The sequence below is a fragment of the Nonomuraea sp. NPDC001699 genome (genome assembly GCF_053596455.1).
Window position 1 is genome coordinate 113,022 of the sequence record NZ_JBSFGF010000015.1, and the last position, 57,671, is coordinate 170,692.

General features: G+C 73.7%; 32 protein-coding genes (2 of these 32 cut by a window edge). 19 read left to right on the forward strand and 13 right to left on the reverse strand.

The window, feature by feature from the left end; genetic code table 11:
* A protein-coding gene (locus tag ACWCSU_RS35440) for a tetratricopeptide repeat protein (protein WP_449940896.1) crosses the window boundary here: on the forward strand, positions 1 to 2,793 show its 3' portion. 261 nt of this gene lie to the left of the window's left edge; only the last 2,793 of its 3,054 coding nucleotides appear in the window; its start codon lies off the left edge, out of view; the stop codon is at positions 2,791 to 2,793.
* Positions 2,794 to 3,027: 234 nt separating this feature from the next.
* Here the strand turns inward: ACWCSU_RS35440 and ACWCSU_RS35445 are convergent, their stop codons facing one another.
* Positions 3,028 to 4,398 carry a UDP-glucose dehydrogenase family protein gene (locus ACWCSU_RS35445; protein WP_449940899.1) on the reverse strand — a complete coding sequence of 457 codons (1,371 nt, stop codon included), beginning with the start codon at positions 4,396 to 4,398 and terminating at the stop codon, positions 3,028 to 3,030.
* 371 nt (positions 4,399 to 4,769) lie between these two features.
* Here ACWCSU_RS35445 and ACWCSU_RS35450 point away from each other — a divergent pair, with 371 nt between their 5' ends.
* Positions 4,770 to 5,465 (forward strand): CTP synthase C-terminal region-related (seleno)protein, encoded by a 696-nt coding sequence (locus ACWCSU_RS35450; protein WP_449940901.1) that lies wholly within the window; start codon positions 4,770 to 4,772, stop codon positions 5,463 to 5,465.
* Positions 5,462 to 6,421, forward strand: coding sequence for a LysR family transcriptional regulator (locus ACWCSU_RS35455; protein ID WP_449940904.1), 960 nt, complete (start codon positions 5,462 to 5,464; stop codon positions 6,419 to 6,421). The genes ACWCSU_RS35450 and ACWCSU_RS35455 overlap by 4 nt, the downstream gene beginning before the upstream one ends.
* A gap of 106 nt (positions 6,422 to 6,527) precedes the next feature.
* Here the strand turns inward: ACWCSU_RS35455 and ACWCSU_RS35460 are convergent, their stop codons facing one another.
* From ACWCSU_RS35460 to ACWCSU_RS35470, 3 genes are read right to left on the reverse strand one after another with little or no spacing between them, the layout of a single operon-like run.
* Positions 6,528 to 7,754, reverse strand: a complete 1,227-nt coding sequence (locus ACWCSU_RS35460; protein WP_364094872.1) for an MFS transporter — start codon at positions 7,752 to 7,754, stop codon at positions 6,528 to 6,530.
* Positions 7,755 to 7,774: 20 nt separating this feature from the next.
* Complete coding sequence (locus ACWCSU_RS35465; protein ID WP_449940907.1) at positions 7,775 to 9,103, reverse strand: serine hydrolase domain-containing protein; 1,329 nt, start codon at positions 9,101 to 9,103, stop codon at positions 7,775 to 7,777.
* A 1-nt stretch (position 9,104) separates the two neighbouring features.
* Positions 9,105 to 21,434 carry an amino acid adenylation domain-containing protein gene (locus ACWCSU_RS35470; protein ID WP_449940909.1) on the reverse strand — a complete coding sequence of 4,110 codons (12,330 nt, stop codon included), beginning with the start codon at positions 21,432 to 21,434 and terminating at the stop codon, positions 9,105 to 9,107.
* Between the two features lie 331 nt (positions 21,435 to 21,765).
* Between ACWCSU_RS35470 and ACWCSU_RS35475 the strand changes: the two genes are divergently transcribed.
* On the forward strand, positions 21,766 to 22,308 hold the full coding sequence (locus tag ACWCSU_RS35475; protein ID WP_449940912.1) for an ImmA/IrrE family metallo-endopeptidase: 543 nt from the start codon (positions 21,766 to 21,768) through the stop codon (positions 22,306 to 22,308).
* Entirely contained in the window at positions 22,301 to 23,470 is a 1,170-nt protein-coding gene (locus tag ACWCSU_RS35480; protein ID WP_449940914.1) for an MAB_1171c family putative transporter, read from the forward strand. Before ACWCSU_RS35475 ends, ACWCSU_RS35480 begins: the two co-directional genes overlap by 8 nt.
* 7 nt (positions 23,471 to 23,477) lie before the next feature.
* On the opposite strand, the gene ACWCSU_RS35485 is transcribed toward ACWCSU_RS35480, so the two are convergent.
* Positions 23,478 to 33,098: an amino acid adenylation domain-containing protein gene (locus tag ACWCSU_RS35485; RefSeq protein ID WP_449940916.1), complete on the reverse strand. Its 9,621-nt coding sequence runs from the start codon at positions 33,096 to 33,098 to the stop codon at positions 23,478 to 23,480.
* An 18-nt stretch (positions 33,099 to 33,116) separates the two neighbouring features.
* Positions 33,117 to 34,145 (reverse strand): guanitoxin biosynthesis L-enduracididine beta-hydroxylase GntD, encoded by a 1,029-nt coding sequence (gene gntD / locus ACWCSU_RS35490; protein ID WP_357701536.1) that lies wholly within the window; start codon positions 34,143 to 34,145, stop codon positions 33,117 to 33,119.
* A 251-nt stretch (positions 34,146 to 34,396) separates the two neighbouring features.
* On the opposite strand from gntD, the gene ACWCSU_RS35495 reads away from it, so the two are divergent.
* Complete coding sequence (locus ACWCSU_RS35495) at positions 34,397 to 35,440, forward strand: hypothetical protein (RefSeq protein ID WP_364094852.1); 1,044 nt, start codon at positions 34,397 to 34,399, stop codon at positions 35,438 to 35,440.
* Between the two features lie 11 nt (positions 35,441 to 35,451).
* On the opposite strand, the gene ACWCSU_RS35500 is transcribed toward ACWCSU_RS35495, so the two are convergent.
* The 3 genes from ACWCSU_RS35500 to ACWCSU_RS35510 are packed head-to-tail and all read right to left on the reverse strand — an operon-like array spanning position 35,452 to position 37,502.
* Complete coding sequence (locus tag ACWCSU_RS35500; RefSeq protein WP_357701540.1) at positions 35,452 to 36,363, reverse strand: TauD/TfdA family dioxygenase; 912 nt, start codon at positions 36,361 to 36,363, stop codon at positions 35,452 to 35,454.
* 3 nt (positions 36,364 to 36,366) lie between these two features.
* Positions 36,367 to 36,579: an MbtH family protein gene (locus ACWCSU_RS35505; protein WP_357701542.1), complete on the reverse strand. Its 213-nt coding sequence runs from the start codon at positions 36,577 to 36,579 to the stop codon at positions 36,367 to 36,369.
* A 20-nt stretch (positions 36,580 to 36,599) separates the two neighbouring features.
* A complete protein-coding gene (locus ACWCSU_RS35510) occupies positions 36,600 to 37,502 on the reverse strand; it encodes an ArsR/SmtB family transcription factor (protein ID WP_357701544.1) in 903 nt (300 codons plus the stop codon).
* Between the two features lie 434 nt (positions 37,503 to 37,936).
* Between ACWCSU_RS35510 and ACWCSU_RS35515 the strand changes: the two genes are divergently transcribed.
* From ACWCSU_RS35515 to ACWCSU_RS35525, 3 genes are read left to right on the forward strand one after another with little or no spacing between them, the layout of a single operon-like run.
* Positions 37,937 to 39,529 carry a tryptophan halogenase family protein gene (locus ACWCSU_RS35515; protein WP_449940921.1) on the forward strand — a complete coding sequence of 531 codons (1,593 nt, stop codon included), beginning with the start codon at positions 37,937 to 37,939 and terminating at the stop codon, positions 39,527 to 39,529.
* Complete coding sequence (locus tag ACWCSU_RS35520; protein ID WP_449940923.1) at positions 39,526 to 40,833, forward strand: cation:proton antiporter domain-containing protein; 1,308 nt, start codon at positions 39,526 to 39,528, stop codon at positions 40,831 to 40,833. The genes ACWCSU_RS35515 and ACWCSU_RS35520 overlap by 4 nt, the downstream gene beginning before the upstream one ends.
* On the forward strand, positions 40,830 to 41,369 hold the full coding sequence (locus ACWCSU_RS35525) for a flavin reductase family protein (protein ID WP_364094839.1): 540 nt from the start codon (positions 40,830 to 40,832) through the stop codon (positions 41,367 to 41,369). The genes ACWCSU_RS35520 and ACWCSU_RS35525 overlap by 4 nt, the downstream gene beginning before the upstream one ends.
* A 5-nt stretch (positions 41,370 to 41,374) precedes the next feature.
* Here ACWCSU_RS35525 and ACWCSU_RS35530 read toward each other — a convergent pair whose 3' ends face one another.
* Positions 41,375 to 42,796 carry a glycosyltransferase family 39 protein gene (locus ACWCSU_RS35530; RefSeq protein ID WP_449940926.1) on the reverse strand — a complete coding sequence of 474 codons (1,422 nt, stop codon included), beginning with the start codon at positions 42,794 to 42,796 and terminating at the stop codon, positions 41,375 to 41,377.
* 275 nt (positions 42,797 to 43,071) lie between these two features.
* Here ACWCSU_RS35530 and mppP point away from each other — a divergent pair, with 275 nt between their 5' ends.
* The 6 genes from mppP to ACWCSU_RS35560 all read left to right on the forward strand — a co-directional run bounded on the left by mppP (position 43,072) and on the right by ACWCSU_RS35560 (position 50,600).
* Entirely contained in the window at positions 43,072 to 44,196 is a 1,125-nt protein-coding gene (gene mppP / locus ACWCSU_RS35535) for an enduracididine biosynthesis enzyme MppP (protein WP_449940929.1), read from the forward strand.
* A complete protein-coding gene (locus ACWCSU_RS35540) occupies positions 44,193 to 45,434 on the forward strand; it encodes an aminotransferase class I/II-fold pyridoxal phosphate-dependent enzyme (RefSeq protein ID WP_449940932.1) in 1,242 nt (413 codons plus the stop codon). The genes mppP and ACWCSU_RS35540 overlap by 4 nt, the downstream gene beginning before the upstream one ends.
* A gap of 48 nt (positions 45,435 to 45,482) precedes the next feature.
* Positions 45,483 to 46,340: an enduracididine biosynthesis enzyme MppR gene (gene mppR / locus ACWCSU_RS35545; RefSeq protein ID WP_449940934.1), complete on the forward strand. Its 858-nt coding sequence runs from the start codon at positions 45,483 to 45,485 to the stop codon at positions 46,338 to 46,340.
* A gap of 113 nt (positions 46,341 to 46,453) precedes the next feature.
* Positions 46,454 to 46,903 carry a helix-turn-helix domain-containing protein gene (locus ACWCSU_RS35550; RefSeq protein ID WP_357701560.1) on the forward strand — a complete coding sequence of 150 codons (450 nt, stop codon included), beginning with the start codon at positions 46,454 to 46,456 and terminating at the stop codon, positions 46,901 to 46,903.
* 216 nt (positions 46,904 to 47,119) lie between these two features.
* Complete coding sequence (locus ACWCSU_RS35555) at positions 47,120 to 48,187, forward strand: hypothetical protein (protein WP_449940937.1); 1,068 nt, start codon at positions 47,120 to 47,122, stop codon at positions 48,185 to 48,187.
* A gap of 334 nt (positions 48,188 to 48,521) precedes the next feature.
* Positions 48,522 to 50,600: a prolyl oligopeptidase family serine peptidase gene (locus ACWCSU_RS35560; RefSeq protein WP_449940940.1), complete on the forward strand. Its 2,079-nt coding sequence runs from the start codon at positions 48,522 to 48,524 to the stop codon at positions 50,598 to 50,600.
* Positions 50,601 to 50,703: 103 nt separating this feature from the next.
* Here the strand turns inward: ACWCSU_RS35560 and ACWCSU_RS35565 are convergent, their stop codons facing one another.
* A complete protein-coding gene (locus tag ACWCSU_RS35565; protein ID WP_357701566.1) occupies positions 50,704 to 50,895 on the reverse strand; it encodes a DUF1918 domain-containing protein in 192 nt (63 codons plus the stop codon).
* Positions 50,896 to 51,010: 115 nt separating this feature from the next.
* Positions 51,011 to 51,979, reverse strand: a complete 969-nt coding sequence (locus ACWCSU_RS35570) for a LysR family transcriptional regulator (RefSeq protein WP_449940943.1) — start codon at positions 51,977 to 51,979, stop codon at positions 51,011 to 51,013.
* A 119-nt stretch (positions 51,980 to 52,098) separates the two neighbouring features.
* Between ACWCSU_RS35570 and cnbZ the strand changes: the two genes are divergently transcribed.
* Genes cnbZ through ACWCSU_RS35590 form a run of 4 tightly spaced genes read left to right on the forward strand, consistent with a single transcriptional unit; the run spans position 52,099 to position 55,983 of the window.
* Positions 52,099 to 52,869: a 2-amino-5-chloromuconate deaminase CnbZ gene (gene cnbZ / locus ACWCSU_RS35575; protein WP_449940945.1), complete on the forward strand. Its 771-nt coding sequence runs from the start codon at positions 52,099 to 52,101 to the stop codon at positions 52,867 to 52,869.
* The gene (locus ACWCSU_RS35580; RefSeq protein WP_449940947.1) at positions 52,866 to 53,702 is read left to right on the forward strand and encodes a fumarylacetoacetate hydrolase family protein; all 837 of its coding nucleotides are present in this window, start codon (positions 52,866 to 52,868) and stop codon (positions 53,700 to 53,702) included. Before cnbZ ends, ACWCSU_RS35580 begins: the two co-directional genes overlap by 4 nt.
* Positions 53,699 to 54,646, forward strand: a complete 948-nt coding sequence (locus ACWCSU_RS35585) for a serine/threonine dehydratase (RefSeq protein ID WP_449940950.1) — start codon at positions 53,699 to 53,701, stop codon at positions 54,644 to 54,646. The genes ACWCSU_RS35580 and ACWCSU_RS35585 overlap by 4 nt, the downstream gene beginning before the upstream one ends.
* 35 nt (positions 54,647 to 54,681) lie before the next feature.
* A complete protein-coding gene (locus ACWCSU_RS35590) occupies positions 54,682 to 55,983 on the forward strand; it encodes an MFS transporter (protein WP_449940953.1) in 1,302 nt (433 codons plus the stop codon).
* Between the two features lie 37 nt (positions 55,984 to 56,020).
* On the opposite strand, the gene ACWCSU_RS35595 is transcribed toward ACWCSU_RS35590, so the two are convergent.
* On the reverse strand, positions 56,021 to 57,671 hold the 3' portion of the coding sequence (locus ACWCSU_RS35595; protein WP_449940955.1) for a (2,3-dihydroxybenzoyl)adenylate synthase. The gene runs 41 nt beyond the window's last position; the window shows 1,651 of its 1,692 coding nt (coding positions 42–1,692); its start codon lies beyond the right edge, outside the window — the gene reads right to left on this strand; its stop codon occupies positions 56,021 to 56,023.

A 57,671-nucleotide genomic window follows, 5' to 3' on the forward strand; every position in this document is an offset into this window, starting at 1 on the left:
GCCGCCGCCGTCCCCCGGCCGACCGTCCTCGTCATCGACGAGGTGGAGCGGATCGAGCCGGGCACCCCTGGGGCGCGCCTGCTCGAAGAGTTCTGTCACCACGGCGGCGACGACCTTCACCTGGTGTTGATCTCACGCTCCGCCGTGCCCTTCCCGATCCAGCGCCTGCGCGGCCTGGGCCATGTCTTCCAGGTGTCGGCGGAACAGCTGGCCTTCACCCCTGCCGAGACCCGCTCACTCTCCTCGATCGTTCTGGGGTCGGACGACCTGGCGGAGGAGGTTCACGAGCTCACCAAGGGGTGGCCGGTCGCCGTACGGCTGACGCTGAGCTGGCTGAGCGGCCTGCCCTTGTCGGACCGTGCCAGACGGATCGCTGCCACGCCGCTGTTCGACTATCTGGTCGAGGAGGTGGTGAAGGACGAGCACGAGGAATTCCTCCGCGCGACCGCTCGGCTGCCGTGGTTCACCGACGAGCTGTGCCAGGCGATGGGGGTCGCCGTCTCCCGCGAGGAGCTCCGCGCTCTGGCCGCTCAGCACATCCTGATCACGCCCTGCGATCAGGGCTATGTGGTGTCGACCTTGGTCCGGGAGTTCATGGGTGAGGTCGGCCGGGTGCCGGCGGCGGCCCATTGGTATGAGTCGCATGGGTTCGTCCGGGAGGCGCTGGCGGTTTGCGACGAGCCCGGCCATCGGGTGGCGATGATCGAACGGTGGCATGCGTCGCTGCTGGCCGAGGGGCACGCGGCTGAGCTCGTCCGGGCTTGCGTCGCCGTACCGGAGAAGGCGCGGACGTGTGCCGTGGACATGGCCGAGGGACAGGCCCGCCAGGTTCAGGGGGACTGGGCCGGCGCGCTGGAGTGCCTGCGCCGTGTCGATGCCACTGACCCCGCGGTGGCCTGGCGGATGGGGATGATCTACTACCAGCGGGGGGACTACAAGGCGGCGTTGTCGACGTTCGAGCCGGCCGGCGGCTTCGACGGCTCGGCGTTTCCGCTGCCCTCCTCAAGCTCCTCGGACCGGGCGATGTTGCTCGCCTGGTCCGCCAGCGCTCGCTGGCTGGTCGGCGAAAGCGCGGAGGCGACCCAGCTGGCCGAACAAGCCCTGGCGATGGCCACCCTCTGCCAGGACGAACGCGCTGCCGCCTGCGCCCACACCGCGCTGGCCATGGTCACCCACGACGCCGGCGACGGGGCCGGCAGCGAACGGCACAGCGCCCTCGCCCTCGCCGCCGCGGAGAGCTCAGGAGACCTGTTGTTGTCCGCCCGCGTCCTGGCCAACCGCGCCGCGAGCCGCGCGGAGGAGGCCCGCTACGACGAGGCCATCGCCGACTCCGACCTCTCGGTACGGCGAGCGGACCTGGTCGGGGACCCCGTCCAGACCGCGATCGCCCTGCACAACCGCGCCGAGGCGCTCATGGGCCTGGGCAGACTCGACGAAGCCCTGGCCGACTTCCAGCGGGCACGCGACATCTTCAGCCGGGTGGGCAGCGACAAGCTCGGCCACCCGCTGGCGGGGCTCGGCAAGGTCTATCTGGAGCGCGGGGAGCTGATGCATGCCCGAATCAGCTTCGAGAACTCCCTGAAGCATGCCGAACAACTCCAGAACGCTCATCTGACCCAGACAGCCCTGGCCGGACTGGCCTGTGTCCACGCGGTCGACGATCCCGCGCTGGCCGTACGACTGGCCGAACGCGCGGTCGCGGCAGGCGGCGGCTCCAGCCGGGTGGACGCGCTCCTGGCCGCCGGCTGGGTCTGGGCAGAGACCGGCGACCGGACCAAAGCCGGCGCCTACGCCCGGTCCGCCCACGAGGCGGCCGTCAGCCGCCGCGACCGGGCCAAGATGGCGGAAGCCCTGGAACTGTCGGCCTTCACCGTGGCCGAATCCCCTGGCGGGCGAGCGGACCTGCTGGCGTCCGCAGCGGAGATCTGGGCACAGATCGGCAGCCCGGTGAACATCGCGCGTAACGCGTTCGCCCGGGCGCGGCTCAACGGCTCCGGCCTCGGCGAGGCGGAGCAGGAGCTCCGCCGCGTCGGCCTCCGCGGGCCGCACAGCTCCGGCGCCGGCCTGCTCCGCGCGATCACGCTCCTCGACCATGACGCCGTGCGGTTCTGCATGCTGGGTGGAGTACGGCTCAGCCGCTGCGGCAGCGCTGTCGAATGGCAGTCCCGAAAGGCACGCGACCTGCTGACCTGGCTGGCGTGCCAACGCGGCCGCATTGTCGCCCGGGAAGCGGTGATGGAGATCCTTTGGCCGGGGGAGGAGCCCGCGTCCTGCTCCAACCGGCTTTCGGTCGCTCTGTCCACGGTGCGCTCGGTCCTGGACCCGCAACGGAAGTTCGGCCCCGGGGAGTTCGTCCGCGCCGACAGGTACAGCATCCAGCTGGTCGGACTCCGTACCGATGTCGAGGAGTTCCTCTCCGCCGCCGCCGAGGCGCTCGCCTCCGGAGACGAGGACCTCCTTGTCGCGGCTGAGGCTCGCTACACCGGGGACGTCTGCGAGGACTCTCCCTACGCCGAGTGGCTGGAGCCTCTGCGTGAAGAGGCTCGCGCCGTACACCAGGCCCTGCTCCGCGAACTGGCCTCACTCGCGGAGGCGGCCGACGACCCCGACAGAGCGGTTCGCTACCTGCTCCGGCTGCTCGAACGGGACGCCTACGACGAGGCCGCCCACCTGGGCCTGGTTCGAACGCTGACCGGAGCTCGCCGCCATGGTGAGGCCCGTAGACGCTACCGGCTCTATGCCGAGGCGATGAGGGAACTCGACGTGGAACCGGCCCCGCTCAGCCTCACATAAGCGCAGAAACGCGAAGCGTCCCCCGAAGGAACCGCGACCGGACGTTCACAACGACGACGCCACCGCCGCTCACCCCGCTCGACCGCATTTACGCCGTCAACCAGGCCGAGAACCTCCCGCACGGCGTGCCCGAACTCGGCACGCGGGCGGGGCCAGGCTGCGAAGAGTCGGTGGCCGGCGGGGGAGTACCCGCCGAGAGCCCAGGGTCTCGGAACTACGAGGGCCGACGCCTGGTCACGGTCGGCCGACGCTGAGATACGTGAAACCGGCCGAGCGCATTCCTGCCGGATCCAGCATGTTCCGACCATCAAAAAGCACCGGCCGTCGCATCCGCGACACCATTCGCGCCCAATCGACGTCCTTGAGATCGGGCCATTCCGTGACGATGATCGCCGCGTCCATGCCCTCGATTGCGGACTCGGGGCTCGCATGCCGGGTGGTCGACGTCCACGGCTCGGCTTCGGCAGGGCGTGCCATCGGATCCCAACAGTGCACCTCGGAGCCCTCGGCCAGCAGGCGGGCGGCCAGCACCGCGCTCGGCGCCTCCCGCATGTCATCGGTCCCCGGCTTGAAAGTCAGCCCGAGCAGCGCCACCCGCGTGCCCACCAAAGTGCCCAGCTCATCTTTGATCTTCTGGATCGCCCGGCGCTTCTGCAGGTTGTTCACCTCGATCACGGCCGACAGCAACTGCAGGTGATAGCCGGTGTTGTTGGCGAGCTGCCGCAACGCCTCGGAGTCCTTGGGGAAACAGGAGCCACCCCAGCCGATCCCGGGACGCAGGAAGTGCGGGCCGAGCCGATGGTCCAGACCGACGGCGCGGGCCACCTCCTGCACGTCAGCACCGGTCTTCTCGCACAACGTGGCGATCTCGTTGATGAAGCTGATCTTCGTGGCCAGCAGTGCGTTCGAGGCCAGCTTCACCATTTCTGCCGAGCGTACGTCCATCATGACGACGGGTCCGTCCACGTCGGCGTGCAGTTCAGCGACCAGACGGGCCGCGGCCTCATCCGAGGAGCCGACAACGATCCGGTCCGGATGCATGAAGTCGTGGACAGCCATGCCCTCGGCGGTGAATTCCGGGTTCGCGACGTAACCGACGTGTCCCAGGCCGGCCGCGTCCAAGGCCGCCCGGACTCTGGTGCCCGTCCCCACCGGAACAGTGGACTTCACCACGACTGCCCGCAGGTGCGCCGCGCCCTGCAGCGAGGTCACCACCGACCAGACCCGCGACAGATCCGCGTCGCCGGAGGGTGACGGCGGTGTGTCGACGCACACATACGCGACCTCGGCGTCCTGCAGCGCCTCACCAAGGTCCAGGGTGAACGTCAGACGCTCCTTGTTGCGCGCGATCATTTCGCCCAGCCCCGGCTCGTAGATGGGCAGATCACCGGCCTGCAGGAGCCGGATCCTCTCAGGGGCGATGTCCCGGATCACGACCCGGTGACCGAGCTCCGCCAGACAGGCGCCGGTCACCAGTCCGATGTAGCCGGCGCCGAACACAGCGACCCGCTGTTCTGCCTTGGCCTTCATGACCGACCATCCAATTCCGGCGCGGATCGAGCCGCTGCCTGGCAGTTCGTGAGCGATATCTTGAAAGGCGATCACTCTAACGCGTGGTGCGAATCATCATCCGACGGCATGGGGACTCGCGGTCCGGTCGCGGTCGATCCCCTTCTTGAGTGACGCGGTGTCGCCCGATGACGCGCTCGTCGCGGGGCTTTCCACCTCGCCCACAGGGCGGGCAGGAGCGCCGGTCGTCGGTCATGGCACTGATGCCGGCTGCGGCACGTCGAGGGGTGTGCTCACTTCCGGAGTTCCAGCGGCGCGGTGTGGCTCTGACCCCGGGCGGAGACGCGGGCATGGCCGACGCGGATCGCGTTCGAGAGCGCCGGCGCCGAGATGGACATGAGCGATTGCTCATGGCGCACGCATGGTCCGGTATTGGCGCTCAGACCGGAACGCCGCATAGTGAGGCCATGGACCGACCCCTGCGCGTCGCGGTCATCGGCGACCGCGATCCGGCTTTTCCCCCGCACGTGGCTACCGACGACGCGCTGCGGCATGCCGCCGCGCACCTTGGCATCGGGGTGGACGTCCGCTGGCTGGCCACCGAACCGCTCGAATCCGACCTGGCCGAGGTCAAGGCCGCCGACGTGTTGTGGTGCGCGCCAGGCAGCCCGTACCGCAGCCTGCGCGGCGCACTGGCCGCCCTTCGTCACGGCCGCGAGCACAGCCTCCCCACCCTGGGTACGTGCGGCGGCTGCCAGCACATGATCATCGAGTACGCCCGCCACGTGCTCGGCTACGAGGACGCGGAGCACGCGGAGTACGACCCGTACGCCTCCACCCTCTTCGTGACGGAACTGGCCTGCTCGCTGGCCGGCAAGACCATGCCCGTCACCCTGATCCCCGATACCCGGGTGGCCGCGCTGTACGGACGGACCGAGGTCGAAGAGGAGTATTACTGCAACTTCGGTCTCGACCCCAGCCGGCAGAAGACCCTGCACGACGGTGGCTTCTCCGTCACAGGAGTGGACGGTGACGGCGAGGCCCGGGTGCTGGAGATTCCCGGCCACCCCTACTACGTGGCCACACTGTTCGTGCCGCAGGCCCGCTCGCGTCCCGAGGCCCCGCACCCGCTGGTCGTCGGCCTGCTGCGCGCGGCGCTATGACCTTCACCCAACTGAGGATCCTGCAGGCGGTCGCACGGACCGGCAACATGACCCGGGCCGCCGAGGAACTGTCCACCACGCAGTCTGCCGTCAGCCATGCGCTGCGCGCGCTGGAGAGCGAGCTCGGGATCGCGCTGCTGGTGCGGGGCAACCACGGGGTGAGCCTGACGGCGGCCGGACGTGCCGTGTGCCGCCGCGCCACGCTCATCCTCACCCAGGTGGAAGCGTTGGAGCAGGAGGTGGCCGCAGCCCAGGAGCATGAGCGTGGCAGCCTACGCGTCGGTGTCATCCCCAGCGCCAACGTCCGGCTGCTGCCGCCGATCCTGCGGCGGTTCGGGGCGTCCTACCCGCAGGTGCGGCTCACGGTGATGGAGGGCTCGGACGACGAGGTGCTGGAGTGGCTCGAAACGGGAGCGGCGGACATCGCAACCGTGTCCGCCGGGGTGGCGCGCGCACAGGCCACCCCGGCCTCGCTCCCCGCAGGGTTGACGGCGCGACCGCTCGCCACCGACCGCATGCTGGCCGTCCTGCCCAGCGGTCACGAACTGGGCGTCCGCGACTCGATACCGGTGGCCGAACTGTCCCGGCATCCGTTCATCATGTCCACGGGCGGCTGTGAGCCTCTGATCACGACACTCGCGCGGGCGGCGGGGGCGAGCCTGAAGTGCCATTACCGGGTGCGCGACACCAGCAGCATCCTCGCCATGGTCGCCGAGGGGCTCGGGGTGAGCATCGTCCCTGAACTGGCGCTGCCCGCCCATCGCCCGGGCGTGCACGCGATCCCGCTGGACCCGGCTGCCGAGCGCACCATCCTGCTCGCCTTGCCCGCGAGCCCGCTCCCGACGGCCACCGCCTTCGCCGAACTGGCCCTTACCCTCACACCTCAACCCAGCTGCGCCGAAGGGATGGGTCCCGGCAGGGAGTTCGCGGGCCCGGTCCAGGCTTCCGTCGTGTGAGCCGGAGGCTCCCGCCCCCGCCGGCGTCCGGTCGGAGAGGTCGGAGCCCAGGACTACCGGCTCATGCCCACGCACGGCCACAAATGCGAGCCGTCGTGAGGGTGGGTCAGTGGCGGGCGGTGGGGAAGCGGCGGAGGGTCGGGCTGAGCGTGGTCGCGGTCGCCACGAGGGCGAGCGCGGCGGCGCAGGCCAGGATGCCGCCGGTCCCCGCCGTGACCAGCGCTCCGCCGAGCAGCGGCCCGAGCGCCGCCGCGCCGCCGCCGCACAGCCCCGTGACGCCCGTCAGCCGCCCGCGCAGCGCGTCCGGGGTGACGGTGATCTGGTACGTCAGGATCGTGGTGTTGGCCAGGGGGACGAAGAAGGCGGCGCAGCCGAGCAGCAGCCCGAGCGGCAGGCCGCTCGGCACGACCGCCATCAGGGCCGTCAGCGCGGCGGTGACCCAGGAGAAGCCCACGATCACCACCGGCGCGGGCAGCGCGGCGTGCAGCCGGTCGGCCAGCGCGGCGCCGAGCAGCCCGCCCGCCCCCATGCAGGCCATGCTCAGCCCGATCACCCCGGCGCCCACCTGGTCCTCGTGGGACGTCGCCAGCACGATGATGATCAGGGCGGTGAAGACCAGGTTGGACAGCAGCATCCACAGCAGCGTCGTCCTGATGACCCGCCGGCCCAGCACCCACCGCAACCCGGCCACGAGGTCACCGCCCGGCCCCCGCTCCTCCCCGGCCGGATCCGGACGCGCGGGCAGCCGCAGGAAGAGCAGCGCGACGGAGGAGAACGCGAGCATGACGGCGTCCACCACGAACGGGATCGCCCGCTGCAGGGCGAACAGGAAACCGGCCAGCGCCGGTCCCACCAGGGTCGCGATGAACGGCCGCGCGGTGTTGGCCGCCACCGCCCGCGAGAGCTGCGAGGCGGGCACCACCTGCGGCAGCGCGGCCTGCTCGGCGGGCTCGAACGCGGCCCCGAGCAGGCCGTCGAGCAATGCCACCAGCAGGATGTGCGGGAAGGAGTAGACGTCCAGCCACACGGCGGCGGCGACGGAGGCCATGGCCAGCGCCCGCCCTGTCTGGCAGATCAGCAGGGTGCGCCTGCGGTCCCAGCGGTCGGCGATCACCCCGGCCGGCAGGTTGGCGATCATGTGACCGGCCGCCACCACCGACGAGGCCAGCCCGGCCTCCAGGGCGGAGCCGGACATGGCCAGGATCAGCAGGGGGATCGCGATGAAGTTGATCTCGTTGCCCAGCTCGGAGAGGAACTGGCCGCTCCATAGCGTGGCGTAGCTCCTGTTGCGCGACAGTGGCGCAGGCGCGGGTTCGACGGCGGAATCCTTCATGGTCGACGTGTTCCTCCCGTTCAGGACTCCGGCGGCAGGCGGCGGGCCAGTCGTCCGGTCACTTGGATCAGGCCGATCCGGCCGGCGTCGCCGAGGACATCGGCGCTGAGGACATCGGGGATGAACCGGCCGGCGTGCGCGGTGCGGCCGTGGGGCGGCGGCTCGCCGACGGCGAACACCAGGCCGGGGAAACACGTGATCGCGCCCGTGGACCGCAGGCTCAGGCGGCCCCCGCCGTCCTCGGCCACCTCGAACCTGGCCGCGCCGTTCGCGTACGCTCCCGCGCAGCCCGGCGGACCCGGCACGGGCGGCCCGGGAGCGGCCAGCGGGCGGTGGTCGCCCACCTCGACGCCCGCCGCCGCCAGCCGGTCCACCAGGTCGCGCCACACGGCCAGGCCGGTGTTCGCGTTCGTGGTCAGCGCGACGACCGTGCCGCTGACGGGATCGGCGCGCAGGTGGCACGAGGTGCCCTCGCCCGTGCCGTCGTGGCCGAACCACTCGGCGCCGTCGCGGCGGTGGATCGCCCAGCCGAGACCCCACCCGTCCGCCATGCCGTACGGGCCGATCGCGGCGCCGGCCAGCCGGTCCACGCGCATCCGCAGCAGCGTGTCCGCGCCGAGCAGGGCGGGCAGGGACGGGTCGCCCAGGTGCAGGCGGGCGAAGGCGACCAGGTCGGCGGCGCTGAGCGCCAGCGCGCCGTCCGGGGCCTCGACGGGCGACTCCTCCTCGGCCACCGCCACCACCACGTCCCGGGACGGGTGCACGGTGTGGCCGGTCGCCGCCCGGCGGGCCGTCGGCGGGCCCGCCACGTACGCGGGCGTGATCTCCAGCGGGGCCAGCAGCAGGTCCTCGACCGCCTCCCACCAGGTCATCCCGGTGACGGACTCGATCAGGTGCCCGGCCAGGACGTACCCGGCGTTGGAGTAGGAGAACGCGGGGACGATGCCGGGCCAGGCGGGCCCGCAGTGTCCTTCGGCCCACGCCCGCCTGCTGGGCGCACGGTCGGCGTCCTCGGCGTTGGCCGCCAGGCCGGCGGTGTGGCTGAGCAGCCGGCCCAGGGTGAGGTCCGCGGCGTACGGGCCCAGCTCGGGCAGCGGTCCGGCGAGCGGCGTGCCGAAGCCCACGTCGCCGTCGTCGGCCAGCATGGCGGCCAGCGTCGCGGTGAACGGCTTGGTCAGCGACCCGAGCGGGAACGCGGTGCCGGCCGTCACCGGCGGGCCGCCGGGGGTCTGCACGCCGTACTCGGCGGTCGTCGTCCGGCCGTCGCGGTGGACGGCGAGCTGGGCGCCGGGGACGCGGTGCCCGCGCGCCAGCTCGGCCAGCAGGCCCGGCAGGTCGAGGTGGTCCATGTCAGCCCACCCCACCGGAGCCGGAGCCGGAGCCGGGGCCGGGGGCGAAGCCGGAGCGGGAGCCGGTGGCGTGGCGGGGGCCCGGGTGGCGGGCCAGCGAGCGCAGGCAGGCCAGGAAGTCCGCCATGAGCCGGTCCACCGTGGCCCGGTCGTGCACGTTCCGCGAGTGGTACCAGTCGAAGGACAACCGGCCGTCCCGGATCGCGCCCACGACCTCCAGCAGGTGGTCGGCCCGCTCCAGCGGGCTCTGCTCGCGGCCGATCGGGTCGTGGAAGGCGTGCAGCAGGCCGCAGCCGGAGCCGCCGGGCGCGTCCGCCTGCCCGTGGTAGTTGAAGGCCACCTGCGGGACGGGCCGCGACGCCAGCTCCGCCCCGGCCGATCCGGGCGGGCCGAGATGGCGCAGCAGGCCGTAGCCGAGCCCGTTGCCGGGGATCGCGCGAAGCTGCTCGCGCACCGACCGGACGATCTTCACCCAGTCGTCGCCGCCGGGCAGCGTGAGGGCCGCCGGGTACTCCGTGGTGAACCAGCCGACGGTCCTGCTCAGGTCGAGGTCGTCGAACAGGTGCTCGCGGCCGTGGCCCTCCATGTCGATCACCACCCGCTCGTCGCCGCTCCACCGGCTGAGGGTCCAGGCCAGGGCGGCGACCAGCAGCTCGTGGAGCCGTACGCGGAAGGTGGCGGGGGCGGCGCGGACCAGCGCGCGGGTCTCCTCCTCCGACAGCGCGCCGGGCACGACGGCGACCGAGCCGACCAGGTTGTCGCCGTCGTGGTCCACGGGCAGCGGCGGCGGATCCGGCAGCCCGGTCCAGTACGCGGCCTCCCGGCCAGGTCCGTCGCCCGCGGCGTACCCGGCCAGCCTGGTCGCCCACGTGCCGAACGGCGAAGAGGCGGGGCCGAGGTCGATCGGCTCGCCGTCGGCCGCCTGCCGGTACGCGCTCTCCAGGTCCTCGGTCAGGACGCGCCAGGAGACGGCGTCCACGACCAGGTGGTGGGCGGTGAGGTACAACCACGGCCGGCGGCCGGGGCCGGTGTCGAACAGCAGGGCCCGGCACAGGGGGCCACGGGCGAGGTCGAACCCGGCGTCCGCGGCGGCGGCCCGTTCATCCATGGCCCCTCGCAGGTCGGTGTCCGTGTCCAGGTGCGTCAGGTCGTGCCGGGCCAGCGGCAGCCGCGCGTCGTCGGCGGGGGCGATGTGCTGCCGCCATTGGCCGCCGTCCCGTTCGAAGCGGGACCGCAGCGCGTCGTGCCGCCGCGCCAGCGCGGCGAGCGCGGCCCGCAGGGCCTCCTCGTCCACCGGGCCGGTCAGCTCGGCCAGCATGGACTGGTTGTAGTGGTGCGGGGCGACCCGGTGACCGGCCAGGAAGGCCCGCTGCACCGGCGTCAACGGCACCGGCCCGCCGGTGACCTCGCCCGCCCCGAGAGCGTCGCCGGCCCCGGCGCCCGTGGAGGCCGGGGCGGCGCGAGCCACCGGGGCCAGCTCGGCGATCGTCTGGTGCAGGAAGAGGTCCTTGGTGGTGACGCCGATCCCGGCGCGCCGGGCCCTGGCGACCATCTGCATGCTGAGGATGGAGTCGCCGCCCAGGTCGAAGAAGTTGTCCTCGACCCCGAACGCCCCGGGCTCGACGCCCAGGACCTCCGCCCACACCTCCACCAGCGCCGACTCCACGCCGTCGCGCGGCGCGATCCGCTCGTCCGCCGCCGTGCCGACGTCCGTGGCGGACGGGTGCGGCAGGGCGCGCCGGTCCACCTTGCCGCTGCTGGTCAGCGGCAGCTCGTCCAGCGTCACGAAGAAGTGCGGCACCATGTAGCCGGGCAGCCGGCCGCGGGCGAACTCGCGCAGCGCGGCGGTCTCCGGCGCGGCCCCGGCCGCCGGCACGACGTACGCGGCGATCCGCGGCACGCCCTGTCCGTCCCCGAGCACCACGACGGTCGCCCGCGCCACCCGCGGGTGCTCGCCGAGCACCGCCTCGATCTCGCCGGGCTCGATCCGGAACCCGCGCACCTTCACCTGGTCGTCGGTCCGGCCGAGGTACTCCAGCGTGCCGTCGGGACGCCACCGCGCCAGATCCCCGGTGCGGTACATGCGCCCGCCCGCTTCCTCGAACGGCCCGGCGACGAACCGTTCGGCGGTGAGCGCGGGCCGGCCGAGATAACCGCGGCCTAGCTGGTCACCGGCGAGGTACAGCTCCCCGGCCACGCCCACGGGGACCGGCCGCAGCGTCCCGTCCAGAACGTACGCCCGGGTGTTGCGCATCGGCCTGCCCACGATGGGCCGTTCGCTGTCGGACAGGCGGCAGTACAGGGTGTCCACGGTGCACTCGGTCGGCCCGTAGTAGTTGTAGCCGGCGGTGTCCGGAGCCGTGCGCAGGTCGTGCCAGAGCGCCTCGCCCACCGCCTCGCCGCCCAGCATGACCACCGCCGGCCGGTGCCGTTCCCCGGTGAGCAGGCCGAGCGGCACGAGCTGCTCGGCGTAGGACGGCGTCAGGTCCAGCACGTCGATCCGGTGCCGGTCGATGTAGGACAGCAGCGCCTCCGGGTCGCGCCGCGTGAGGTCGTCGATCACGTGCAGCTCGTGGCCGTCGGCCAGCCACAGCACGCCCTCCAGCGAGGTGTCGAAGCTGAACGCCGCGGTGAGCCCCGCCCTGAGCCGCCCGCCGCCCGCCTCGGGCCGGATGAGGCCGGCCCGGTGGTCGAGGAACAGGTTGGCCAGCCCGCGGTGTTCGAGCACCACGCCCTTGGGCCGGCCGGTCGAGCCGGAGGTGTAGATCACGTACGCCGGGTGCCCGGGGAGCGGCGCGGGCCAGTCCGGCGGGCCGTCCGGCTGCCCGTCGAGCAGCGCGGGATCGTCCAGCATGATCAGCTCGCCGGGCACGGGCGGGCCGAACGCCGCCTCCCGGTCGGTCAGGACGATCACCGGCGCGGCGTCGTCCAGCATGAACGACAGCCGTTCGTCCGGCAGGTCGGGATCCAGCGGGAGGAAGGCGGCCCCGGCCTTGAGCACCGCCAGCAGGGCCACGACGGTCCGGTCGCTGCGCGAGCAGGCCAGTCCCACCAGCGTCTCGGGACGGGCCCCGCGCGCCCGGAGCAGCCGTGCCAGGCGGTCGGCGCGGGCGTCCAGCTCGGCGAAGGTGAGCGTGCGGTCGCGGAAGGACAGCGCGGGCAGCGCCGCGTCGGCGCGGGCCCGTTCGGCGAACAGGTCGGTGAACAGCGCGGATGACGCCGGGGCGCGCGTGCCGTTCCAGCCGGTCAGGACCTGCTCCCGTTCGGCGTCCGTCATGATCGGCAGGTCGGCCAGGAGGGCGCCGGGGTCGGCCGCGACGGCGTCGAGCAGGGTCGTCAGGTGGCCGGCCAGCCGTTCGGCGGTGGAATGGTCGAACAGCGCGGTGCTGTAGCCGATGGCCGCCGTCAGCCGGCCGCCGTGCTCGTGGAAGTCGACCGTCAGGTCGTGGCTGACCTGGCCGGAGACGGCCGGCAGCGGCGCGGCGCGCAGGCCCGGCAGGTCCGGGTCGGCCGACGGCGTGTTGTCCAGCACCACCATGACGTCCACCAGCGGGTTCCTGCTCGGGTCCCGCTCCGGACGAAGCAGCTCGACCAGCCGCTCGAACGGCACGTCCTCGTGCTCGAACGCCTCCAGCACGGTCGAACGCACCTCGGCCAGGAAGGCGGCGAACGACGACGAGCCGTCGACCGTGGACCTGAGCACGACGGTGTTGACGAAGAACCCGACCAGCCCCTCCAGCTCGGCCCGGCCGCGTCCGGAGGTCGCCGTGCCGACGGCGACGTCCCGCTGTCCGCAGATCCGGGACAGCAGGAGCTGCGTCACGGCGGTCAGGACCATGAACAGCGTGGCGTCGTGCCCGCGGGCCAGCGCCTTGAGCCGGTCCAGCGTCCCTGGCGCGACGTCGAGCAGGCGCATCGCGCCGTCGGCCACCCGTACCGGCGGGCGGGGCCGGTCGACCGGCAGCGCGAGCGGCGTGAGGCCGGCCAGCCGGCGTTCCCAGTAGGCGGGGTCGGACGGGTGCCGGCGCTGCCAGGAGGCGAAGTCGGCGTACCGCAGCGGGAGCGGCGGCAGCTCGGCCCGCTCGCCCCGGAGCGCGGCGGCGTAGCAGGCGCCCAGTTCGGCGCCGAGCACGCCCATCGACCAGCCGTCGGTCGCGATGTGGTGCATGACCAGCGCGAGCGCGTGCTCGGCGGCGCCCAGCCGCACCAGCGTGGCCCGCAGCACGGGCCCGCGCCGCAGGTCGAACGGCCGGGACGCGGCCCGCTCCACGGCCTCCCGCATCGCCCGTTCGGGATCGTCGTCGCCGGACACGTCGGTCACCGGCAGGGGCACCGGGCCGGGAGGCAGGATCGTCTGCGTGCCGCGGCCGTCCACGTCGCCGTAGACCGTGCGCAGCGACTCGTGCCGCTCCACCAGCCGGTCGAGCGCGGTACGCAGCGCCGCCACGTCCAGCTCGCCGGACAGGCGCAGCCCGTACACGGTGTTGTACTCCGAGCCGCCGGGCTCGAACTCGCTGAGGAACCACAACCGCTGCTGGGCGAAGGACAGCGGCAGGCCCTCGTCGCCCGCGACCCGCTCGACGGCGTCGGGCACGGGCGCGGCGGTGAGCGTGCCGGCGAAGGCGGCGATGGTCGGGGTGTCGAAGAGCTGGCGCGGCGAGGGCGCCGCGCCGAGCGCCGCACGCACCCGCGAGATCACCCGGATGCTGAGGACGGAGTCGCCGCCGAGGTCGAAGAAGTCGTCCTCGACGCCCACGTCCGCCACGTCCAGCCCCAGCACCTCGGCCCAGATCCCGGCCAGCAGCGATTCGGTGGCGTCGCGCGGGGCGACCCGGGGCACGGCCGCGTCGAGCGGCCCGTCGGGCACGGGCAGCGCCCGCCGGTCGAGGGTGCCGCCCGCGGTCAGCGGCAGGGCGTCCAGCCGGGCGAACGCCGACGGCACCGCCTGCGCGGGCACGTGCGCGGCCATGAACGCGCGCAGCTCGGCCGGACCCGGGACGTCCTCGCCGGCCGGCACGACGTAGCCGACCAGCCGCGTCCGCCCGGCCTCGTCGCGGTGCCCGGCCGCCGCGGCGGCGGCCACCCCGGGATGGCGGGCCAGCGCGGCCTCCACCTCGCCCAGCTCCACGCGGAACCCGCGGACCTTGATCTGGTCGTCGGCGCGCCCGACGATCTCCAGCTCGCCGTCGGCCCGGCGGCGGCCCAGGTCGCCGGTACGGTAAACGCGCTCCCCGGAGGCGTCGCGCAGGAACCGGCTCGCGGTCAGCTCGGGACGCCCCCAGTAACCGCGCGCGACCCCGTCGCCCGCGACGCAGATCTCGCCGGTCACGCCCACGGGCACCGGACGCAGCCCGGCGTCGAGCACGTGCACGCGGGTGTTGGCGAACGGCCGCCCGATCGGCGCGTACGCCCCCTGCCCCATGGGCGCCGCGCCGAGCTGGAACACCGTCGAGTCCACGGTGGTCTCCGTCGCGCCGTAGGCGTTGACCGCGATCGTCCCGGGCCCGAGGCGGGCGAGCACCCGTTCGGCCTCGGCCACCGGCCAGCCCTCCGAACCGACCATCAGCACCCGCAGCGCCTCCGGCCGCCGGCCCGAGCGCGCCAGCTCCTCGGTCACCGCCGCCGCCAGCGACGGCACGGTCACCATGAGGTGCGCGCCGCTGCTCACCAGCAGGTCGGCCATGGCACGGGGGTCGCCGACGTGGTCGGCCGGGCAGATCACCATCTCGCCGCCGAACATCGCCGACAGCAGGAAGTCGCCGAAGAACAGGTCGACCGACTGGCTGGAGACCGCCAGGCAGCGCGGCCGGGTCCCGGCCAGGCCGTAGCGGGCGTCCCAGGCGTGGGTCATGTGGTGGACGTTGCGGTGCTCGACCATCACGCCCTTCGGCCGTCCCGTCGAGCCCGAGGTGTAGATCACGTACGCCAGGTCGTCCGGCCCGACGTCCACGCGCGGCGGCCGGGCGGGGGCGCGGGCCGGATCGAGGGCGGGATCGTCCAGCAGGACGGCCTCCGTCCCGCCCAGCCGGTCGAGCAGCGCCGTACGGGTGACCACGAGCGGGGCGGCGCAGTCGGCCAGCATGGATTCCAGCAGGGCGCGCGGGTAGTCCGGGTCGAGCGGCACGAACGCCGCCCCCGACTTGAGCACGCCGAGCAGCGCGGCGACGGCGTCCACGCCGCGTTCGACGCAGACGCCGACCAGCGTGCCCGGCCGCGCGCCGCGCTCGATCAGCAGGTGCGCCAGCCGGTCGGCCCGCCCGTCCAGCTCGGCGAAGGTCAGGCTGTCGGGGCCGCAGCTCACGGCGGTGTCGCCGGGCGTGCGCGCGGCCTGCTCGGCGAACAGCTCGTGCACCGGGCGGGCGGCGGGGAAGCGCGCCGCGGTGTCGTTCCAGGCGGCGAGCTGCGCGCGTTCGGCGGCGGTGAGCACGGGCAGGTCCGCCGTCCGCCGGGCGGTGCCGTCGGCGAGGGCGTCGAGCAGGGTCTCCAGGTGGCCCAGCAGCCGGGCCGCGGTGGCCTCGTCGAGCAGCGCCGGGTCGTAGTCGGCGGCGATGGTCAGTTCGTCGCCCGCGTGCACGGTGATCATGAGCGGGTAGTTGCTGCGCTCGTCGCCGAGGTGTTCCAGCACCCGCACGCCGTGCCCGTCGCGCCGGCCCTCGGGGTAGTTCTCGAACACCAGCACGCTGTCGAACAGAGGAACGCCGCCCGGCAGCTCGCCGCACCGGTGGACCTGGGCGGGGGACAGGTAGTCGTACTGGCGGCACTCGGCCTGGTGGTCCTGGAGCCGGCGCAGCCAGTCGAACACCTCGGCCTCGCCGTCCACCTCGACCCGGACGGGCAGCATGTTGATGAACAGCCCCACGATCGACCCGGCTTCCCGCAGGCCGGCGGGGCGGCCGGAGACGGTGGCGCCGAAGCATACCTCGCGCTCTCCGGCGTAGCGCGACAGCAGGATCGCCCACGCGCCCTGGAGCAGCGTGTTCACCGTCAGGCGCGCATTCCTGGCCCGCTCGTACAGGCGGGCGGAGCGGTCGGCGGGCAGGCTCACCCGTACGGCGGCGGCGGAGCGTGACCGGTGCGCCCGCGCCGGAGGCCGGTCGTACGGGATCGGCGTCGGCGCGGCGAACCCGGCCAGCTCCCGCCGCCAGTGCCCCTCGGCCGCCGCCACGTCCTGCCGCCCGAGCCATTCCAGGTAGTCCCGGTACGGCCTGCGCACGGGGGCCGGACGGCCCGCGTACCGCTCGAACACCTGGGTCAGCACCTGCGCCGCGCTCCAGCCGTCAAGCATGAGGTGGTGCGCGGTCCAGAAGACCCGTACCCGGGTGTCGGTCAGGCGGGCGACGACCAGCCGCGCCAGCGGCGCGGTGGCCAGGTCGAGGCGGCGTTCGGCGCGGCGCGCCCACAGCCGTTCGGTCTCGGCCCGCCGCGCGGACTCCGGTAGCCCGCGCCAGTCGTGCAGCTCGACCGGGAGGCGCACGCCGCGCCGCACGACCTGCACGGGCTCGGGCACGTCCTGCCAGACGATCGCCGTGCGCAGCGCCGGGATCTCGTCGGTGACCTGCTGCCAGGCTCGTACCAGGCGGTCCGGGTCGTCCACGCCGTCGAGCAGGAGACTGAAGTGGGAGGCGTAGGTGTCGGCGGCGGGGTCGGCCAGCGAGTGGAAGAGCAGGCCGCCCTGCAACGGCGTGAGCGGGTAGACGTCCTCGACCGAGCGGCCGTCGCCCGCGACCCGGTCCACGGCGGCCTGGTCGAGCCGGGCGAGCGGGAAGTCGGAGGGGGTGCAGCCGCCCGCGCCGGGCTCCGCGCAGTGCTCGACGATCTCCGCCAGCGCCGCCGTCATCCGTTCGGCCAGGGCCGCCACGGTCGCCTCCCGATGCCGCCGGCACGAGTACGACCAGCGCATCTCCAGCCGGTCCCCGCGCACCACCGCGTTGACCTCCAGCAGGTGGACGCGCTCCTGGCGCGGGTCGCGCTCGGTGCCCTCGGGGGTCGGCAGCATGCCGCGCGACTCCATCCGGCCCAGGTAGTTGAAGGCGACCTCGGGCTGCCGGTCGTCGCGCAGCTCGGCCCCCGCGGGGGACAGGTGGCGCAGCGCGCCGTACCCGAGTCCGCGCAGCGGGACCGCCCTGACCTGCTCCTTGACGGACCGGAGCAGGTCGCCCCAGCCGCCGTCCGGGAGTTCCAGCACCAGGGGGGAGACGGTGGTGAACCAGCCGACCGTGCGCGACAGGTCCACCTCGGGGAACAGCTCCTCGCGGCCGTGCCCCTCCAGCTCGACCAGGACGCGGGCGCCGCCCGCCCAGCCGGCCAGCACCCGGCCGAGCGCGCCGAGCAGCACCTCGTCGACGCGCGTCCGGTAGACCTCCGGCACCTCGCGCAGCAGCCGCCGGGTGAGGCCGGCGTCCAGCGTGGCCGTCACCGTCCGCAGGTCGCCGGCGACGTTCGCGCCCTCGGCGTCGTCCACGGGCAGCGGGGGGACCTCGGAGGCCAGCTCCCGTACCCGCCGCCAGTGGGGCAGCTCGTGGTCGAAGCCGCCGGACGCCGCGTGGTCGTCCAGCCGCAGCGCCCACTCGCGGAACGACGTGGAACGCGGGCCCAGCCGGATCGGTTCGCCGGCGGCGGCCTGGCGGCAGGCGATCTCCAGGTCCGACAGCAGCACCCGCCACGACACGCCGTCCACGACCAGGTGGTGGGCGGCCAGGAACAGCCGCCGGGGGCCGTCGCCGGTGAACAGCACGGCCTTGATCAGCGGCCCGCGGTCGAGCGCGAACGAGGTCTGCGCCTCCACGGCCGCGCGGTGGGCGTACCCGGCGCGCTCGTCCTCGGGCACGCCGGACAGGTCGACGCGGCGCAGCACCCGGCCGTGCTCGGCGGCGGCGTTGTGCTGCCGCCACCCGGCGTCGTCCCGCTCCAGCCGCAGGCGCAGCGCGTCGTGCCGCTCGACCAGGGCCGTCAGCGCCGCCTCGACGGCGTCGTCACCGGCTTCGGCGGGCGGTTCCAGCGCGACCGCCTGGTTGAACCGCGGCAGGCTGCCGGCCAGGTTCTCCAGGAACCAGTGCTGGATCGGCGTGAGCGGCACGTCGCCGCTCACCGGGCCGTCCCCGGCCGCCCGGTCGTCGGGCAGGTCGTCGGGCAGGTCGTCGGGCAGCTCGGCGGCCAGGTCGGCGACGGTCTGGCGGAGGAACATCAGGCGCGGGGTCAGCGCCAGCCCCGCCGCCTGCGCCCCGGCGACGACCTGGAGCCCGAGGATGGAGTCGCCGCCGAGGTCGAAGAAGTTGTCGTGCACGCCCACGCGCTCGACGCCCAGGACCCGCGCCCACACCTCGGCGAGCGCACGTTCGGCCGGGGTGCGCGGCTCGGCGTACTCCTCGCCGCTGTGGCGGGCGCCGGTCGGCGCGGGCAGGGCCCGCCGGTCCACCTTGCCGCTGTGCGTGAGCGGCAGGGCGTCCAGGATCACGAACGCCGTCGGCACCATGTGCTCGGGCAGCCGCCGCCGCAGGGCCTCGCGCAGCTCCGCGGGGTCCGCGCCGCCCTCGGCCGGTACGACGTAGCCCACCAGCCGCCTGGTCCCGTTCGCGTCCTCCTTGACCGCGGCGGTGGCGGCGACCACGCAGGGCTGCTCCGACAGCGCGGCCTCGACCTCGCCCGGCTCGATCCGGAACCCGCGCAGCTTGACCTGGTCGTCGGTGCGGCCCGCGTGCTCCAGCCGGCCGTTCGCCAGCCAGCGGGCCCGGTCCCCGGTGCGGTACATGCGCGTGCCCGGCGGCCCGTACGGATCGGCCACGAACCGCTCGCCGGTCAGGCCGGGCCGGTTCAGATACCCCCTGGCCAGGCGCGTGCCGCCCAGGTACAGCTCGCCCGGCACGCCGATGGGCGCGGGCCTGAGCCGCTCGTCCAGCACGTACGCCCGGATGCTCGGGAACGGCCGCCCGATGGGGACCGGCCCCGGGCCGGCGTCCGCCGGGGTCAGCGGCTCGCTCAGCGTGGCGCCGACCATGGTCTCCGTGGGCCCGTAGCCGTTGAACACCCGGCGCCCCGGCGACCAGGCGCGCACCAGCTCGGGCGGGCACGTCTCGCCCGCCACCACCACGACCGCGCCGCGCGGGACGCCGTCCTCGGGCAGCGTCGCGAGCGCGGTGGGCGGCAGCGTGACGTGGGTGACCCGCTCGCGGGCGATCAGCCCGGCCAGCGGCGCGCCGGGCGGGCGTTCGTCGTCGGCGGCGACCACGAGCGTGCCCCCGGACAGCAGGGCGAGCACCAGCTCCCAGAACGCGCCGTCGAAGGAGAGCGAGGCGAACTGGAGCACCCGCGCGCCCGGCCCGGCGTCCATGCGCTCGCGCTGGACGCGCACCATGTCGTGCACGCCCTCGTGCGTGACCACCACGGCCTTGGGCCGGCCGGTGGAACCGGAGGTGTAGATCACGTACGCGGGGTTCTCCGGTCGCGCGGCCGGGGGGCCACCGGACGGTCCGGCGGGCGCCGGGTCGTCCGGCCCGACGAACGGCAGACCGGCGGGCAGCGCGGACGCGCTCTCCCGGGTGGCCACCGCCAGCACCGGACGGGTGTCGCCGACCATGGCCGCGATCCGGCCGGCCGGCTGCCCCACGTCCACCGGCAGGTACGCGGCCCCCGCCTTGAGCACCGCCAGCACCGCCACGACCATGTCGATCGACCGGGGCAGTGCCACCGCGACGTACCGCTCCGGCCCCGCGCCCCTGGCGGCCAGCAGCCGGGCCAGCCGGTCGGCGCGCTCGTCCAGCTCGCCGTAGGTGAGCGAGCGGCCGCCGCACACCACGGCCTGGGCGTCCGGCCGGGCCGCCGCCTGCTCGGCGAACAGCCGCGTCACCGTCAGCGTCTCCGGCCCGGCGCCGGTCCCGGGCCACAACGAGGTCAGCAGCCGGTGCTCGGTCCGGCCGAGCAGCGGGACTCCGGCCAGCGGCCGGCCGGGCGCCGCCGCGATCCCGGCGAGCAGGCGCACCAGGTGGGCGGTCATGCGCTCGGCGGTGTCCGGGCCGTACAGGCTCGTGTTGTAGGCCAGGCTCCCGGCCAGGGCGCCGTCCCGTTCGGTGAAGTCGAACGACAGGTCCATGCTCGCGGCCAGCACGGGCGGCGGCAGCTCGGTGACCCGCAGGCCGGGGAAGGCGGCCGTGCCGGGCGGCAGGTTGCGCAGGTTGACCGCCACCTCCGTCAGCGGCGGGCGGCTCGGGTCGCGTTCCGGGCGCAGCGCCTCCACCAGCCGCTGGAACGGCACCCGGTCGTGGGCGAACGCGTCCAGCACCGTCGTGCGCGTACGGCCCAGCAGCTCCTCGAACGGGCGCGACTCGTCCACCTCGCCGCGCAGCACCAGCGTGTTGACGAAGAAGCCGACCAGGTTCTCCGTCTCGACCCGGTCCCGGCCGGAGACGACGGTGGCCACGGCCACGTCCGGACGGCCGGTGTAGCGGGCCAGCAGCGTGTGCACCGCGGCGACCAGCGTCATGAAGAGCGTGGCACCGGCCCGCTCACCGATCTCCCGCAGCCGCCCGGTGACGTCCGCGGGCACCTCGAACGCGCACGCCGCCCCCGCGGAGCTCCTGACCGGCGGGCGCGGCCGGTCCGTCGGCAGGTCCATGGGGGCCAGCCGGTCCAGCCGGCGCCGCCAGTACGCGAGCTGCTCCCCGGCCTGCGGCCCCGAGGCCCGCTCCCGCTGCCAGGCGCTGACGTCGGCGTAGCTCACCGGCAGCGGCGGCAGGGCGGCGGGCGGGCCGCCGGCGGCCTCGGCGTACAGGGCGGCCAGGTCGTCGAGCAGCACCCGCGAGGACCAGCCGTCGGTGACGATGTGGTGGGCGTGGGCGGTCAGCACGTGCTCGCGCGCGCCGAGCCGGATCAGCCGGGCCCGGAACACCGGCCCCACCCGCAGGTCCACGGGCCGGCGGGCCTCCTCCTCCAGCAGGCGGTCCAGCTCGCCGGGACGCTCCGACAGGTCCGTCAGCGGCAGCGGCACCTCGGCGGCCGGCATGACCCGCTGCGTGCCGCGCCCGTCCAGGGAGCCGAACGTCGTGCGCAGGGTCTCGTGCCGGGCCACCACCCGGGTGAGCGCGGTCCGCAGCGCGGGCACGTCCAGGTCGCCCCTCAGCCGTACGGCCAGCGGCACCAGGTAGTCCACGGCGTCCGGGTCCAGCTCGTACATGAACCAGAGCCGCTCCTGGGCGGGGGAGAGCGGGACCGGGCCGGTGGTGTCCGTACGCGGGATCGGGTCGGCGGCCGACCGGCCGGACAGTCTCCGCAGCATCTGGTCACGGAGGTGTTCCGGCAGTGCCGCGATCCGCTCGTCCCGCTGGGAAGAGATGTGCATCGGGGTGTCTCCAAGCCCTCCGGTTGACGGTCGGCCGCCCGCGCCTGGATGACGTTTCGATGAACTGCGGTAAGCGCGCGGCCCGGACCTCGCGGGCGTCGTCCGAGGCCGCCCGCCGCCTCCTCCTGATGGTGTCAACGGCCGCCCGGCCGCTCCAGAGCATTGAACCGACGGCTAAAGAACCAGGTCGGAGGCAGGTACGGGCGGCGGGCGCGGAGGTGGTTAGGCCGGCGGGCCAAGGGGCAGAGCAAGCACGACGTTGTCACGGTCGAAGCGGATGCGACACGATCGTGATCGGATGTCGATGCTGAATTGTTAGCCCTGGAGAGGTATGACTCCCGCCGGCAAGAAGTTCAGGCTCATGCGGCGTCGCTGCGCGGAGATCGCCCGCCGATTACCGATGCCGCGGCCCTATCGCGTCAGAACGCTCTGCGACCTGGTCGCCGCCGAGCGGGGGCGTCCCATCCGGCTCCTGGAGCTGCCCGGCGACGACGAGATGCTGGGCGCCTGGCTGGCCACCGAGGCGACCGACCTCATCTTCTACAAGCCCGACACGACGCCGCCGCACCAGGACCACATCATCCTGCACGAGCTGAGCCACGTGATCTGCGGCCACTCCCCCGAGGTCGACCCGAAGGCCCAGCGGCACGTGTTGTTCCCCAGCCTCAACCCCGCCCTCGTCCGCCGTGTGCTCAGGCGTTCGATCTACGGGTCGGAGGAGGAGCAGGAGGCCGAGCTGCTCGCCTCGCTCATCTGGCAGCGGGCCTGCCGGGAGTCGCACCCGCGGGCGTCGGACGTCCGGCGCGTGGACACCGCGCTCACCGGGACCGCCGAGGCGATCCACGGCGGGGTGTCCGGCCTCGGCCGTGGGTGAGTGGCTGCGGCTCAACGGCCCCGCGGTGCTGGCCTGCGCGCTCACGGCGTACCGGCTGGCCGCCGTGCGCTCCTGGGTGCGGGACCCGGCCGGGCGGGCGGTGTTCGTCATCCTGGCCGCGATCGCCGCCTCGACGACGGTCAACACGCCCTGGGCCTACGACGTCGTCTGGCGGCTGACCGGCGTGCCGAACCTGGCCAGGCTGGTGTCCCACGCGTTCATGCTGGCCCTCGCCTGGTCGGTCGGGACGTTCGTGCGGCAGGTCGGCGGGCCGCCGGAAGAGCCGCGCCGCCGTACGTGGGGTGAGGCCGCCTGGCCGGCGCTCGTGCTGCTCGGCATGTGCCTGACCTTCGCCCTGGCCCGTACGCCGGTCAACAGCCCGCGCTTCGCCGTCCGCTACGGGGACACGCCGGGCGTGCTCGAATACTGGCTCATCTTCCTGTGCTACCTCGTGCCGGTGTTGTGCCACGTCACCTGGTTCGCCCTGCGTGAGGCCCGCCAGACGGGGAACCGGGCGGTGAGCGCGGGACTGCGTCTGGTCGCCGTGGGCGCGTCCCTGACCGTGCTCTACCACCTGCACAAGGCGGCCTACTTCGCCTGCCGGCGGATCGGCGCCGACTACCCCGACCTGCTGCGGGCGCCTCTGGACATGCTGCTGGTGCCGCTCGGCGTGCTCGCGGTGCTGATCGGCCTGGCCCTGCCGTCGTGGTGGCCCGCGCGGCTGCGCTGGTTCCGCGACTTCCGGCTGCACCTGCGGCTGCGCCCGCTGTGGCGGGCGCTCTACCGGGCCAGCCCGGACATCGCGCTGCTGGCCCCGGCGCCCTTCCTGACCGAGCTGGTCACCTTCCGCGACCTGGACCTGCGGCTGTACCGGCGGTTCGTGGAGATCCGGGACGGCCGGATCGCGCTGGAGCCGTACCTGGACCAGCGCGTGACGGACGCGGCCCGCCAGGAGGGCGTGCGGTCCGGCCTGCGCGGGCAGCGGCTGGAGGCGTTCGCCGAGGCCGCCTCGGTGGACGCGGCCATCCGCGCCCGTGCCCGCGGCATGCCGCCCGACGGCGGCGCCCAACCGGCGGCCGTGCCCGGCGGCGTCGACCTGAGCAGCGACGCCGCCTTCCTCGGCCTCGTCTCGCGCGCCTACCGGCGGCTGGGCGCGCGCTGAGCCGCCGTCACGACCGGTGGACCGCCTCCTCCAGGGAGTCCAGGATCCTGTCCTGCACCACCTCCGACAACGCGGCGACGGTCGGCGTCAGGAAGAGGTCGCGCGGCGACAGCTCGACGCCGAAGGCCGGTCCCACCCGCGACGTCACCCGCAGGCTGGTGATCGAGTCGCCGCCCAGGGCGAAGAAGTCGTCGTGCACGCCCACCCGGTCCAGGCCGAGCACCTGCTCCCAGATACGGCCGAGCGCCTCCTCGGTCGGGTTGCGCGGCGCGACGTACGACTCCGCCTTCTCCCGCGGCGGGGCGGGCTCCGGCAGGGCGGCGCGGTCCACCTTGCCGTTGGCGTTCAGCGGCAGCCGGTCCAGGGACACGAACGCCGCGGGCACCATGTACGCGGGCAGCCGCGCGCCCAGGCTCGCGGCCAGCTCCTCGTGCGAGGGCGCGGGCCCGCCGGCCGCCGGCACCACGTACGCCGCCAGCGTCCGGCGTCCGGAGGCGTCCTGCCTGGCCATGGCGACGGCCTCGGCGATCCCCGGATGCGCCAGGAGCGCGGCCTCCACCTCGCCCGTCTCGATCCGGAAGCCCCGGATCTTCACCTGGCCGTCCACCCGGCCGAGGAACTCCAGATCGCCTTCGGGCGTCCAGCGGACCCGGTCCCCGGTGCGGTAGAGCCGCCCGCCGCCGCCGAACGGGTCGGCCACGAAGCGTTCGGCGGTCAGCGCCGGCCTGCCGAGATAGCCCCTGGCCAGGCCGGCGCCCGCCAGGTACAGCTCGCCCGGCGCGCCGACGGGCACGGGCGCCAGGGAGGCGTCCAGCACGTAGGCGCGGGTGTTGTCCATGGGACGGCCGATCGGCGCCCGTCCCGCCTGTACGAGCTCGGGGGTCATCTCCCGGGTCGTGACGAACGTGGTGGTCTCGGTGGGCCCGTACCCGTTGTGGAACGTGGTCCCGGGGCAGCGGTCGATCACCCGCGCGAGCGCCTGCGGCGAGGCCGCCTCGCCCCCCGTCCACACCTCGCGCAGCCCGGCGAAACACTCGGGCAGCTCCTCGGCGAACAGGTTGAACAGCGCCGCCGTGAGGAACATCCCCGTGACGCCGTGCTCGGCCGCCAGCGCCCGCAGCCGCCGCGCGTCCAGGTCGCCGGGCGCGACCACCACCTCGCCACCCGCCAGCAGCGGCACCCACATCTCGTACGTGGCCGCGTCGAAGGCGTGCGGCGAGTGGAACAACACCCGGTCGTGCCCGCCGCCGCGCCAGCGGTGGTCCATGGCCAGGCTCACCACGTTCTCGTGGGTGACCGCGACGCCCTTGGGCAACCCGGTCGAGCCCGAGGTGTACATCACGTACGCCAGCGACCCGGGCGGGGTGGCGGGCAGGGGGGTGGAAAGGGGGCCGGGCGCGGGCAGGTCGCCGTCCACCTCGACGGCGGGCAGGCGCAGGTCGGCGGCGCGCCCGGCCAGCGCCCGGTCGGTCAGCACCGCGACCGCGCCCGTGTCCCGCAGGATCCACCGCATGCGTTCGGCCGGGAAGTCCGGGTGCAGCGGCACGTACGCGCCGCCCGCCCTGAGCACGGCCAGCATCGACACCAGCGCGTCCGGCGAGCGCCCCTGCAACACCGCCACCCTGGACTCGACGCCCACGCCCAGTCCGGCCAGCACCTCCGCCAGCTCCCCGGAACGGCGGTCGAGCTCGCCGTACGTCAGCTCCGCGCCGCCGCCGCGCACCGCCACCGCGCCGGGCGCCTCCCGTGCCCGCTCGGCGAACAGCTCGTGGACCGTCCGGCGCGGGTGGTCGCGCGCGGTGTCGTTCCACTCCGTCAGCGTCAGCCGCCGCTCCCGCGCGCTCACCGCGCTCAGCGACCCCACGGTCCCGCCGGGGTCCGCGGCGAGCTGCCCGAGCAGCGCCGACAGGCCCTCACCGAGCCGCCGCACGGTCGCGGCGTCGAACAGCTCCTCGTCGTGCAGCAGGACGAACGACAGCTCCTCGCCCGGGTAGACGACGAGGCCGAGCGGGTAGCCGTTCGCCTCGGCGGCGTCCACGTCCCGCAGGCGCGGGCCGGGGGCGGAGTAGTCGATCGGGTAGTTCTCGAAGACCACGATGCTGTCGAACAGCGCCGTCCCCGGCGGCACGTCGCTCCACGCGCGGATCCGGGTGAGCGAGGCCGCCTCGTGCTCCCGCGCCCCCGCCTGCGACTCCTGGAGCTCGCGCAGCCAGGGCAGCAGCGGGCGGGCGCCGTCCACGTGGACGTGGACGGGCAGCGTCTGGATGAAGATGCCGATCATGGACTCGGCGCCGTCCAGCTCCTCGGGGCGGCCCGACACCGTGGCGCCGAAGCACACCCGCGGCTCGCCGCTGTGCCGGGACAGCAGGATCGACCACGCGCCCTGGACCACGGTGTTGAGCGTCAGGCCGGCCGCCGCGGCCCGGTCGGCCAGCCGCCGGGTCAGGTCGGGCGGCAGGGCGGCGCGGACCCGTCCGGCCGCCTTGGGCCGGTGCCGCCTGCCGGGTGGCCGGTCGTAGGGGAGCGGCGTCGGGGCGGTGAGCCCGGCCAGCGCCTCCCGCCAGTAGGTCTCGTCCGCGGCGAGGTCGCGGCCGGCCAGCCATTCCACGTAGTCGCGGAAGGGGCGGCGCGGCTCGGGCGGGCCGCCGTCGCCCTCTCCGGTGAGCCGGGCGTACGCGGCCAGCACGTCGCGCAGCAGCCGGTGCACGCTCCAGCCGTCCAGCAGGATGTGGTGCAGGGTCCACACGACGCGCACGGTGTCGTCGTCCAGCCGGATGACCGCCAGCCTGGACGGCGGCGCGGCCGTCAGGTCCAGGCCCTCGGCCCGGTCGGCGGCGAGGAGGGCGGCCAGCGCGGCCCGCCGCTCGTCCTCGGGCAGGCGGCGCCAGTCGTGCCGGACGACCGGCAGGCGGGCCCGCCCGTGCACGATCTGCACAGGATGGTCCAGGCCCTCCCAGGCCAGGGACGTGCGCAGCACGGGCGTCCGGTCCACGACCGACTGCCACGCCCGCGCCAGCGTCCCGGGGTCGGTGACGCCGTCGAGCAGCATCCCGAACTGGGCCACGTACAGGTCGTCGCCGGCCGCCAGGCACTCGTAGAGCATGCCGGCCTGGCCGGGGGTGAGCGGGTAGACGTCGGCGATGTCGGCCGCGTCGCGTCCGTCGCCGAGCAGCCGGTCCAGGCTCGCCTGGTCCAGCCCCGCCAGCGGGTAGTCCGACGGGGTGCGCCCGCCCGCGCCCGGTTCGGCGCAGTGGCGTACCAGCCGGGTCACGTTCGCGGCGAACCCGTCCGCGAGCCGGGCGACGGTGGCCTCGTCGTGCAGGTCGGCCGAGTACTCCCAGGTCACCTCCAGCCGGCCGGCGCGCACCGCGGCGACGACGTCCAGCAGGTGCGGCCGGACGTCGCCGGGGTCCTGGAACAGGCCGATGGGCGCGACGTCCCGGTAGAGGTCGCCCAGAGGCGGGTCGAACCGGCCGAGGTAGTTGAAGCAGACGCCGGGGTGGCAGTCGGGCGCGGTGCCGCGCAGGTGACGCAGCACGCCGTACCCGAAGCCGCGCCCCGGGACGGCCCTGACCTGCTCCTTGACGCTCTTCAGCAGCTCGCCCCAGCCGTCTTCGTCGGGCAGGCTCAGGGCCAGCGGGAAGTAGGTGGTGAACCAGCCGACCGTGCGGGACAGGTCGGTGCCGGGGAAGATCTCCTCCCGGCCGTGGCCCTCGGTGGCCAGCAGCAGGTCCGTACGCCCGGTCCAGTCGCCCAGGGTGCGGGCCAGCGCGGCCAGGAGCACCTCGTTGACCTCCGTACGGTAGACGCCGGGGACGTCGCGCAGCAGGGCGCGGGTGGTCTCCTCGTCCAGCGACACCGTCGTGCGCCGTCCCGACGCCACGAGGTTGGGCCCCTCGCGGTCCAGCGGGACGTCCGCCCTGTCCGGGGCGCCGGTCGCCCGGGTCCAGTGGGGGAGTTCGCCGTCGAAGGCGCCGGCGGCGGCGTGGGCGGCCAGGGTGCGGGACCAGCTCACGAAGGAGGCGGTCTCCGCGCCCAGGTCGACGGGCTCGCCGCGGACGGCCTGCCCGTAGGCGGTGTGCAGGTCCTGGAGCAGCACCCGCCAGGACACGCCGTCCACGACGAGGTGGTGCGCGGTGAGCAGCAGCCGCGGCGCGCCGGAGCCGGTGAACGACACCGCCGCGAACACGGGCCCGCGCTCGGCGTCGATGCCACGCTGCACGGCCTCGCTCTCGCGCGCGATCACGCCCTGTGCGTCGCCGTCGAGACGGACGTGGCGCAGGACGTTCCCGGCCGGTGGCGGGGTGACCTGCTGGGATCGTCCGCCGTCGTGCCGGATGAAGTGGGTCCGCAGCGCGGCGTGCCGGGTGACCAGGGCGGACACCGCCACGCCCAGCGCCTCTACGTCCACGTCCGCCGCCAGTTCGGCCTCCACGTACTGGTGGAACGTCCCCGGCACGGTGAACCGGTCGAACAGGAAACGCTGGATCGGCGTCAGCGGGGCGGGCCCGCCGTCGGCGGCATCCCCGGCGGTGGCGTTCGCGGGCTGCCCGGCCCGCCGCACGTACGGCGCCAGGGCCGCCACGGTCTGCCGCTGGAACAGGTCGCGCGCGGTGAGCCGCAGCCCGGCGCGCTGCGCCCTGGACACGACCTGGATGGCCAGGATCGAGTCGCCGCCCAGCGTGAAGAAGGAGTCCTCGGCCCCCACGCGCTCGACGCCCAGCACCTCGCCCCAGATCGCGGCCAGCTCCCGCTGCACGGGCCCCGAGGGCGCGACGTAGGCCGCCGCCCCCGCCCGCGCGCCGGGCTCGGGCAGCGCCGCCCGGTCCACCTTGCCCCGCTCGGTCAGCGGGAACGCGGGCAGCACCATGATCACGGCGGGGATCATGTGGTCGGGCAGCGACCCGGCGAGGAAGGCGCGCAGTGCGGCGGGGTCGGGCTCGGCGTCGCCCGCCGGGGTGACGTACCCGTTGAGGCGGTCGCGTCCAGGGGAGGCCAGCACGACCGCGCCGCCCACCGAGGGGTGGCGCTGGAGGGCGGCCTCGATCTCGCCCGGCTCCACCCGGAAGCCGCGGATCTTCACCTGGTCGTCGCCGCGCCCCAGGTACTCCAGCTCGCCACCGGGCAGCCGGCGGACCAGGTCCCCGGTCCGGTACATCCGTCCGCCCGGCGGGCCGAACGGGTCGGCGACGAAGCGCTCGGCGGTGAGACCGGGCCGGTTCAGGTAGCCCCTGGCCAGGCCGGGCCCGGACAGGTACAGCTCGCCGGGCACGCCCTCCGGGACCGGGTTGGCGTAGGCGTCCAGGACGTACCCGGCGCTGCCGGTCAGCGGGCGGCCGATCGGCGGCAGCCCGTCGCCCTCCCGGCTCACGTCCCCGGCGGTGGCCACGACGGTGGCCTCGGTGGGCCCGTAGTTGTTGACCAGCCGGAACGGGATGCCGGGCCGCGGCCTGCGGCGCAGCACGTCGCCGCCCGTCAGGACGGTACGCAGCGCCGTCCCGTCGATCGCGGGCAGGTCGAGCACGGTCTCCAGCCGGGGCGTCGGCAGGAAGCAGATCGTGGTGCCCATGGCGGTGAACCAGGCCACCAGCTCGTCCGGGTCGTCCAGCGCGTCCTGACCGGGGAAGGCGACGCGGGCCCCCGCGCACAGGTAGGGCCAGACCTCCCACACGGCGGCGTCGAACCCGAGCGAGGCCACCTGGGACGCCCGGTCCCGGGGCACCACCCCGAACGCCGCCACGTGCCAGGCGCACAGGTCGGCCAGGCCGCGGTGCTCGATCATGACGCCCTTGGGACGGCCGGTGGAGCCGGAGGTGTAGATGATGTACGCCAGGTCGCCCGGCTCCGTTTCGCGACCGGACCCGGGTCCGGGATGGTCGTCGCCCGTCTCCGTGTCGCGGGGGCGTACGACGGGCAGCCCCTCGTGGTCCTCGTCGGCCAGCAGGATCGGCGCGCCGGTGTCGGCCATCACGTACGCCAGCCGCTCGGCCGGGATGCCGGGGTCGAGCGGCACGTACGCGCCGCCCGCCTTGAGCACGCCGAGGGCGGCGGTCACCATGTCCGGGCCGCGTTCCATGCACACCACCACGGGCACGCCCCGGCCCACGCCGAGGCCGCGCAGCCGGTGCGCCAGCCGGTCGGCGCGCCGGTCGAGGTCGGCGTAGGTGCTGGTGCCGCCGTCCCACTCCAGCGCGACGGCGTCGGGCGCGACCCGCGCCCACTCACTCACCTGCACATGCACCGGCCGCCCGGCCTGGTCGCCGCGGCCACCGGCGGCGGGAGCGGCGGGACCGGTCAGCGTGGGGCCGGTCAGGGTGGCATCGGTCAGGGTGGCATCGGTCAGGGGGGCGTCGGCAGGCGCGGGGGCGGGCTGCGGGGTGGGGGGCAGGGGGAGGCGGGCCAGGGGTTGGTCGGGGGCCGCGGTCACGGCTTCCAGCAGCGCGATCAGGTGCGCAGCCATCCGCTCGGCGGTCGCGGCCTCGAACAGGTCCGTGCTGTACTCGATCATCGCGTCGAGCGCGCCGCCGTCCTCGCGCTCGACGAACTCCAGCGTGACGTCGAAGATCGAGGACACGTGCGGCAGCCGGTACGGCTCGGTACGCGTCCCGGCGAAGCGCGGCGTCTTCGGCGGCGCGTTCTGCAACGCCACCATGGCCTGCACCAGGGGCGTCCTGCTGGGATCGCGCTCGGCGTCCAGCTCGCGCACCAGCCGGTCGAAGGGCACGTCCCGGTTGGCGAACGCGTTCAGCACGGTCTCCCGTACCGCGCCCAGGAACTCGGCGAACGTGGCGCGCTCGTCCACGGTGGAGCGCAGCACCAGGGTGTTGACGAAGCAGCCGATGAGCGGTTCGAGCTCGGGCAGGTCGCGTCCGGAGACGGGGGTGCCGACCGAGACGTCCCGCTGGCCGGCGTACCTGGACAGGAGCACCTGGCACGCCGCGACCAGCACCATGAACGGCGTCGCCCCGGCGCGGGCGGCGAGGTCACCGAGCGCGGAGGCCAGCTCCGCGGGGACGGTGAAGCGGTGCGCGGCCCCCGCCGAGCTGCGTACGGCCGGGCGTGGCCGGTCGGCGGGCAGGTCGAGCGGGGTGATCCCGTCGAGCCGGCCACGCCAGTGGTCGAGCTGGTCCGCCAGGCTGTCGTCGGTCCAGCGGTCGCGCTGCCAGGCGGCGTAGTCGGCGTACCGGACGGGCAGCGGCGCGAGGGGGGCCCGGTGGCCGTGGCGGGCGGCGTCGTAGAGCAGGCCCAGTTCGTCGGCCAGGATGCGCATGGACACGGCGTCGATCACCGAGTGGTGCAGGCTCAGCACCAGCAGGTGGTCCTCGGCGGACCGGCGCAGCACGGCCAGGCGCAGCACGGGGCCGCGGGCCAGGTCGAAGGGCCGGGTCACCTCGTGCCGCACCATGCGGTCCAGCTCCTCGCCGGGGAGGCCGGCGACGTCGGTGACGGTCAGCGGCACCTCGACGGCCGCATGCACCTTCTGTACGGGTTCGGCCTGCGCGGGGTCGGCTTCGCCGTGCTCGATCGTCGTGCGCAAGGGCTCGTGCCGGGCGATGAGCTCGCCGAGCGCGGTGCGCAGCGCCTCGGGGTCGAACGGCCCGCTCAGCCGGTAGCCGAACCGGACGTTGTACTCGGTGCCGCCGGGGTCGTGCGCGTGGAAGAACCAGAAACGCCGCTGGGCGTAGGAGAGCGGCGCGTCGCGTCCGGGCGGGAGCGGGGTGACGACGTCCACGCCCGCGTCGCCCGCCTCGTCGCGGCTCGCGGCGCGAACCCCACCCGGAACCCCGCCCGGAACCCCGGCACGGTTCCCGGCACGGTTCTCGTCGCCGGACTCGGCGGGGTTCTCGGTGGGGTTCTCGGCCGGTTTCAGGGAGGCGGCCAGGGCGGCCACCGTGCGTTCGCGGAAGATCGCCCGGGGGGACAGGCTCGTGCCGAGCGCGGCACGGATGCGCGGCACCACGCGGAAGGCCAGCAGGGAGTTGCCGCCGATGGCGAAGAAGTCGTCGGTCACGCCCACCCGGTCCAGGCCCAGCACCTCGGCCCACAACTCGGCGATCACCCGTTCCTCGTGACCGCCGGGAGGCGTGTAGCCGGTGGCGCCCTGGGGGCCCGTGGCGGGCAGGGCGGCACGGTCCACCTTGCCGCTGGCCGCAAGAGGGAGCCGGTCGAGGTGCTGGAACACCGAGGGGATCAGGTACTCGGGCAGGTCCCGCGCGAGGAAGGCCCGCAACTGCTCGGGTGACGGCCCAGCCGCCCCCTCACGGGACCCACCGCCCGAAGGTGTCTCGGAGGTGGTGGCGGGCTGGGGGACGGGCCGGGTGACGGGGACGACGTGGGCCACCAGGCGGTCGCCGTCGGCGACGACCGCGGCGGCGGCCACCCGCGGATGCCGGGTCAGGGCGGCCTCGATCTCGCCGGGCTCGATCCGGTGCCCGCCCACCTTGACCTGGTCGTCCGCCCGGCCGAGGTATTCGAGCTCCCCGTCAGGCAGGAGGCGGACCACGTCCCCGGTGCGGTACATGCGTTCGCCGTCCGTCCCGTACGGGTCGGCGACGAACCGTTCGGCGGTGCCGCCGGGACGGCCCCGGTACCCGCGGGCCACCCCGGAGCCCGCGACGTACAACTCGCCCCGCTCACCCGGCGGGACGGGCCGCAGCCGGGCGTCGAGGACGTAGGCCCGCGACCCGGACATCGGCCGGCCGATCGGCACCGCGCCGCCGGGCGTGCCGTCGCCGGGTTCGAGGCGGAAGGCCACGCAGCCGACCGTCGTCTCCGTGGGGCCGTACTCGTTGACCACCGTCACGCCGGGACGGTCCGCGCGCCACCGGCCGAGCGCGTCGCCGTGCAGCGCCTCGCCGCCGATCACCAGCTCGCCGCGCTCCGGAGCGGCGTCCGGGGACCCGTCCTCCAGCAGCGGCAGGTGGCTCGGGGTGATCTTCAGGAAGGACGGCCGGACGCCGCCCGGCTCGTCGAGCGTCCCCGCATGGACGCGCCCGCCCGCGACGAGCGGCCCCCACAGCGTGGTCACCGACAGGTCGAACGAGATCGACGAGTGCAGCAGCGCCGTGCCCGCCAGCCCCGGGTAGTCCCGCAGGCAGCAGGCCAGGTAGGCGGCGAGCTGCCGGCGTTCGACGAGCACCCCCTTGGGACGGCCGGTGGAACCGGAGGTGTAGATCGCGTACGCCAGGTCCGCCGGACGGCCCGGGGGAGCGGGCGGCGCGTCGGCGAGCGGCGCGGGATCGTCGTCCACGCACAGCACCCGCGCCGCCGTCACGGGCAGCCGCCCGCGCAGCGCCCGCTGGGTGACGACGACGGGCGCGCCCGCGTCGTCGATCACGACGGCCAGGCGGCTCGCCGGCACGCCGGGATCCAGCGGCAGGTACGCGGCGCCCGCCTTGAGCACGCCGAGCAGCGCCACGACCAGGTCGAGGCCGCGCTCGGCGTAGACGGCGACGAGCGTGTCCGGGCCCGCCCCGAGCCCGCGCAGGCGATGGGCGAACCCGTTCGCGCGCGCGTCGAGCTCCCGGTAGGCCAGCGAACCCGCGGCCGAGGACACGGCGGTCGCGCCGGGGGCCAGCCGGACCCGCTCGGCGAACAGATCGAGGACGTCACGTGTCGAGTTGTCCATCACCCGGTGCTCCTAGCCTCAGTAGATGACGCGGGACCGCGCGTCCAGCCGGAACTCGCGCGACTTGCGAAGATCCCTGGCCACGTTCAGCCGGCGCAGCCACCGGTCCGTCCCGTCGAAGCGGGCGCGGAAGGGCTTGCGTCCGTGCACGGCCTTGTAGTTGTCGATGACGCAGATGTCGCCGGGTTCGAGCACGACCCCGGTCATGGCCGCGTCCACGGTCGCGGCGAGGGCGGCGAGCGCTTTCTCCTCGTCCTCTCCCTGTATTCCTTGCATATAGTGCGGATCGACGCAGAGATACGGGTCGTCCGGGGCGCCGAAAAGCACCGGCATCGGTTTCGGGTCGGTCAGCGCGCTTTCGACCTGGCGATAACTGCGGCGTTTCAGGTCGGCCACCCTCGGGTCGTCGTCCCGGTCCGGGGCACGATTCTCCGGACGATGCGAGTCGTCCGGGAGAATGAGAAATCGGTGCTCCCGGAGGAAGGCTTCTGTGGCCTCGTCGAGATGTATCGAACCGACCTCGGCGAAGGTCGTCTCCACCTTGTCGGGATTCCGCAGGCAGAACAGCCCGAGATAATCCGTGCGAAGCGGGTGGAAGGCGTCCTCGGTGTGCCAGACCAGCGTTTCCTCGCTGCTCCAGCCGATTTGCTCGCGTTCGAAGCCGCGCATCGGGAAAACGTCGTGCATGATGCGCCCGTCCTGCTGCGTCACCCAGCCGATCGGCTCGCCCAACAGGCTCATGACCAGGTAGAACGCGATATCTAGCGTCAGTGTCGGCGACGGCGTGGGACGTGATCTCCAGTCCTCGGGAGTGGGGCCGAGGGCGGCGTCGTCCACCGGCAGCCCGGAGATCACCAGCAGGCCGGAAGGCTCGGCCAGCCGGAAATCGTGCAACTCCGCGCGGAGGCGTCTCGGCAGCTCGTCGGCATAAACCCGGCCGATTTCCTGGAATTGCGCGGACTCGACTCCCGGATGCTGCCGGGCGAGCTCGCCCGCCAGCTCCGTGATCGCCGTCGCCTCGTCTTTCCGCAGTTCGAAAGTCGACACAACTCGCTCCCTTCCTCGGCGACACCCGTCCGGTCAAGGTTCGGTCGTCGGAGGGCCGGAGCTCAATGTGTTTGAGCCTCAAGCTAAACAGGGCAGTCACGAAGCCGGTGTGCTAGCGTCGAAAAGGTATCAGCGAGCGTCCCGTGCCGGTGTCGGCCCCCGGGCGGAAGCGCCGCGCAAGTGAAATTCGCCGACGACCCGGCTCCTGGTCGGCGCTTCCCACGACGTCATTGACAGCGGAGGAGGACCCGGTGCGCCGATCACGACTGGCAAGGATCACCAGTGCGGCGGCTCATCTGCAGGTGTTCGCCATCGCGGGGATCAGCGCGGTGCTGCTGATCAGGACCTGGCTGGCGAGCACGGGCTACCCGAAGCTCGGCGGCGGCGACCTGCACATCGCGCACGTCCTGTGGGGCGGCCTGCTGATGGCGGTCGGGCTCGGCCTCACCCTCGCCTTCCTCGGCGAGCGGGCCAGGACGTGGGGCGCGCTGCTCGGCGGAGCCGGTTTCGGCACGTTCCTCGACGAGGTCGGCAAGTTCGTCACCGAGCGCAACGACTACTTCTACCGGCCCGCCGCCGGCATCATCTACCTGGTCTTCGCCGTCCTCGTCGTGCTGGCCCAGTGGCTCAAGGGCCGCACCGGCTACACCGGCGCCGAGCGGACCGCCAACGCGCTGCACGCGGCCCTCGTCGGCGTCACCTCCGGGCTGACGGTCGAGCAGCGGCGCAGCGCGATCCGCCTGGTCCAGGACTCCGGCGACCCGCTCGACGCCGCCACGGTTCGCCTGCTCGGCATGGTGCCCTCCAGCGAACCGCCCCGCTTCCCCGCCGTGCGCGCCGCCCTGGCCTGGCTGGAGCGCTTGTGCCGGCGGCCGGTCGTGGTGGTGCTCGCGGTGGTCTACCTCGCCGTACGGGCCCCGCTGCCCCTGGTCGGCCTGGCCCTGGAGAGCTCCTACGACTCCCTCGGCCAGGAACGGGAGTGGGGAGCGGTGATCGGCCTGGCGGCGTCCGCGGCGGTGACGGTGCTGCTCAGCCTGTGGGGCGCGGCCCGGTTACGGTGGAACCGGGCGGCCGCCTTCCAGGCGCTCTACCTCGCGCTTCTGGTCGACATCCTGTTCGGCCAGGTGTTCGCGTTCATCGTGAACCAGTTCTCCGCGGTGCCGGGGCTGGTCGCGGACCTGCTGGTGCTGGCCGTGCTCGGCACGACGAACCGGCACCTGCGCAGAACCGCCCCGGCCCGCGACCCCGGCGACGGGCCGGGGGCGCGGGCCGGGAACGAGGACCGGGACGGCTGAGGTCCCGGGAGCTACGACCCCGACGGCTCCGCCATGGCGACCGCGATCCGCCGCGCCCCCGTGTACGGCTCGCGCCCGTGCGAGGTGAGCATGTTGTCGATGACGAGCAGGTCGTCGGCCGCGTAGTCGAAGCGGCGGGAGGCCGCCCGGTAGCACTTGCGCAGGTGGTCGGTGACCTCGTCGGGGATGGCGCCGCCGTCGCCGTAGTAGGTGTTGCTCGGCAGCCCCTCCTCCCCGCACATCTCCAGCAGCCCCTCGCGCACGGCCTCGGGCAACGTCGTGACGTGGAAGAACGTGGCGTGGTTGAACCAGACGGGCTCACCGGTGACCGGATGCCGGTGCACCGCCGCGCGGACGGCCTCGGTGCGCAGCCGTCCGTCCCCGAGCCAGGTCGCCCGTACGCCGTTGCGCTCGCAGTACGCGGTGACCTCGTCCCGGTCGGAGGTGTTGAACGCCTCCGACCACGGCATGCCGAGTTCGTCGTCGTAGGTGCGCACGACCATCCAGCCGCGCCGCTCGAACTCCTCGCGCACCGCCGGGTCGAGGGTGTCGTGCACCTCCCGCGTCGAGGCCAGGGGCGTGGCCCCCTGCGACTCCGGCGGCCGCATGCAGTGGAAGAACAGCACCATGGGCCAGACGGCCTGGTAGGAGTTCTCGTTGTGGAGGAAGATCTCCTCCTCGGGCGGGTAGTCGGTCGAGGTGTAGACGTTGCCCTTGATCACGCTGCGCGGCGACGACCGTTCGGTGTAGGCCAGCGGCGTCCCGGAGAACGCGCGCACGGCCGCGTCGAACCCCTCGACGCCGCCCACCTCGAAGCCGCGGAACAGCAGCGCCCCGTGGCTGGTCAGGCTCTCGCGCAGCGCGCGGTGCCCGGCCCTGATCCGGTCCTGGACGGGCTCGCCGCCGCCCTCGATGATCAGCACGGCTCACTCCTCCATCGCCGCGATGAGGCTCTTGGGCCGCAGGTCGGTCCAGTTCTCGTTGATGTAGCCGAGCGCGCGTTCGCGGTCGGTCTCGGGCAGCGCGACTGCCCATCCGGCCGGCACGTCCACGAAGGCCGGCCAGAGCGAGTGCTGTCCTTCGTCGTTGACGAGCACCAGGTAGATGCCCTCGGGGTCCTCGAAGGGGTTCGTGCTCATCGTGCGTCCTCCAGGGAAGGTCAGTTGCGTTGTGAGATGAGTCCGCCGCCGCGCAGCAGCGCCATGCCCAGCGACGTCAGCGTGTGCAGGGCCGTGTTGCGGTTGCGGGCGGTGGTGATGAGCCCGGCCTTGCGCAGCACGGTGGCGTGCTTGCTGGCGCCGGCCAGGGAGATGCCGAGCCGCTCGGACAGCGCGCCGGTGGTGCAGCTGTCCATGAGCGCCTGCATGGCCGCGGCCCGGGTGTGCCCGACGAGCGCGCCGAGCGCCTCGTCGTCGGCCGTGGGCTCGGCCACCAGGTCCGACAGCACGGCCGGCGTCCAGGGGACCGAGACCACGAGCGCGGGCAGCCCCGTCTCGTGCTCCCGGTCCAGGAACAGGCAGTGCCTGACCTGGAGGAAGAACGAGGGGCTGAGCAGCAGGCCCTTGCCGTCGAGGTACACGTCGCGGTCCTCGTCGTGCGGGACCTCCAGGACCGGCGGGTTCCAGACCAGCTTCGGGTGCAGGGTGTCCAGCAGGCACTCGACACCGTTGGTGATCGTGATCCGGCCGAACGTCTCCCGTTCGAGCTCCAGGTAGGCACGCACCCGCCCCCAGTACGGCAGCACCGCGGCCCGGCAGAACGCCAGCACGGTCGCGGTCGCCCACGGGACGGCGGCGTCCCCGGCGCGGAAGCCGGACTCGCCGGGGGAGCGGTCGAGCAGTCCGAGCAGCTCGCCGAGCGGCCGGCGCTCGCGGGCCAGCCGATCCACCTGGCCGGCCGTGCCGTTCATGCGTTCGCGCACGTCCCTCCGCCACTCGCCGTGGACCGCGCCGCCGCTTCTGGCGAACAGGTCGAGGGCGAACACGCTCTCGGTCACCGGGCCCAGCGTCGCCGCCATGCGCAGGCGTGCCAGGTCTTCGACCGTGAAATGAATCCGCAGCACCGCGGCTCCCATTTCGCATTTTCCGGGTTCGTCGATCACGCCGCGGCGCGGGAAAAAGCGCACGACGCGGTGGCCGCGTGGATCAGGGCGGCTTGGCGATGAGGGCGTCCGTGGTGGGAGCCCCCAGTTTTGCTCAAGCTAACTCGGAGGCAGTTGGGAAGTCAACTGGGGTTGGTGGATCAAGAATTTTGCATCTACGCCAGTTGATGACCGCCCGTGGGCAACCGTGAACGCCCTGCACAGGGGGCGCATGCCAAGCCGCGGGGCCGCACGCCACCACCCTTCTGACCGCCCTGTTTAGCTCCGGCGTCAATGAGCTGGAAATCGGCCGGGGCCGTCCGGCACGCTCGGAAAAGGGCGGTCGGAGCACTGCCCAATCCTTTTTCCGGTTCTTCCGACGCGCGTTTCCCAACGCCATGGACAAGGGCTCAAGAATGGTAAAGAACGTCGTCATCGTGGGCGGCGGCACCTCGGGCTGGATGACCGCCGCATATCTCCGGGCGGCATTCGGTGACCGAATCGCCGTCACTCTGGTCGAGTCGAAGAACATCGCGACGATCGGCGTGGGAGAGGCCACGTTCAGTACGATCCGTCACTTCTTCGACTATCTCGGGCTGGACGAGCGGGAGTGGATGCCCGCGTGCAACGCCACGTACAAGCTGGGGATCCGGTTCGAGAACTGGCGCGCCCCGGGCCATCACTTCTACCACCCGTTCGAACGCCTGCGCGTCGTGGACGGCTTCCCCCTCACCGACTGGTGGCTCGACGCCCGTCCCGGCGGCGACTTCGACCGCGACTGCTTCGTCATCAGCTGGCTGTGCGAGGCCAAGCGCTCGCCCCGCTACCTGTCGGGCGAGCTGTTCGAGCAGGACTTCACCGAGAACTCCGACGAGCGCGCCTACCGCACCACCCTCACCGAGCAGAACACCCAGTTTCCCTACGCCTACCATTTCGACGCCGCGCTGCTGGCCTCCTACCTCACCCGGTTCGGCACCGAGCGCGGCGTCCGGCACGTCCTCGACGACGTCGTGGACGTCCGGCTGGACGAGCGCGGCTGGATCGACCACGTGCTCACCAAGGAGCACGGAGAGCTGTCCGGCGACCTGTTCATCGACTGCACCGGCTTCCGCGGCATGCTGCTGAACAAGGCGCTGGACGTCCCCTTCGTCTCCTACCAGGAGAGCCTGCCCAACGACCGGGCGGTGGCGCTGCGCGTGCCCGCCGACATGGCCCGCCGCGGCCTGCGCCCCTGCACCACCGCCACCGCCATGGACGCCGGCTGGATCTGGACCATCCCCCTGTACGGCCGCATCGGCACCGGCTACGTCTACGCCGGCGACTACTGCACCCCCGAGGAGGCCGAACGCGCCCTGCGCGAGTTCGTCGGCCCCGAGGCGGACGAGCTGGAGGCCAACCACATCCGCATGCGGATCGGCCGCAGCGAGCGCTCCTGGGTGAACAACTGCGTGGCCGTCGGCCTGTCCAGCGGCTTCGTCGAGCCCCTGGAGTCGACCGGCCTGTTCTTCATCCAGAACGCCATCGAGCAACTGGTCAAGCACTTCCCCGCCGAGCGCTGGGACGACCGGCTGCGGGAGTCGTACAACCGCCAGGTCGGCAACGTCATGGACGGCGTGCGCGAATTCCTCGCGCTGCACTACCACGCAGCCGCCCGCTCCGACAACGACTACTGGAAGGACGCGGCCACCCGGCCCCTCCCCGATGGGCTGGCCGAACGCCTGGAGCTGTGGCAGGCGCGCCTGCCCGACAACGAGACGATCTTCCCGCACTACCACGGCTTCGAGTCCTACTCCTACATCGCCATGCTGCTCGGGCTCGGCGGCGTCCCGGTGCAGGCTCCGCCCGCGCTGCGGCACTTCGACCACGGCCGCGCGGAACGTGAGCTGCGGCTCGTACGCGAGCAGGCCGAGGCGCTGGTCGCCAACCTGCCCAGCCAGTACGAGTACATCGCCGCCCTCAACGGCGACGCCATGCCCGGACGGCGACCCGAGCTGAGCCGGACACGATGATCCCGGCAGAGGGACCGGCGCGGATCGCCCTGTTCGGCGTCCTGCTCGCGGCGGTCCTCCTCCTCGCCTGGGCAGGGCGGCGGCTGGCCGGCGTGCTGCGCCAGCCGGCCGTGATCGGCGAGGTGGCGCTCGGGATGGCGGCGGGCCCGCTGGTCGTCGCCGTGGCCGGTCCCGGCGCCGCGCGGGCGCTGCCCCTCGACTGGCTGAGCTGGTGCGGGCACGCCGGCCTGGTGCTCTACCTGGTCGGCGTGATCCACGAGCTGCGCCTGGCCGCGCCGCTGGTGCGCGGCCGGGCGGTGGGCTGGACCGCGGCGGGCACGCTCATCGTCCCGCTGCTGGCCGGCGCCGCCGTGGCCGTGTGGGCGCTGGCCGGGGACGAGCCCGGCCTGCGCGGCACGGCCCCGGCGTCCGCGCTGGTCGTCTTCCTGGCGGTGGCGTTGTCGGTCACCGCCGTCCCCGTCCTGGCGCGGATCCTGTCCGAACGTGACCTGGTCGGCACCCGGGTGGGGGCGTTGTCGATGACGGTCGCCACGGTCACCGACGTGGCGGCCTGGCTGCTGATCGCGCTGGCGGTCAGCCTGGCGACCGGCGGCCTCGGGAACGTGGCCGTGCTGCTCGCCCTCACCGCCGCGGCCCTCACGGGTGCGTTCGCGGTACGGCGCGCGCTGAGCCCGGCCCCGCTCCTGGGGCTGCCCGCCCGCGCCCCGCGGGCGGCGGCGGCGCTCCTCGCCGTCTGGGCGCTGGCCGCCGCGGCGGCGATGCGCTCGTGGGGGCTGACCGAGATCCTGGGCGCGGCCCTCGCCGCCCTCGCCCTGCCCCTGACGGCCGCGGCTCCCGCCGATGGGACTGCCACGCGCGGCGGCGAGGATCCGTGGGCACGGCCCGTGCGGCTGGTCGCGGGCGCCGGGCGGCTGCTCGTCCCGGTGTTCTTCGTGGTCACCGGGTTCACCGTGTTCGCCGAGCCGTTCGCGGTGGCCCCCTGGTCGGCGATCGTCCTGGTCACGCTGCTCGGCATGGCGGCCAAGGCCGGGGGCGCGTACGCCGGCGCCCGCCTCGGCGGCGAGCCGCCCGGGACGGCGCTCCGACTGGGCGTGCTGCTCAACACTCGGGGCCTGACCGAGCTGGTCGCGCTGCAGATCGGCCACGAGGCCGGGATCCTCACCCCGGCCATGTTCCTCGCGCTCGCCGTCATGGCGCTGGTGACCACGGCGGCGACCGGCCCGTCGTACGCCCTCCTCCAGCGGCCGCGACGGCCGCGCGGGACGGCCCCGGTACCCGTCGCACAGAACGGAGGCTTGCGATGACGGATCTCCCGCTGGTGGAGGCCCTGCCCATGACGCCGACGGTCGACCCCGACCGTTTCCGGTCACTGATGTCCACCTTCCCGAGCGGCGTCGCCGTCGTGACCGTGACCGACCCGGACGGCCGCCCGCGCGGCATGACCTGCTCGTCGGTGTGCAGCGTCACCCTCGACCCGCCGACGCTGCTGGTCTGCGCCCGCAGCCTGAGCCCCACGCTGCACGCCATGCTCAAGACCGAGCAGTTCACCGTGAACCTGCTGCACGCCCACGCCCGCGACACCGCCGAACTGTTCGCCTCGGGCGCCGCCGACCGCTTCGACCGGGTCAGATGGTCCGCCCGCCCCGCCTACGGCGGGCCGCACCTGGTGGAGGAGTCCCACTCCGTCGCCGACTGCCGGGTCGCCAGGACCGTGGAGGCCGGCGACCACATCGTGGTCTTCGGCGAGGTGTACGGCATCGAGCGGTGCGCGCCGGCCGTACCCCTCCTGTACGGCCTGCGCGCCTACTCGTCCTGGCGTCCGGGGACCGAGCCGTCATGACCGGCTCAGAAGGTGCCCGTCCACCGCAGCCGCCGCCACGTCTCCGCCCACGGCAGGCGCGGCTCCCGGCACACCAGCAGCTCCTTGCCCTCCTCGAAGTGCGGGACGTCGAAGGTGAGCCGCCCGCGCGCCTCGCACCGGCCGAACAGCGCCGAGAACGACGCCCGGTCCACCCCGACCGCGACGACCACGTCCACGCCGTCGGCCGGACGTCCGAAGTCGGCGTAGGAGTTCTGGGCGCTGTAGGTCCTGGGCAGCCCGTACGCGCCGCCGTACCGGGCCAGGGCCCCGGCCTCGCCGTAATTCTGGGCGTACACGACGGCCCGCCGCCGTTCGTCCACCGGCAGCGCGCGGTGGACGGCGGACACCTGCGCGGCCAGGTCCGGCCAGCCGGTCTCCCCGAACTGCTCCTCGCCGAGCACGGCCAGCACCGGGTTGCCGGCGTACGTCGCGATGGGCAGGACCGGCAGCACCATGAGCGCCGCGAGCACCCCGTTGAGCACCGCCGCCGCCCCCAGCCACAGGCGGCGGCCGAGCGTCGCCGCCCGCACGCACCCGGCCGCCACCAGCACGGTCAGCAGCCCCTCGGTGTAGCGGGGCTCGGCCCCGAGCAGCATCAGCAGCGGCGCCACGACGAGGTACGCCGCGGCGACCGCCCGGTACGGCCGCCACTCCGCCCGCCGGAGCAGGGCCACCAGCCCGATCACCCAGACCGGCGTGAGGAAGGGCCCGATCATGAGCACCTGGCCCACCAGGAAGTTGACGGCGCCCGCCGGCCCCGCCGACATCTCGCTCGCCATCGTGAACTGCGGCCACCCGTGCACGGCCTGCCAGACGAGTCCGGGCGAGGCGATCAGCAGCGCGACCCCGGCGCCGCCCAGGAGCCACCCGCCGCGCAGCACGCGCCGCGGCCCGGCGACGAGCAGCCCCGCCGCGAGGGCCACGACCAGCAGCACCACCAGGTACTTGGCCAGCAGCCCCACGCCGACGACCGCGCCCACGGCGAGCCACAGCCGCTCGTCGCCGGTCCGCAGGACGCGGATCACCAGCCAGCAGGCCGTGACCCACACCAGGTGGTCGACGGCGGTGGGGTGCAGCACGTGCCCGGCGGCGAGCGTGGCCAGCGTGGCGGCGCAGACGCACGCGGTCAGCACCTGGAGCCGGCGTCCCGCGCCGAGCTCGCCCGCGATCAGCCCGGTGACCAGCACCGACACGGCGGTCAGCAGCGCCGGCACGACCCGGATCGCCGTCAGCGAGTCGCCGAACAGCACGATCTGCAACCGGGCCAGCAGGGGGACGAGCAGCGGCTGGTCGACGTACCCCCACGCGAGGTGCTCACCGGCGACCCGGAAATAGAGCTCGTCGACGTAGTAGCCGGGGCCTCCGGCGAATGCCAGAAAGACCGCGAGGACCGCGACGGTGACCACGGAAAGGCCGATGGCGGCCCTTTTCGGAGATGTCTCCGCCCGAGGCGGAGAAATAGTTGCGACGGTGTCCACGAAAACCCCTTCCAGCGTTTGTGTGGAGGTGTAACCGCTGGTCGCAGCCTCCCATCGAGTCGATGAGGACACAATGGAATTGACTCGTCCGGAAAACACACAGCTCGTCGGCCGAGTCCTCCGCCATGCATTGACGGGAACGAATCGAGCGACTTATTTTGCGTCCGGGTATCCCACTCCAAAACGCACGTGAGGTGAATGTGATGCAGGAACTCCAGGCGATCAATCTCACCGAATTCGAATGTCTGGCGCTGAACAGCCCGCTGAACCTCGCCGACGGGCACGCCCGGCAGGCGCTCACCGCCAGCCAGGCGCGGATCATCGACGACCTGCCCAACCTGTTCGCCAAGGCCGCCGCGCGGGCTCCCGAGGAGGTGGAGCTCGACGCCTGCCGGGCGTACCTGGGCCTGCTCGGCCAGCACAGCCACCCGGTCGGCGAGAACCGCGTGTTCGCCTGCTACTCCTCCTCGGTGGCCATGGAGATCTTCGCCAGGGCCCTGGCCCAGAAGGGCGACACGGTCGCGCTGATCCACCCGACGTTCGACAACATCCCCGACATCCTGCGCGGCGTGGGCCTGAACCTGCTGCCCCTGGAGGAGGACGTCCTGCACGGCGGCGACCTGCCCCGCGCCCTGCTCGACGCGGTGAGCTGTGTCTTCGTCACCACGCCCAACAACCCCACCGGCCGCGTGGTGACGGAGGAACGGCTGCGCGCCCTGGCCGCCCAGTGCGCCGAGCACGACGTCGTCCTGACACTGGACACCTCGTTCCGCGGCTTCGACCCCCGGGCCCACTTCGACCACTACCGGGTGCTGGAGGACAGCGGCTGCCGCTGGATCGTCATCGAGGACACCGGCAAGCTGTGGCCCACGCTGGAGCTGAAGATCGGCTGGCTGGTCACCTCGGCCGAGCCCGGCCTGCCCGTCGCCAAGGTCTACTCCGACATCCTGCTCGGCGCCTCACCGCTCGTGCTGGCGCTGGTGCAGCGCTTCGCCGAGGACGCCGCCGACGGCGGCCTGCCCGACCTGCACCGCTTCATCGCCGGCAACCGCGCGCTGGTGCGGCGCTCGCTCGCCGGCCTGCCGGACGTGGACTTCCCCGACCCCGCCAGCCGGGCCAGCGTCGAACGGGTCCGCCTCGGGCGACGCTCGTCGCTGGAGGTGTGGTCCGCGCTGCGCGAGCACAACGTGTACCTGCTGCCCTGCCAGAAGTTCCACTGGGCCGACCCGTCCGAGGGCGACCACATGCTCCGCGTGGCGCTCGCCCGGCCGGCCGCCTCGCTCGACGAGGCGACGCGGGCCCTCCGCCTCGTCCTGTCCTCCCGATGAGCCCCACCCCCGCCGCACCCCGCCCCCGCGCGGCCCCCGGCCCCCCGGTGTCCCCGGCGCGGGGGCGGGCCGGGCCCGGGTCGCACGCGCTGCGCTGGGAGGCGGGCGTCGTGCAGTCGGTGGCGCCACCCGGTACGACCGACCTCGGCCCCGGCTACCTCGGCCCCGGCCTGCTGCCCGTGGACCTGCTGGCGGAGGCGTACGCCGAGGCCCTGACCGGTTACGGCGCGGCCGCCCTGGCGTACGGCGACGACCGCGGCGCGCTCACCCTGCGCGCGGCGCTCGCCGCCCGCCAGGACGTGTCGTGCGGGCCAGGTGGCGTGCTGGTCACCGCCGGCACCTCGCAGGCCCTTCACCTGCTCGCCACCGCCCTGGCCCGGCCCCGCGACGCGGTGCTCGTCGAGGACTCCTGCTACGACCTGGGCAGGCTCGTCCTCACCGACTGCGGCCTGCGACCGTACGGGGTTCCGGGGGACGCCTCCGGGATGGACCCGCAGGCTCTCGACGCGGCCCTGACCCGCACCCGCCCCGCCTTCGTGTATCTCAACCCCACCTTCCACAACCCGACCGGCCGGGTCACGCCGCTCGGCCGCCGCCGCGAGCTGCTGGCCGTCGCGCGCCGGCACGCGACGACGATCGTCGAGGACGACGCCTACGCCGACCTGCGCCTCGACGGCGGCACCGGACCGCCCGCCCTGGCCTGCCTGGACGGGCACCGGGGCGTGATCAGACTGGGCACCTTCTCCAAGTCCCTGGCCCCCGGGCTGCGCCTCGGCTGGCTGACGGCCGAGCCCGCCGTGGCCGACCGGCTGGCCGCCCATGGCGTGTTCCAGAGCGGCGGCTGCCTGAACCACACCACCTCGCTGGCCGTGGCCACCCTGCTGGAGCGGGGCCACTACGACCGCCACCTGCTCTGGCTGCGCGAACGCCTGCGCGAACGGCGCGACGCCTTGGTGGACGTCCTCGCGGCGCGGCTGGACGGCGGCTTCGCCCTCGACCGGCCCGCCGGCGGCCTGTTCGTGTGGGTGCGCGCCGACCGCCGTGAAGCCGGGCTGCTCGCCGCGGCACGCCGCGCGGACGTCCTGGTCGCCGCCGGCTCCCGCTTCGCCGCCGCCCCCGTCCCCGGCTCGACGGCGGGCGCCGTACGGCTCGCGTACGGCCTCAACGGCCCGGACGAGCTGGCCGCCGCCGCGGAACGGCTGGCGGAGGTCTGGAACACGATCCCCCCGGAGACCTGAGAATCCGCCCACCGAGAATCCGATGCCCCGACAGGAGACGACCCCCTGATGACCGCCCCCCCGCACACCGCACCCTCGCCCACCGCAGCCGACCTCCAGCCCGCCGCGTCCCCACCCGCCGCGTCCCCGCACGGCTACACGCTCCCGCTCTCGCCCTCGGGGCGTGCGGCGATGGTCACCCCGCCGCCCTGGCACTTCTCCGGTGACGTCATCATGGCCGACTACCGCGTGGACCCCGAGGCCGCCGCCCGCTTCCTGCCCCCGGAGCTCACCCTGGGCCCCGACCCGGGAGCCGCCGCCGCGATCTTCGCCGAGTGGCAGTGGTGCTCCGCCGACGGCGCCGAGCTGGCCGACCCCGCCCGCTGCCGGTTCGCCGAGTTCCTGATCCTGCTCGCCTGCGAGTACCGCGGCCGTCCTCTGGCCCGCTGCCCGTACGCCTGGGTGGACGAGCCGGTGCCGCTGGTACGCGGCTGGATCCAGGGCATGCCCAAACAGTTCGGTCAGGTGCACCAGATCAGGCCGGCCCGGGTCGGCAGGGCGGGGCCCAGGCTCGCCCCCGGAGGCCGCTTCGACGCCGCGCTGTCGGCGGGCGGCAGGCGCGTCGCCGAGGCGGCCGTGACCCTTGAGGGCCGCGCCGACGAGCCGCCCCGCCTGCACACCGTCCCGCTGGTGCACACGCGGCTGTTCCCGGCCTGGCTCCCGGCGGAGGAACCGGTGACGCGGCTGGTGACCTCGGAGGTGAGCGACGTGGAGTTCTCGGAGATCTGGACGGGCCGCGCCGAGGTGCGCTTCCCCGACGTGCCGGACTCCGACCTCGCCCGACTGGCCCCGGTCGAGGTGGGCAGGGGGTACGTCTTCTCGTACGCGGAGACGCTGCACCATGGCCGGGCGCTGGAGCCGACGTAGACTGTCGTTAACGGAACGCTATTCGGTCGTCAACTGAAGTTAATTCCTCTGCTATGCTGGCGGCAGCGTCCCCTTCTCCACCCAGCCGCCTCCGTGCATCCGGCAGAGGAATCATGCCCGACACCCCATCCGAGGGACGCCGTACCCTAGCGGCGAAGCTGGACCACCTGTTCCGCACAGTCCACTCGCCAGAGGGCGGCGAATACAGCTTCGAGGACGTCGCCGACGCGCTGCGGGCGGCGGGCGGGCCCACCATCTCGGGCACGTACATCTGGCAGCTCCGCAAGGGGTTGCGCGACAACCCCACCAAGCGCCATCTCGAGGCGCTCGCGGGATTCTTCGGCGTCCCGCCCGCCTACTTCTTCGACGACGAGGCGGCTGAGCGCATCGACGCCGAGCTGTCGCTGCTCGCCGCCATGCGCGACGCCTCCGTCCGGGGCATCGCGCTGCGGGCGGCCGGGCTCTCGCCGAAGAGCCTGACCGCGATCCTGGAGATGGTCGAGCGCGTACGCGAGCTCGAAGGGCTGCCCGACGCCGCCGGGGGCGACACCCCCGAAGAGTGACCCGCGAACGCGCCTGCCGCGGCGCGACGTGTCAGCCGACGCCCGCTCCGCCGACCTCGGCCGTACCGGCGTGCCCAGGCCCGCCGCCCGCGAGCCGACGCCTTCCGGGATCGCCCGCGGACGGATGGTGACGTTCCCCTTCATGCCTTGGCGGCCGGCGATCGCGCCCATATCTTGGTGATCGTTTTTGCCGGCTCTTCGGACAGTGGGGTGACCATGAGAACCACACGCACGAGCCTGACCATCCTGGCGAGCATCCTCCTCATGGCCGGACAGGCGGCGGGCGCGGGCCCGGCCGCGGCGGACGGCTGCCCGGCGACCACCGACCAGTGGGAGGTCACCGACCTGGGCGTCACCGGGTACGCACTCGACATCAACGACCTGGGACAGATCGCCGGCTCCAGCGTGAGCGCGACCGGCGAACAGCGGGCGACCGTCTGGGACGGCGCGCAGGTGGTCGACCTGGGCAGTCTCGGCGGCGGCCACGCCTCCGCCGGCGCCCTCGACGAGGACGGCAACGTCGTCGGCAGCAGCTACACGGCGACGGAGAAGGGGCACGCCTTCCACTGGCGCGCCGGGACGATGACCGACCTCGGCATCTTCGGCAGCGTCCCCACCCTCGTCCACGACGTCAGCGCGGGCGTCGTCGTGGGCGAATATCGGTACTGGCTGCCCAACGGCACGGCCCGCTACCAGGCGTTCCGCATCCAGGACGGCGTCCGGACCGACCTCGCCGCCGTCCCCGGCAGCCAGGCGGCGGCCGTCAACCCGGCCGGGCAGATCGCCGGCACCCAGGGCCGCCTCGAACCGCCCGGCCCGGCCGGCCAGCGGACCCACCGGGCCTTCCTCTGGGAGGACGGCGTCATCACCGAGCTCGGCACGCTCGGCGGCCGGTGGAGCCAGGCCGAGGGGATCAACGGCGACGGTCACATCGTCGGCCAGTCGGCGCTCGGCGCGGACGGCGTGCTCGCGGGCGGCTACATCTGGAGCGCCGAGGAGGGCATGCGGCGCCTGCCCGACGCCGGCGGCCTGGCCGCGCCCAAGGCCGTCAACGACGACGACGTGATCGCCGGCACGCACACCTGCACGGGGGCCGGCACCGCCGCCCACGCGGCCGTCTGGACCGGCCCCGGCGCGGCTCCGGCCCTGCTGCCCGACCCGGCGACCGGCACCGCCACGATGGCCAACGCCGTCAACGCGCAGGGCGAGATCACCGGGTGGGCCGAGGCCCCCGACGGCTCGCGCCGCGCCCTCGTGTGGCGGCTCACGCCCGGGAACTCCTGAGCGCCGGCGAGCTCCGCCGTCGGAGCTGCTCGCTCACGGACGGGGACTCATCCCGTCGGCATCCGCACCTGATCTCTCCGTTAGCTGAATGTGACCGAGTGGCTACTTTCAGCAATACGGCGGCGGGCATGAGCAGGCGTACCAGAAGGTGCACCCGAAAGGATCACGTCATGAACGAACTGCCCGGCCTCCCTATTGGGCTTCTCTCCGACGAGATGGCCTCGCTGGAGGACTGGCGCTCCGAAGCCACGACCGGCGAGCTGAGCTGACCGGCACCGACGGGCCCGCCGACGCCTCGGCGGGCCCGTCGGCGAGCGGGAGGGGAGGGGAGCCCGTGCCGCCGCCCTACCCGCCCGCTCGCCGCGTCCCGACGGCGGACCTGCTGCACGGGCATCTGGTCACCGACCCCTACCGATGGCTGGAGAACGCCGACAGCGCCGACTGCGCCACCTGGCTCGACGGCCAGGCCGCGCTGCTGGCCGCGCACGCCCCCGCCTGGCGCCACCGGCCGCGGCTGCGGCGACTGCTGGAGGAGTTCGCGGCGGACGGCGGCCCGGCGGCCGGCCCACCGGTGATCCGCGGGCCGCGAAGCTTCTACCTGCACCGCGCCGCCGGGCAGGAGCTGCCGGTCCTCATGACCGCCCTCGCCGGCCGCGCACCGGCCCCGCTGCTCGATCCGCTGAGGCTGGACCCGTCGGCGCTGACCACCCTGGACGCCTGGCGGCCGTCGTGGACCGGCGATCTGCTGGCCTACCAGACCTCGCGCGGCGGCGACGAGCGGCCGGTCCTCCAGGTCCTCGACGTGCCTCGCCGGCGCGTCGTGGCCGGGCCGCTGCAACCCGGCCGGATCACGCCGATCGCCTGGCTGCCCGACGACTCCGGCTTCTACTACCTGACCCTCTCCACCGGCCCGTTCCCGCCCCGCCGCCAGGTACGGCTGCACCGCCTGCACACCGCGGACGACGACGCCGTCGTCTTCTCCACCGCCTGGCCGCATCTGTCCATCGCCATCAGCCCCCACGGCCACGGTCTGTCCATCAGCGCCGCCCCTGGAGCCCAGAGCGGCAACCGCCTGTGGCTGGCCCCGATCGTTCCAGGCCGGGAGCACCTCCTGGACGCGCGCCTGATCCACGACGGCGTCCGGGACCACACCACCGCGATGCTCAAATCCGGCCCCGCCGGCCGCCTGTACGCCGTCACCGACGCAGAAGCCCCTTATGGTCGTGTCTGTGCCGTCGAGCCCGGCGACCCGCACGCCTCCCGGTGGCGGACGCTGGTCACCTCCAGCGCTCCCGCGGTGCTGTCCGGCTGCGTCCCGCTCGTCGGTCCCCGCCGGCAGCCGTACCTGTTGGTCAGCCTCATCAGCCCCGACGGCGCCGAACTGCGCCTGCACGACGGCGAGGGCGCCTTCCTGTGCGCCGTCCCGGCACCCGGCCGCGGACCGGGCACCATCACGGGCCTGACCGGCCCGCCCGGCGGCGCCGAGGCCCACTTCACCTACAACGACTTCGTCACCGCACCGGCCGTGTACCGCTACGACCCGCGCGACCAAGGGTGCCGCCCATGGCGACGGCCCGGCGGGAGGCAGAGGGCGCCACGCCCGGCGAACGCGCCCACGGTCGCCCGGCTCACCTACCCCTGCGGCCAGAGCGCCGGGCACCTGTACGTGCTCGCCCGCCCAGGACCGCGAGGCCCGCGCCCGGCCGTCCTGACCGCCTATGGCGGCTTCGGCGCCTCCTTCCGGCCCACGTACTCGCCCACCACGCTGGCCTGGGTGGCCGCCGGCGGCATCTACGCCATCGCCGCGGTACGTGGCGGCGGCGAGTACGGCACGGCCTGGCACGCCGCCGGGCGCGGCGTCAACAAGCCCAACGCCGTGGCGGACTTCATCGCCGCCGCCCGTCATCTGATCGACGACGGCTGGACCACCGCCGGTCAGCTCGCGATCAAGGGCGCCTCGCACAGCGGCCTGCTCGTGGCCGCCGCGCTCACCCGCGCCCCGGAGCTGTTCGCCGCCGCCGTCTGCTCCGACTCCGTCACCGACCTCGTCCGCTACCCGAGCTTCGGGCTGGGCCGTTTGTGGATGACCGAACTGGGCGACCCGGACCACCCCGACCACCTGCCGGTGCTGCTCGGCTACTCTCCCTACCACCAGGTGCGACCCGGCATCCGCTATCCGGCGGTGCTGCTGACCACCCCGCGCACCGACCCCCGGGTGGACGCCATGCACACCCGCAAGTTCGCCGCCGCCCTGCAGCACGCCACCGCCTCCGAGCAGCCGATCCTGCTGCGCTGCGAGGAGGGCGTGGGCCACGGCGCGCGCGCCGCCTCCCGCTGGCACGACCTGCACGCCGACGCCCTGGCGTTCTGCGCCGCCCACACCGGGCTCGCGGACGTTCTCCAGGGGTCGTGAGCCCGGCCGACGGCCTGTCCGCCGCGGCGCCGCGTGCCTGCGCGAACGCCTCACCCGCCGCACCGTTCGAGTCAGGCGGCTCGGCGGCGCGGGCGGTGTTCGCTCATCGGACGGCGTGGACGACTCGCGCATCCGGCCCCGGAAAGACGAGGGACTCGTGGTCGTCGTCCAGCCACCGAACCAGGTAGGGCGGCGAGCCGTCCGCGTGCGCCACCTCCACGATGAACCCCACGCGGCGGTGCTCGCCGTCGCGCGTGCCCTCCACGATCAGCTGATCGCCTTTTGCAGCCTTCATCTCGACTCCCTCACGTCCTGTTCCATGAAGTGACGTCCGGCTGCCTCTACCCCTCCGAATGCGTCTCTCCCATCGGACCGGGAATCTCCGCGGCAGGGGGCCGAGAGGGCGCGGCTCAGCAAAGGCGGCCGGAGGAGACGCCGGACTCGCGGGTGCCGGGGCCGGGCGTGGGCCGCAGGCTGGTCGCGTCCGCCTGGCGCAGGGCGGCCGCCAGTGCGTCGCGCACCACGGTCAGCGCGGGGGAGCCGGTCGCCGCCAGCCTGCTTATCAAGGTGATCCGGGTGCTCGTCAGCCGCCGGTCGTCGAGGGCGATCGCGGTGAGCAGGCCCGCGTCCAGTTCGGGGCGGGCGCCGTCGACCGGCATGAAGATCGCCACTCCGGTCCGGACGGCGAGCTCCCGTAGCAGGGCCAGCGAGTTGGTCTCGTAAGCGATGCTCAGGCGGACGCGGTGTTCGGCGGCGGCCCGCTCGACCTCCTGACGGATGCCGAAGGACCGGTCCGGGAGCGCGAGCCGTACGCCGAGCAGATCGCCCAGGTCGCATCGCGGCCGGGCCGACAGCGGATGACCGGGTGCGACCATGACGAACAGCGGCAGGGGCCGGGTCACCAGTTCCGTCACGTCGGAGCGGGGAACGGGGCCGAAGACCAGGCCGAGATCGGCCCGGTTCTCGGCGACGTGGGCCGCCACGTCATTGGACCCGGCCGCGAGGACGTTGACCGCGATGTCCGGATGTGTGGCCGCGACCTCGGTCAGCGCCTGCGGGACGAAGCTGCTGAGCGGCGCCTCGACCGTCGCGACGGTGACCTGGCCGGCGGTCCTGTGACGGCCCGAGCCCAGCTCGGCGTGCAGCCGCTCGGTCGTCGTCAGTTGCTCGTCGGCGAACCCGAGCAGCAGTTCCCCCGCGGAGGTGAGCGCCATGCCCTTGGGCCCGCGGCTGAACAGCTCGGCGCCGAGGTGCTCCTCCAGCAGGCGCAACTGCCGGCTGATGGCGCTGGGCGCGATGAACAGGCTGTCGGCGGCCCGGGCGATGGAGCCGGTGTGCGCCACCTCCCGGAAGTAGCGCATCGCCGCGGTTTCCAGCATGTCGCCTCCTCGCCGGCTCGGAGCATGCGCAAAATTAGCACGCTGTCGGCGAAATCGGCTAATGGCCATCTTTCTTCGCGAATGGGACGCTTCCTCTGTCGAAAAGGAGAGGACCGAAAATGATGGATGCAGCCGGTGTGGGATCGGGCTACCGGTACCTGCCGGGCGTCGGGCAGTACTCGGCGGGCGTCGTGGCGGACCCCGGGCACGGGATCGTCCGGGTCCGCTTCCCGGTGCCCGTGCCGCTCCGCGCCGCCTTCGGCGCCGCGGAGAAGATCATCGGCGTGGCGGGGCGGCCGCTGACCGCCCTGTGCTCGTGGGAGTTGCGCTCGCCCCGGCCGTTCACGGAGTCGTCGTTCACCACGTTCAACGCCGAGTACATCGCCCTGCTGGACGCCTGGGGAGTGATCGGACCGGACGGCGCCAACCCGGTGGCTCGCAGCAATGTCTGCCCGGCCGCCGACCCGGTGCCGGAGCCGAGCGCGCACGCGTTCGCCTTCACTGTCCCGGCGGACACCGACATCGTGCAGTACGTGGTGTCGGGCAGCGCGGAGTCCCCCGAGGGCCTCGGCGACTACCGGGATCACATGGTCGCCTACCGGGACGTGTCCGCCGGCGGCCTGCTGGCCAAGGTGCGGTTCGTGACGAGCGCCATGAAGAGCCGGATGGAGGGGCTGGGCGTGTCCGGCCACCCGCCGCGGGTCGTGCAGATCTACACGGTCCATGACGTCCAGTCCGTGCTGCGGGACGAGGTGATGGGCCCTCTGCGCTGCACGGACGGCCTGACCTGGCATCCGCACCGCCCTCCCGTGCTCGACCTCGAGTACGAGATGGACTGCCGCACGGTGGGAGCCGAATACCTCGCCGGATCAGGAGGGATCGCCCGATGAAGCTCCTCCGCTACCGCCCGGCCGCGGGCGAGGCGGCCAGGCCCGGTCTCGTCGACGGCGCGGGCCGGCTCAGAGATCTGTCCGCCCACGTCCCCGACCTGGCGGGCGAGTCGCTGGGGCGGGCGGCAGTCGAACGCCTGGCCGCCCTCGACGTGGAGTCGCTGCCGCCGGTCTCCGGCGAGGTCCGGCTCGCGCCACCCGTCGCGGGCACCCGAAACTTCATCGCCGTGGGGCTGAACTACCGCGACCACGCCCAGGAGACGGGCATGGCCGTCCCCGACGAGCCCGTCCTGTTCAGCAAGGCCGCCGGCGCCATCGCCGGCCCGTACGACGACGTGGTCGTCCCGGAGGGCGCCACTCAGGTCGACTGGGAGCTCGAACTGGCCGTCGTCATCGGCGAGCGCATCCACCGCGCCGACGAGGCCGAGGCGGCGCGGGCCGTCGCCGGCTACTGCATCTGCAACGACGTCTCCGAGCGCCACTGGCAGCTGGGCGGCACGGGCCAGTGGCTGAAGGGCAAGAGCGCGCCGACGTTCGGCCCGCTCGGGCCCTGGCTGGTCACCCCGGACGAGATCGGCGACGTGTCCGCGCTCGCGATGTCGCTGACCCTCAACGGCGAGGTCGTGCAGCAGAGCAGCACCGCGGAGATGATCTTCCCGCCGGTCTTCCTCGTCTCCTACATCTCTCGGTTCATGACGCTGGAGCCGGGTGACGTGGTGACGACCGGCACACCCGCCGGGGTCGGGATGGCGCACGGGCGCTACCTGCGCCCCGGCGACGTCATGCGCCTGGACATCGAAGGTCTCGGCCATCAGCAGCAGGTCGTCAGGTGAGCCTTTCGGTGACCGCCGCGGACATCGGGGCGGCGCGGACGCGGATCTCCGGCCACTGCCGCCGGACGCCGGTCATCCAGATCCGCGGGGACGACCTCGGCCTCACGTCCGGCGTGACCTTGAAACTGGAGTCGCTGCAGCACACCGGCTCCTTCAAGCCGCGCGGCGCCTTCAACAACCTGTTGTCCGCCTCCGCGGACGCCGGGAAGGCCGGGGTCGCGGCGGCCTCGGGCGGGAACCATGGCATCGCCGTCGCGTACGCGGCCCGCAGCCTCGGCCTGCACGCGACGATCTTCGTCCCGGCCACGGTCAGTCCCGTGAAGCTGGCCGCCCTCAACGAGCTGACCGACCACGTGATCGTGACCGGCGGCGACTACGACGAGGCGCAGCGAGCCTGCGCGGATCACGTACGCGACTCCGGGGCGTACGAAGTGCACCCCTACGGCGTGCCCTCGACGGTCGCCGGCCAGGGCACCATCGCCGCGGAATGGGACGAGCAGGCACCGGAACTCGACACCGTCCTGGTCGCCGTGGGCGGCGGCGGCCTGATCTCGGGGCTCGCCTCGTGGTGGCACGGCAGCCGGGTCGACGTCGTGGGGGTCGAGCCGCGCGGCTCCCGGGCCCTGCACGCGGCGCTCGAAGCCAGAGGCCCCGTGGACGTGACCGTCGACTCCGTCGCCGCCGACTCCCTGGGGCCGCGCAACGTCGGAGACCTCGTGCACCGGATCTGCGCGCAAGCCGTCTCCCGCGTCGTCCTCGTGGACGACGACGACATCGTCCGCGCCCAGGCCGCGCTGTGGCGGGCCTTGCGGCTCCCGGCGGAGGCCGGCGGCGCCACCGCGCTGGCCGCCCTGCTCGGCGGCGCCTATCGGCCGCGCCCCGGTGAGCGCGTCGGCGTGCTGGTGTGCGGCGGCAACCTCGATCCCCGTCTGCTGATCACCTGAGCCGACTTTCGTCCGCTGTTCCCTGAGAGGCCCATATGCCCCCTGCCTCCGTCTCCACCTCGCCGGCGGCGACCGCCGCGCTCTTCCGCAAGATCTCGGTACGGATCGTGCCGCTGATCCTGCTCGGCTATCTGTTCGCCTACCTCGATCGCATCAATCTCGGGTTCGCCAAACTGAAGATGCTCGACGCGCTCGGATTCGACGATCTCGTCTACGGGCTCGGCGGCGGCCTGTTCTTCGTGGCCTACATCGTCTTCGAGGTGCCGAGCAACGTCCTGCTTCAGAAGGTCGGCGCCCGCTGGTGGCTGGCCAGAATCATGATCACCTGGGGGATCCTGTCCGGTCTCACGGCTTTCGTGACCGACGTCTGGCAGTTCTACCTCCTCAGGTTCCTGCTGGGCGTGGCGGAGGCGGGATTCGTCCCCGGCGTGCTGCTCTATCTCACGCAGTGGTATCCCTCGCAGCGGCGCGCTCGCGTCATCGGGCTCTTCCTGATCGGCCTGCCCGCCGCCTCGCTGCTGGGCGGGCCGCTGTCGGGATGGATCATGTCCTCCTTCGACGGGGCCGGAGGCTGGGCGGGGTGGCAGTGGCTGTTCCTGCTCGAAGCCGTGCCCGCCGTCCTGCTCGGGCTGCTGATGCCGCTCGCGCTCTCCTCCGGTGTACGGACCGCCGGCTGGCTCTCCGACGCCGAGAAGGACCTTCTCGAAACGGTGCTCAAGGCCGACCGGGACGCGCTTCCCGCTCAGGGGCACGACCTCGGCGCCGCGTTCAGGTCGGGTCGCGTATGGCGGCTGGGACTGGTCGCCTTCAGTTTCCTGACCGCCACCTACACGATCAGCTTCTGGCTGCCGACCATCCTGCAGGAGGCAGGAGCGGAGGGAACCGGCGCCATCGGCTGGCTGACCGCCGTCCCCAGTGCGTGCGGCATCGTGGCCCTGCTGGTGAACGGCTTCCTGTCGGACCGGGCGCAAGAGCGCCGATGGCACATCATCGTGCCGTTCGCCCTGGCCGTCGCGGGACTGGCGATGACCGTCGTGACGGACTCCTCGGTCGTGCTCGTCACGCTGGCGATCACCCTGGCCAACATCGGGATCGTCGCCAGTTACCCCGTCTTCTGGTGCCTGCCCGGCGTCTTCCTGCAAGGCGCCGCCGCCGCGGCGGGCATGGCGCTCATCTCGTCGATCGGCAACCTGGGCGGGTTCGTCGCCACCTACGCGCTCGCCTGGATGAAGGACCTGACCGGGAACGCGGCAAGCGGCTTCATCGCCGCGATCGTGCTCCTGGCCGCCAGCATGGTGATCATCCACCGCCTTCCCGCCTCGGAGGTGAACCGGTAGGCGAGCTCGCGAGGGCCCGTGCCGCGCTGCCCGGACTTCAGTTCCGCTCAGGGACGTCACCGGAGAGCTCCGCCTTGAGGCGGACGGCGATGTCGGTCCGGAGGGCCTTCTTGTCGATCTTGCCGACCTTGGTCCAGGCGAGTTCCCCGACGACGACGAGCCGTTCGGGAAGCTTGAAACGGGCGACCTCCGCGCTCTCCATCCGCGCGCGGATCTCCTCCAGCGTGACCGTCGCGCCGTCCCGGGGCACGACGTACACGCACACGCGTTCCCCGAGCAGGGCGTCCGGCATGGCCACGGCGGCGACCTGGCTGACCGAGGGGAGCTGGTACACGAGGTTCTCGACCTCCTCGGCGGAGATCTTCTCCCCACCCCGGTTGATCATGTCCTTGTCGCGGCCGGCCACCACGAGGTTGCCCTCGGGGGTACGCAGGCAGATGTCACCCGTGCGGAACCAGCCGTCGCCGGTGAAGGAGCGGGCGTTGTGCTCCGCGGCCCGGTAGTAGCCGCGAGGGGTGTACGGCCCGCGCGTGAGCAGGAGTCCGGCCTGGCCGTCCGGTACGTCCCGGTCCTGCTCGTCCACGATTCTGATCTCGTCGTCCGGGCACAGAGGACGGCCCTGCGTGGTGCACACCGTCTCCGAGGGGTCGTCCAGGCGGGTGAAGTTCAGCAGGCCCTCCGCCATGCCGAACACCTGCTGCAGCGTCGCCCCGAGCACCGGCTCCACCTTGTACGCCAGCTCGTCCGCCAGGCGGGCGCCGCCCACCTGGACGACCCGCAGGGTGGCGAGCTGCCCGGCGCCGTGCTCGGCGGCCCGTTCCAGCCAGCGACCGGCCACCGCGGGCACCACCGCGGTGTGCGTGACGCCTTCCGCCGCGATCGTGGCGAAGGCCCGTACCGGCTCGGGCGAGGGCAGCATGACCACCCGCCCACCGGCGAGCAGGACGCCCAGGATCCCCGGGCAGGCGAGCGGGAAGTTGTGCCCGGCGGGCAGGCTGACCAGGTAGACCGACTCCGACGTGATCCCGGCGACCTCGGCGCTGGCCCGGGCGTTGTAGGCGTAGTCGTCGTGGGTGCGGGCGATGAGCTTGGGCAGGCCCGTCGTGCCCCCGGACAGCAGGAAGACGGCCACGTCCCGGGAGGAGGGAGGGGGCGCGTCGAAGCCGGCCCGGCCGGCGGGCGGGCCGCACAGGGCGCGCAGGTCGACGCTTCCGGGTTCGACGTCGTCCCCGGCGACCAGCACCCGCCATCCGGCCCCGGTGGCGGCGCGTACGTCGGCCGCCAGGTCGTGGGCCAGTCGTTGGTGGTCGAAGTCCCTGCTCCGGTCGGGGACGGCGATCGCCACGGCCTCGGCGTGCACGGCCAGATGGGTGAGCTCGGCCCGGCGATGGGCGGGCAGCGCCATCACGGGCACGACGCCCGCGCGCAGGCACGCCAGGAGGAGGACGACGAACTCCCACGAGTTGCCCAGCTGCATGATGATCCGCTCGCCCGGGGCGAGGCCGAGGTCACGCAGGCGCCCGGCGGCGGCGTCGGCGCGGTCGGCCAGCTCGCCGTACGTGAGGCGGAGGCCCGTCCCGTCGACCAGCGCCGTGGCGTCCGGATCGCGGTCGGCGACCTCTCGCAGCAGGGTGCCGATCGCGGCCCCGGCCCAGTAGCCCCGCTCGGTGAAACGGGCGACGTCGGCG

Bases quoted from the DNA above. Each gene is read 5' to 3' on its own strand.
- ACWCSU_RS35520 (WP_449940923.1), top strand. From the start codon at position 39,526: ATGATCCCGGCAGAGGGACCGGCGCGGATCGCCCTGTTCGGCGTCCTG.
- ACWCSU_RS35525 (WP_364094839.1), top strand. From the start codon at position 40,830: ATGACGGATCTCCCGCTGGTGGAGGCCCTGCCCATGACGCCGACGGTC.
- ACWCSU_RS35540 (WP_449940932.1), top strand. From the start codon at position 44,193: ATGAGCCCCACCCCCGCCGCACCCCGCCCCCGCGCGGCCCCCGGCCCC.
- ACWCSU_RS35465 (WP_449940907.1), bottom strand. From the start codon at position 9,103: ATGGACCACCTCGACCTGCCGGGCCTGCTGGCCGAGCTGGCGCGCGGG.
- ACWCSU_RS35470 (WP_449940909.1), bottom strand. From the start codon at position 21,434: ATGCACATCTCTTCCCAGCGGGACGAGCGGATCGCGGCACTGCCGGAA.
- ACWCSU_RS35460 (WP_364094872.1), bottom strand. From the start codon at position 7,754: ATGAAGGATTCCGCCGTCGAACCCGCGCCTGCGCCACTGTCGCGCAAC.
- mppR (WP_449940934.1), top strand. From the start codon at position 45,483: ATGACCGCCCCCCCGCACACCGCACCCTCGCCCACCGCAGCCGACCTC.
- ACWCSU_RS35455 (WP_449940904.1), top strand. From the start codon at position 5,462: ATGACCTTCACCCAACTGAGGATCCTGCAGGCGGTCGCACGGACCGGC.
- ACWCSU_RS35485 (WP_449940916.1), bottom strand. From the start codon at position 33,098: ATGGACAACTCGACACGTGACGTCCTCGATCTGTTCGCCGAGCGGGTC.
- ACWCSU_RS35505 (WP_357701542.1), bottom strand. From the start codon at position 36,579: ATGAGCACGAACCCCTTCGAGGACCCCGAGGGCATCTACCTGGTGCTC.
- cnbZ (WP_449940945.1), top strand. From the start codon at position 52,099: ATGATGGATGCAGCCGGTGTGGGATCGGGCTACCGGTACCTGCCGGGC.
- ACWCSU_RS35555 (WP_449940937.1), top strand. From the start codon at position 47,120: ATGAGAACCACACGCACGAGCCTGACCATCCTGGCGAGCATCCTCCTC.
- mppP (WP_449940929.1), top strand. From the start codon at position 43,072: ATGCAGGAACTCCAGGCGATCAATCTCACCGAATTCGAATGTCTGGCG.
- ACWCSU_RS35570 (WP_449940943.1), bottom strand. From the start codon at position 51,979: ATGCTGGAAACCGCGGCGATGCGCTACTTCCGGGAGGTGGCGCACACC.
- ACWCSU_RS35550 (WP_357701560.1), top strand. From the start codon at position 46,454: ATGCCCGACACCCCATCCGAGGGACGCCGTACCCTAGCGGCGAAGCTG.
- ACWCSU_RS35475 (WP_449940912.1), top strand. From the start codon at position 21,766: ATGACTCCCGCCGGCAAGAAGTTCAGGCTCATGCGGCGTCGCTGCGCG.
- ACWCSU_RS35450 (WP_449940901.1), top strand. From the start codon at position 4,770: ATGGACCGACCCCTGCGCGTCGCGGTCATCGGCGACCGCGATCCGGCT.
- ACWCSU_RS35515 (WP_449940921.1), top strand. From the start codon at position 37,937: ATGGTAAAGAACGTCGTCATCGTGGGCGGCGGCACCTCGGGCTGGATG.
- ACWCSU_RS35580 (WP_449940947.1), top strand. From the start codon at position 52,866: ATGAAGCTCCTCCGCTACCGCCCGGCCGCGGGCGAGGCGGCCAGGCCC.
- ACWCSU_RS35590 (WP_449940953.1), top strand. From the start codon at position 54,682: ATGCCCCCTGCCTCCGTCTCCACCTCGCCGGCGGCGACCGCCGCGCTC.
- ACWCSU_RS35565 (WP_357701566.1), bottom strand. From the start codon at position 50,895: ATGAAGGCTGCAAAAGGCGATCAGCTGATCGTGGAGGGCACGCGCGAC.